Genomic DNA, 56,141 nt, shown 5'->3' on the forward strand with positions numbered 1-56,141 from the left:
CCTCCGCCTTGCAGCTCGACGCACCAGACCCCGCTCACCTGCGCCGACAAGGCACCACTGCTTCCCTCCGACTTGATCCGCCGGACAGGCCCTAGCCGGGTACGGGATGGCCGGTCACCCGGCATGTGGAGCATCTGCGGAGGCTGGGGGAGGCGCAGGGCGCGGGACTCACCGCCGGCGCAGACGCGTCCACCCGTGCCGCTGCGCCCGGCAGCGACCACTCCTCGGATCACCACGGGGGTCACCCCTGGCTCTCCCGCCTCTTCCTCCGTGACTACATCTCCACCAACACCCTCGGCGAGGACCTGCTCGACAACGATGACGCCTGGCAACAACCCCTGGTCCGCGACCACTTCCCGGACGGGCTGCGCCGCGACATGGTCCGGCTGCGGCACGACCGCGAGTGGTTCCTGCGGATCATGGAGTCCCTGCCGCGGGTGTTCAGCCACCTCGACCAGTGGCCGGCCAACGTGCTGTCCCACGGCACGGACCACGTGCTCCTCGACTGGGCGTTCGCGGGGGACGGCGCGCTCGGCGAGGATCTCGGCAACTACCTCCCCGACAGCGTCTTCGACCTCTTCGTCCCGGCCGCCCGGCTGCCCGGGTACGCGCGGGCCGCGTACGACGCGTATCTGCGCGGCCTGCGGGCTTCCGGCTGGCGGGGCGACGAGCGTCTCGTCCGGCTCGGTATGTGCGCCTCGGCCGTCAAGTACGACTGGCTCACGCCCCTGATGCTGGCCCGTGCGAGCGAGGAACAGCAGCTGGACTACGGCGGTACGCGGACGGTTTCGGCCGAACTCCGTTACCGGGAGCGGGGATTGGTGTTCGCCTTCCTCGCGGACTGGGCCGCCGAGGCGCGGGCATTGGCACCGCGCCTCGGCTTCCCCGAGGCGCCGACCGGCCGGTGATGCCCCCCGTGCGTCACCGGCCGACCGACGACAACGCCGCAGATGGGCGTGCCAAGCCCCGCGTCTGCGGCATGATCCGCCGGACAGGCCCTAGCCGTGCGCCGCGTGCCGCCCGCCCCGGCGCCGGGCGCGCGTGCGCCGCGTCGCCGGGACGAGGAGCCCGCCCAGCAGACCAAGCGCGAGTGCGTAAGGCCACCACCCGAACCTGTCGTCGCCCGCCGCGCTCGTGGTGAGTGTGTCGTCGGCCGACGGGGCGCCGGAGGCCGCGGTGTCCGCGCGGGTGGTCGCCGACGGGCTCGCGGCAGCGGCCGTGAGGACCACGTCGTTGCCGTCGCCGCCGCGGTAGCTGATCCGGTACGTCGTGTCGGCGAGCCGCACCTTGCCGCCCTCGCGGAGTCCGGCGAACGTGCCGGTGGTCTTCGCACGGCCGGTGTGGTCGAGCACGGTGATCCGAGGGGCGGGGGAGGCGCTGCCGGACGGGGAGCCGGCCGCCGAAACGTCGAGCTTCCCGGCCAGCTTCACCTTGCCCGAGACCCTCAACGGCTCGTCCCGCAGCACGAGTGCGCCCTTCGAGAGCTGCGTGTAGTCGCCGGTGATCCTGAGCGGGCCGGTGACATCGCCGTCGTTCGTCACCGAGCCCCGCACCGTGCCCTTACCCGTGAGCGTGGTCGCCACCTTCAGACCCGACTCACGGACGTCCAGGAGTGCGGAGGCGGTGGTGAGCCGGATCGCCTTGGAACGGGTCAGTAGCGCCCCCGGGCCCAGCGCCAGCGTGCCCTTCGTGACGGTCGTCGGCCCGGTGTACGTCACCGCGTTGCCCGTGAGTGTCGTTGTCGCGGCGCCCGCCTGGGTGAGCGAGCCGCTGCCGCTGATCCGCGACAGGGTGAGCGCCTTGCTGGTGTTGCTCAGCACCAACGAGCCGTTGTTGACGACCTGGTAGAGGTCGCCCTCGGTGTAGAGCCCGCCGTCGCCACCTGACGTGCCGCCGCCCAGCCGCAGCACCGCGCCCTTCTCGACGGTCGTCGAGCCGTCGTAGTGCTGGACGGCGGCGAAGGTCACGTCGTTGCCCTTCGTCCCCTTGATGACGATGTCCCCGGCGCCGGGTGCGGACAGCGTGTCGTGGAACCGGCCGCCGCCGATAGGGGCGCCCAATGTCACCGGGCCGTTGTAGTCGAAGGTGAGCAGCGAACGGGACCTGGCTGCCAGCAGGTTGATGTACACGGTCTCGGCGGTCCCCGGCATGAAGATCTTGTTCGTCGTCCCGTCGCCCCACTGGACGTCGGCGCCCTTGATGTTGGTGCCGCGCTTGTTGACGTTCTTCCGCGCGGGCGTCCAGTTCAGGGCGGGGTCGCTGAGTGAGGGGTCGGTGTCACCGCCCTGGTCCGACCAGCTGTACTGGCCGGTGAGCACGACCTTGCTGCCCGGCCGCGACTGGACGTTGATGTCGCTGCCGTACTCCCGCTGGTAGAAGTCCATCCCCATGGTGACGGTCTGGCCGAGCGGGGTGTCCACGGTCCAGGTGCCCTGGTTCAGGATCTTGCGGACCTTCGGTAGCGACGTCGCGAACTCCGGCCGTCCGGCGTTCGCCTGCGTGCCGTTGTCGATCACCCCGGAGAAGGGATGGGTGCCCGACAGGTCCCAGGAGCCCCACAGGAACCGCGGCTGGGTGATCAGTCCGGAGCCGCTGATGGTGCCCAGGTTGTAGGCGCTCGTCAGGGACAGCCGCAGGGTGCCGTCGACCCGGACGTTGTCCTGGTTGAGCCGGAACGCCGGGGTGTTGTACGGGAAGTGGCCGATCAGCCCGGCCGTACCGCCGTTGCCGTACTGGAGGGTGGCGCCCTTCGCCACGGTCACGGCCGGTGGGTCGGGGTTGGCCACGGTGACGTACGGGTGGTTGCCGCCCTGCGTCGTCACAGTCTGCCGCTGCCGCGCCTTGGGCAGCGTGAAGTCGCTGTCCCTGGTCAGGATCAGCGTCCCGCTACCACGCACGGTGAGCGTTCCCTCGCCCCGGAACACCCCGTCGTACGTGGTCGTTCCGGCCGGCACGGTCACCACCGAGTCACCGGTGAGCGTCACGTCCCGCCCCGCGAGCACGTCCGCTGTGACGTCACCGTCCGCGGCAGCCACGGGCGGCGACGCAAGCATGAGGGCGGCCACCGCGAGGCAGGCGGCGGCCGAGACTGTCTTGTAGATCTGGGTGCGCACGTACGGGGAGACGGGCAGGACGCCCTCGAATAACAAAAACACCAAGGTGACCCACGTCACGCCCAAGGCCAGGTCTGCCAGAGACGCCCTGAAGGGGCGCGGGGAACTGCGCGCCCAGCCCCCACGCACCGCAGTCAAACCGCAACCCCCGCCCCCGCGGCAGCCGGGCTCGCACGAACAGCTCCGCGCTCCGTTCCCGGTTCCGCGCCCGGTGGTGGGCGTGGGCGAGATTGCCGAGGGAGGGCAGGGTGCCCCGCGGACACGTCCCGTCAGACCCGTTGACCCCGCCATGGCAACCGCTTACCTTTTCGGCGGCCGCACGTTCGTCATCACAGATTCCGTTCGGCACGCCGAACGACCGGACGGGCGGTCATCGCATGAGCCGCCCGCCCCCCTCAAGGAGTGTGTGTGAAATGAGACGTGTGTACGCGGTCCTCGTCACCCTCTGTCTCGCGGTCGCCGCGGCCCTCGCGACGGCGGGACCGGCCGCAGCGGCACCCCAGACCATCACCAACGGCACCCAGTTCACGGACACGTCGGGCAACCCCGTACACGCCCACGGCGGCGGGGTCATCAAGGTCGGCTCGTACTACTACTGGTTCGGTGAGAACCGGAACTCCGACAACACCTTCCGGTACGTGGACGCCTACCGCTCCACCGACCTGAAGAACTGGGAGTTCAGGAACCACGTTCTGACCCAGTCCACGCACTCCGAGCTCGCCGTGGCCAACATCGAGCGGCCGAAGGTCATGTACAACGCGTCCACCGGCAAGTTCGTGATGTGGATGCACAAGGAGAACGGCACGGACTACAGCGAGGCGCGGGCCGCCGTCGCGGTCTCGGACACCGTCGACGGGAACTACACCTGGCAGGGGAGCTTCCGCCCGCTCGACACCCACATGTCCCGCGACATCACGGTGTTCGTGGACACCGACGGCACCGGCTACATGATCTCCGCCGCCCGCGAGAACTACGACCTGCAGATCTACCGGCTCACCGCCGACTACACCGGCATCGCCGCCCTGGTCGCCGACCCCTGGCACGGCGGCCACCGCGAGGCCCCGGCCCTCTTCAAGCGGGGCGGCGTCTACTTCATGCTGACGTCCGGCGCCACCGGCTGGAGCCCCAACCAGCAGCAGTACGCCACCGCCACGAGCATCGCCGGTCCGTGGACCGCCATGGCCAACGTCGGCGACTCGACCACGTACGGCTCACAGACCGCGTACGTCCTTCCCGTACAGGGGACTTCGAGCACCTCGTACCTCTACCTGGGCGACCGCTGGGGCAACTCCTTCGGCGGCACCGTCAACGACTCCCGTTACGTCTGGCTGCCGCTCACCTTCCCGACCTCGACCACGATGACCATGTCCTGGTCGCCCGAGGTCACCGTCGACACGGCTGCCGGGACGGTCACCGGGACGAGCGCCACGTACAACACGCTGATCGCGGCGCACTCCGCCAAGTGCGCCGACGTGACCAGCCAGTCCTTGTGGCCGGGCGCCCAGATCAAGCAGTACGACTGCAACGGCGGCAACAACCAGAAGTACTGGTTCAAGCCCATCGGCGGCGGCTACTACCAACTGGTGGTCAGGAACAGCTCCCTGTGCGTGCAGGAGAACGCGAACACGGTCAGCCAGGAGAACTGCGGCGGGACGCCCACCAGCCAGCAGTGGTCGCTGACCACCACGGGCAGCTACGTGAACATCAAGTCCCGCTCGACCGGCGAATGCCTGGACGTGAACGGCGCGTCCACCGCCAACTCCGCCGCGCTCATCACATACACCTGCAACGGAGGCACCAACCAGCAGTGGACACGCGGAACATGAGGGAACGTCAGGTGAGCAGGTCGATCGCGTCGATCGCCGTGCCCGCACTGAGGTAGGAGGTCGTCCCCGACCCGCTCACCACGTTGATCTTCAGTACGTTGTACTGGCTGGTGTCCGTGAGCCACGCACTCGCCGGAACGCTGTACGTGAACGTGTAGTTGTTGCCCCGGTAGGACCCGTTGGTCAGCGACCGGGTGCTCGGCTGGGTGGGCGGGGAGGGGATGGCCGAGGTCCAGGCGTCGTTGACGACGACCTGCGGCCGACCGTTGGCGTAGGCCGTCGTCACGCCGATGCGCAGGGTGTGCGCGGCGGCGGCCTGGGCCGCGGTCAGCTTGAAGTACACGAGCAGACCGCTGTTGACGTCCTTCCAGAGGTAGCAGGGGAAGGCCGACGTCTCGCTGCCGCTGCCGATGACCACGTTGCCGGTCCACGCCGCGGCCCGGACGTCCGACGGGTGCGCGTACGTCATCAGATCGGCGTTCTTGAAGCCGCTCGGGGTGCCGGTCCAGTCGTTGATCCGCCAGATCGCGCCCGCGTTGCTCGGGTCGTTCGAGGACGGGATCGCGATCGAGTTGAGGGTGGTCGTGCCGCCCGCGGTGACCGTCACCGAGGTGGTGTGGACGGCCAGTTCGCTCTTGAAGACGGTGAGCGTGTACGTCCCCGGAAGGACGCCCCCGATCGAGAAGTAGCCGTCGGAGGCCCGCGCCGAACCCCAGTACTGCGCCGCCGAGTTGGCGAGCCCGACGGTGTACGGGTGCGCCGTGTTCCGCCCGGTGATGCCCACGCCGGCGACCCGGCCCCGGCCGCTCGCGCCGACGTACCCCGAGATGCCGAGCGAGTCCGCCCAGGAGGTGGTCAGGGTGCCCGGGAACAGCGACGAGGAGGGGGCGCCGCCGTCCGTGAAGGCGATGACGTACGGGCCCTGGAGGCCGAAGCGCTGGGCCTCGGTCTGGTTCTGGCCGTAGTAAAGGATCTCGTACAGGCCGCCGCCGTCCGCGCTCTGGTGGCGCAGCAGGGAGCGGTAGAACGGGCCTCCGGAGGCTTTCTCGTGGTTGCTCCGCACGACCCACAGGCCGACGCTGCCGGTCGTCCAGCCGAGGTAGCTGTAGTCGATGACGCGGAGCTTCGAGTAGTGCTTCGAGCGGGTCTGGCCGTCGGACTTCGCGAACACGTCCGAGGCCTCGACGGTGGTGGGCGCGTACGTGTAGGAGTCGGGCTCGTCGTTGAGGAACAGGCCCTTCTTGACGCGCACGATGTAGCGGGTCGCGGAGACGGACGTGTCGGCCTTGTTGGTCCACACATAGACGTTGTTCTCGCCGCTGCGGGCCGCGTAGTAGTGCTTCAGGGTGCCGTACGTGACGGAGATCAGGATCGTCGTGCCGGACTGCGTGATGGTCACGGTGGACGTGCCGAGGCCGGACTCGACGTGCGAGTTCATACCGCCGTAGCCTTGGTATTCCACGCCGCGGTAGACCAGCGAGGTGAGGTCGCCGTTGGTCTTGCTGACCTTGAAGACGAGGTCGGCGCCGGTGTCGACGACGTAGTTCGAGCCGTCGTCGGTGTAGCCGAAGGCCGCGGCGGACGCGGGGGCGGCGAGTGGACCGGCGAGGGCGGCCGAGCCGGCGGCGGCCGCCGTGCCGAGCACGAAGGTGCGGCGACGGACCGCTCTGTTCACGGATCCGGACATGGGGGTGCCTCCTTCGGGAGGTTGCGGGTGTCTGCGAGAGTGACAGTTGAATCGATTTCGCGAAAGGGCTTTCACTGCTCGGGAGTTGGCAATCATGTGAAATCCGATCACCCTCTAGAAAGCGCTTACGCGAACGGGTACGGTCCAGCCGCCAGGTCATGTCGTCCTGTGGGAGGAGCCGCAATGAGACGTTTCACCACCGCCTGCGTGGCGGTGCTGGCCGCCGCCACCGCCTTGTCGGCCGCGCCGGCGCAGGCACAAGGAGGGCGGCACGCCCTCGGCCTGGAGAACTGCACCGCGACCGCCTGCCACTTCGACGTCGCGCCCGGCACGTACGACGTGCGCGTGCTGCTCGGCGGCCAGGACGCGGCGAGCACGAGTGTCAGCGGTGAGACGCGCCGCGCGCTGCTGTCCGAGACCGCCACCGAGGCCGGGAAGCCCCTGGCCCGCAGCTTCACGGTGAACGTCCGCACACCCGAGGGCGAGCCGACGGGCGTGGAGGGCACGGCGGGCCTTGACCTGGTGCTCGGCGGCTCGGCGCCCGCACTGGCCGACATCCGGGTCACCTCGGCCGTCGGCCGCCACACCCGCCAGATCTTCCTGGTCGGCGACTCCACGGTCTGCGACCAGCCCGGCGCCCCTTACACCGGCTGGGGCCAGCAGCTGCCGCAGTACCTCCGCAAGGGGCTGTCGGTCGCCAACTACGCCGACTCCGGCGAGAGTACGGTCACCTACCTCGCCACCCCGGCGCTCTTCCCCACCGTCCAGCCGCTCATCCGCAGACACGACCTGGTCCTCATCCAGCTCGCCCACAACGACAAGACGACCGACGAGCCGACGTACCGCGCGAACCTCGAAGCCCTCGTCGCGGGCGTCCGCGCCCAGGGCGGCGAACCCGTCCTCGTCACCCCCATCGTCCGCCGCTGGTTCAACACGGACGGCACCCTGAACAACAACACCGCGCTGCTCGTGAACGGCCTCGGCGTCGACCACCCGGCCGTCATCCGCTCGGTCGCCGCCGCCGAGGACGTCCCCCTCATCGACCTCACGGCCAAGACCAAGTCCGTCGTCGAGTCCCTGGGCGTGGAGGGCTCCAAGGCGCTCTACCTCTACAACGAGAAGCGCGACAACACCCACACCTCCGTGCACGGCGCGACGGTGTACGCGGGTCTCGTCCGCGATGAACTCGTCGCCCGGCATCTGGTGCCCGCGGGCCTGGTGAGGGTGGGATGAACTCCTGGGGCGTCCCGTCCGGAACCGGGGCGCCCCAGGTACCTACCCGCTCCACCGAACGATCGAAAGCAGGGAGTCCGCCCCATGCCCCCCGAGGACCGCACCCTCAGCCCGTACACCGGCTACACCCGCGCCCACTGGGAGGCGGCGGCCGACTCCCTGCTCGCCGCGGTCGCGCCGTACGCCACCCCCGACGGCGCCCTCTATCACCTCCCCGGAGAGCACACGAGCTGGTCCGGACGACTCTCGGACGGCCTGGAGGGCTACGCCCGCACGCTCCTGCTCGCCGCCTTCCGCCGAGACGAGAAGGCCCTGGAGCGGTACGCCGACGGGCTCGCCGCCGGAACGGCGGGCGTCTGGCCGCGTATCGAGGACCGAAGCCAGCCCCTCGTCGAGGCCGCGTCGATCGCCCTCGCGCTGCGCATCACCCGTCCGCTGCTCTGGGACCGCCTGGACGACGGCGTACGACAGCGGGCCGCGGCCTGGCTCGGCGACGCGCTGGCCGCCGAACCCTGGCCCTGCAACTGGGAGTTGTTCCCGGTGACGGTCGGCGGCTTCCTCGCGGAGATCGGCCACGAACCCGAGGCCTCGCGCGCCGCGATCGACCGAGGGCTGGACCGCATCGAGCAGTGGTATGTCGGGGACGGCTGGTACACCGACGGCCCCGGCCGCGCCTTCGACTACTACAACGGCTGGGCCATGCACCTGTACCCGGTGCTGCACGCCTGGCTCGCGGACGACGAACGACTGCTCGACCTGTACGGCGGCCGCCTCGAAGCCCATCTCGCCGACTACGCAAGGCTGTTCGGCGGCGACGGCGCGCCCATGCACCAGGGCCGCTCCCTGACCTACCGCTTCGCGACGACCGCACCCCTGTGGCTGGGAGCCCTGACGGGACGTACGCCGCTCGCCCCGGGTGAGACGCGACGCCTGGCCTCCGGAGCGCTCCGCCACTTCCTCGACCGAGGCGCGGTCGACGGCCGCGGCCTGCTCACCCTCGGCTGGCACGGCCCCGACGAGGCGGTCCTGCAAGGCTATTCGGGCCCGGCCTCCCCGTACTGGGCGAGCAAGGCCTTCCTCGGCCTGCTCCTCCCTGCCGACCACGAGGTGTGGACGGCGCGGGAGGAGCCGGGCCCGACGGACCGCGCCGACGCCGTCACCCCCGTCGGTCCGCCCAACTGGCTGTTGCAGTCCACCAGTTCCGACGGGCTGGTCCGGCTCCACAACCACGGCAGCGAGGACGTCCGCTACGACCCGTACTACACGCGGCTCGCGTACTCGACGGCGACGGCGCCTTCGGCGGCGTACGACAACAGTGTGATCGTCGGCGACGATCCGAGCCGTACCGGCATCGAACCGCTGGGCGCGGGGGAGGGCTGGGTGGCGTCCCGGCACACGGTGACGGACGGCATCCGGGTCACGAACCTCGTCCTCGCCCGGGGTGCGGTGGAGGTGCGGGCCCATCTGGTGTCGGGAGCGGCTCCCGGCACACCGGTGCGCGTCACGGGCTGGGTGGCCGGTGACGGCATGAGCGCCCAACTCCATCCGGTACACGGTCTGTCGGGCTCGACCGGGGTCACCGGAGACGACGACGCCACACTCTTCGTCGCCCTCGCCCGCCTCACCGCCGAACCGGACCCCTTGCCCCTCACGGAGCTGGTGTCCGTGAAGGTGGAGGGCGCGTACGAGGTGAGCGTGAGCTGGCCCGATGGCCCGCGGGCGCGCTTTTGCTTCAGTGCGCCAGACGCGCGATCTTCAGCGTCGCCGTGGTCGGTGAAGCCGCTGTGAGCGCGCCCGTGCAGGACGGTGCGACGGGCGCGCACGCCCAGGTCAGGGAGGTGTCCTTGAGGAGCCGGCCGTCCGGCACACCGAGGCCGAGCACGACGTGCAGTCCGCGGGACAGCCCGCGGGTCCCCTCCCGCACACAACGTGCGGCCCCTGCCCACGGTCTCCACCGCGGACAGGGGCCGTTTCGTCAGCCGCCCGCCGTCGCTACTTCAGGCCGAAGGCGCGGATCACGGTCTGGCTCACGCTGTTCCCCTTCGTGTCCCGCGCCGTCGTGCGCAGGCTCGCGAAGCGGGCCCGGGACGGCGCGTCGAGCTGCGCCTTCCAGTCGCCGCCCGACTGCCGCAGGGTCGCCTTGCGCCACGTGGCACCGTCGTCGTACGACACCTCCAGCGTCACCGTGCGGATCGTCCCCGTGCCCGCCGCACCCTTCAGATGCGAGGGGGTGACCGTCAGCCCGGTCCGCCGGTGTGCCTTGCCGGACAGGTCGGTGGCCACCGCGTAGTCGAGCTGCACCAGCGGCAGAGGCGTGAGGACCGTGTAGTCCGTCGTGCTGGAGGTGAAGCCCCACTCGGTGCGCGTACGGGTCGAGTACGGACGGTCCGGCAGGTTCCGCTTGCCCTCCACCACGATCCGGTAGGGCAGCGGGTCCGGTGACACGCCCTCGGCGGAGACGATCCGTTCGTTGAAGTCCTCGCCGAGCAGCTGGTCGCCCTGGTAGAGCGAGACCTTCGACGTGTCGCCGTCGGCCCAGACGACGCCCGCGTGACCGCCGGAGTCCCCCCAGGCCGGCAGCGTCGATGTGCTGATGATGTCGCCGGACCGGAAGGGGGCCCGCCAGCTGATGCCGTCGTTCAGCAGGCGCGGGCGCTGGATGGGTGAGAGCCAGCTCTCGCCGGTGGTGCTGCGCGGCTGGTACGAGCGCGCCACGCCCCTCTGGTGGAGGTCCGGCATGCTGGCGGAGGAGACCCAACGGACACCGGCGCCCGCCGAAACCCACGACGTCAGCGTGCCCTGGGCCGCGACCTGCGTCGGCACGATGCCCAGGGGGCTGTCGAAGATGACGGACACGTCCTGGCGGTACTCGACGGCCTCGCCCTGCTCGTTGTTGCGGAACGACTCGTCGATCCGGGCCAGCTCGCCCGGGCCGGGCCGGTAGGACGGATCCCGGGGGACCGCCCCGTCGTGGTGGCGGACCAGGTCGTACAGGTAGCGCGGATACGGGTGCGAGACCACCTTCAGCGTCGCCGTGCCGGGCTTGCGAAGCCGGCTCAGCAGCCGTGCGCTGTCGTCGGTGCCGAGCGAGGCCACCGGCAGCGGGGCGACGTCGGGCAGGTCCGCCCAGGGGTCAAGCTTTCCGTAGCCGTCGTTCAGGATCAGCAGTTGCCTGGCGCCGGCCCTCGTCGCCGCCGCGGCCTGCACCGGGGCGGGCACGGTGTCGCTGCGGCGGACGACCGCCACCTGGCCGCGCACCTTCACCTTGCGGAAATCCGCGGCCGAGCCGTCGCCGGCCCAGACCGCCCGGTAGCTGCCCGTGCCCTCGGCCAGCTTGGGGGACCGGCTCTGGACGACGACGTCGTCGTAGGCCTGCGAGCCGGAGGAGAACGTCAGCGGCGGCTGGACCTGCCGCCAGCGGGTGGCGAGGGTGTACGAGCCCTTGGTCACCTTCGGCGTCGGGGTCACCCACAGGCTGTCGTACCGCCAGTACTCGAGCAGGTAGCTGTCCACGAACGGGAACAGGCCGCTGTTGGCGCGGTACTGGTCCACCCTCATGAACTGATTGGCGGTCGGCTGCGGGGTGAAGGCGGCCGCCTTGCGCAGGTCCGCGGCGTCGAAGCGGACGGTCCGGTCGGCGTCGAGGTCGATCTGCGGCGCGGACAGCACGGCGAGGCCCAGCGTGTGCGTGCCGTCGATGCCGGGCACATCGGCGTACATCCACGCCGAGTAGGTGCCCGGGTGCAGGCGCGCGGTCGTACGGCCCGAAGCGCCGATCTCGTACACCTTGGGGTCGGTGTTGCGCTCGATGTCCTTCAGGATGAGGATGCCGGGCAGGGCGGCGCCGCGCCGGTCCTTCGCCGTGACCGACAAGGTGACCCGCTGGCCCTCCTTGTTCAGGCCGACCAACGTGTGGGTGAGGACGGTGCCGTCGGCGCCGGTGGCGGTGAGCCGACCGGCGTAGGCGGCATTGTCCTGCGCGGCGTCGAGGTGCGTGATCACGCCGACGACGGCGGTGCCGTGCGCGGGCACGGTCAGTCGGGTGTCGGTGAGGGTGAACAGGCCCTCGGGCAGCTGGTCCTGGCTCAGGGACAGGTCCACGGTGACCGGATCGGCACCGGAGTTGGTGTACGTGACGTCCTTGCGGACGGTCTGGCCCGGCGTGTACGGGTAGTGGGTCTGCGCGAACGCGTTCCCGGAGGTGACCAGCGTGGCCTTCACGGCGGCGGCGACGTCGAGCCGCCCGCTGCCGACCTCGAAGGGGCTGAACCGCTTGCTGCTCGAGGTGGTGTTGACCAAAGCGTCCTTGAGCTGCTGCCCCGTCCAGTCCGGGTGCTTGGCGGCCAGCAGGGCTGCGGCGCCCGCCACGTGGGGGGTGGCCATGGAGGTGCCGCTCATCGTCTGATAGGCGCCCTCGCCCTCCGGCACGTACTGCGAGCGCGCAGCCAGCACGTCCACACCCGGGGCGGTCAGATCGGGCTTGATGGCGTTGTCACCCACGCGGGGGCCGCGGCTGGAGAAGGACGCCAGCTGATCCAAGCCCTTCCCCGGGCCGTTCACCGCGCCGACCGTCAGTGCGGCGTCCGCGGCGCCGGGGGCGCTCACGCTGTAGGGGGCTGAGCCGGTGTTGCCCGCCGCGATGACGAACAGTGCCCCGGTCTCCTCGCTGAGCCGGTTCACGGCCTGGCTGAGGGGGTCGGTGCCGTCGGTGGGTCCGCCGCCCAGGCTCATGCTGACGACCTTGGCGTGCTGGTCGCGGGCGGCCCATTCCATGCCGGCCAGGATCCAGGAGTCCTGACCACCGCCGTCGTTGTCCAGGACCTTGCCGATGTGCAGGGCGGCGCCGGGAGCGACGCCCTTCTCGGTGCCGCCGGACGCCGCGCCGGTTCCGGCGACGGTGGAGGCGACATGGGTGCCGTGGCCGTGCCGGTCGGTGACGTCCTGGCCGGGCACGAAGCTCTCCGTCGCCGCGATACGGCCGGCGAAGTCCGGGTGCGCGGCGTCGATACCGGTGTCCAGGACGGCGACGTCCACGCCCTGCCCGGTGTCCCCGCCCGCCCAGACCTCGGGAGCCCCGATCTGCGCGGTCGTGTCGGACAGTGTGGCCTTCACCTTCCCGTCGAGCCACACCTTGGCTATGCCGCCCGCAAGCCGTCCAGCCGGGGGCGCCGAGCCCGCGCGCGCCGTGGCCGTGGCGGTGCCGGTGAGGGAGGACCAGAACTCCGCCGCCCGCGTGTGCTGCGCGGATATCGCCGCGCCCTGGATGCTGCTGAGCGTCAGGGTCCTGCTCGCGCCGACCGGGGTCTTGAGGCTGCGGGAGCGGGCCGCCGCGTCGGTGTACGTGACGATCAGCGGCAGGTGGTCGGTGCGTGCGTCGTCGTAGCCGTCCGCGAGCAGCTCCGTGACGTTGAACAGCTCTTCGTCCAGAGCGCCGGACGCGAGGTAAGGAAGCGCCGCGTCGGGATACACATAGGTGTCGTCGCCGACCGACATGACGTGAGCGCCACCGGTCCTGCCCTGCGGATCGGCCACGGACGTGACCGAGTCCCTGCTGCCGTTCGCGGTCACCGTGACCTTGTCACCGGTGATCAGTGTGACGGTGTGCATGGTCGCAGGACCCGCGGCGACGGTTGCGGTGGGGGATGGGGACGTCGGAGCGGCGTCGGCCGACGCGGCGGGACCGGTGGCCGTCAGCACCGTCAGGGTGGCGACGGCCGCTGTCAGCCCGCGTCTGCGGGACGGAGGCATGCGCAAGGGAACCTCGTGAACTAGATGTGCAGAAGTCCTTCGCAGTCAGTCATCCGTCCACATCACTGTAAAGACAGCGCTTTGGCGCTTCTGTGTCATGTCGTCAACTGGACATGGCGCAAGTCGGGTTATTGGCCTCCAAGCGGGACATACCGCAAGGCGTGAGGAGTTGCGGGCCCCAGGAGAGGGTGGCGGCGTCCGCAGGAGAGCCAACCGGCCGGACGCTCCGAGCAGTCATGACGCTCCGGGTGTCCGGTTGGCGCGTCCGTAGACCGCCGACGACACCCTCTTCGTCGCGCTCGCCCGCCTCACCGCCGAGCCGAGCCCCCGCCCCTGACGGAGCTGGTGTCCGTGCGGGTGTCCGGGGCGTACGAGATCCACGTGAGCTGGACCGACGGTGGCGAGGCGCGGTTCCGGCTGAGGGAGGGGGCGTGTGCCGTCACTGAGGGTGCTCGAGCGGGTACAGGACGCCCCCGGCGCGGCTATCCTGACGGCGTCGTCGCACACGGGGGATGCCTCAGGGGGCAAGGATGGCGCACACCAACCGAGTACAGCCCGCCACACCTGCCCCGTCGGTCCCCCCGGACCCCTCCACCACACCGCAGCGCATCAGGCAGGCGCTCATTTCCATGGGCCCGTTCACCGCGGCCCTGGTCGCCTACAAAGGCATTCTCGACTACCTGCTGCCCGAGGACTGGTTCAGCGTCTCTGTCCTGCGGTACTTGTTCGCCGGGGTCTGCGCGCTCTGCGTCGGTCTGGTGCTGCGGCTCGTGAGCCAGCGGTACGCCACCGACGCCGACCGCACCCCGCCGGTCGACCCGCAGAGCCCGCCCGGAGGCCCATCGGTGCGACGGCTGCTCGACGGCTCGGCCCGCGGTGTTCTGGCCGAATACCGTGAAGTGCGGTACAGGGAGAACGACTTGACGGGATGGTCCCAGTATCTCAACGACCACCTCGTGCTGCCCACCGCGGTCGGAACGTCGTACGGGCTGCGCATGGTCACCTCGTTCGACATACGGGACCCACGGATCAGGCGCCATCAAGTGGTCAGGACGCTTCTCGCCCTGCAGAAGCCGGGCGGCGGCTGGGCCGCCAGTACCCAACGGGACCGCGGCAGACCGGAGATCACGGCCTGGGTGCTCGCGGCCATGTTCCGCGCCGGAGTCGACGACGCGACGAAGGCGGACCTGGTCCGGCTGCTCGAAGGGATGCTCGACCCGCAGGAGGATCCCATCGGCATGAACCGTACGGCGGTCATGACGGTGGCGATCTCGACGCTCGCGGAGGTGGCCCCCACGTCGCCGCTCCTGCCGCGGCTGGCCCGCCGCCTCACCGACGGTGCCCATCGGGAGGACCACGACCCGGCGCTGACCTACTGGAGCGAGCATCTGAACGGGTCGGCCAAGTCCGTGGCGCACACGGCCCGTTCCGTTGTGGCGCTGCACCGGGCCGCCGGGGTCCTGGCGGACGGCGCGATATTCGAGAACGCCGCCAGATCAGGGATCAAGTGGCTGTGCGGCACCGATCTCGACCTGCGCACGACCGACGAGCAGCTACGGCGGCCCGTCGACGACGGCAGCGTCGACGCGCTGATGATCGGCCACTTCACCGCCGCCTGGGTCGCCAAAGCGCTGATGATCCCGGGCGCGGAAGCGTGCGAGGAGAAACTGGCGGTCGCGGTGCGCGAGACACTGCGAAGCCATGAGGACGGCGTCTGGCGGTGGCACGACGACACCAGACCCATCTGGATGACGTATCAAGGGGCAACGGTCATGAGGGACTTCGCGTTGAGGACGACGACATGCCTGCAGTAGGGGCAGTAGGGAATGAGATGCCCGCAGTGGAGAACGAAGTGCCCACGGAGCGGCTCGGCCGCGATCGCCTGCGCGTGGCGAGTTGGAACCTCCACGAGGGGATTCCGGTGTCGGGCGGGATTTTGGTGCCGGGCGGCGCGGATCACCGTTCGCGGGAGGTCGCCGCCGAAATCGGTGGCCTCCTCGCGGACCGGCGGGTCGATGTCGCCGCCTTCCAGGAGGTCGGGTTCGACGCCGAGGGAACGTCCGAGGTCCTGGAACACATCAGGAACACCACCCGGCTGCGGCACATCGTCACCTACCCGCTCCACGAATCCTCGTTCTTCCCGGACCGGCTCAGTGGAGTGGCGGTGGCCAGCCGGTTCCCCCTGCGCGATCCGAGGCGGCACATGCTGCCCAACCCCGAACTGCGCACCCGCTTCGACGGCAAGGAGATCCGCAGCCACGACAAGGGGCTGGTCTCCGCGACCCTCAGCCCGGACGGCGTGGACGGCGTGGACGGCGTGGATGTCGAGGTGACGTCCCTGCACTCGTTCCCGTTCTATCTGTTCGGCCGGGAGCCCGGTGAGACGGAGTTCAAGGAGATCTGGGACGAGCTCTCCGACGAACTCCGGCGCCATCTGCACCACCACCCCCTCGTGGTGTGCGGCGACTTCAACACACCGGAACGCGGTCTCCTGCTGAGCGAGGACCGGCTGCCCCTCGCGAGTTCGATCGCGGGCAGGGTGACGTACAAGGACAGGTCCGTCGACGACATCCTCTACGGACCGGGCATCGGTCTGGCCGGCACGGAGATCGTCGAGAACTTCTCCGACCACAGACTCTGCCTGGCCGATTTCCTTCTGCGGAGCCGAGGTTGACGACGGACTCGCGCGTTCTGGCGGCCCTGCACGACGAGATCATGGACATCCTGGAGAAACCCCACTTCGCACGGGCCGAGGAACTGACCGGCTACTGCGCGCGGTGGGCCGTCCCCGAGCGGATACAGGAGGTCGTCGACTGCGTCCGCCGGGGCACCCGCATCCTCCGGGAGTGCTCAGGGGAATCGCGCAGACATCCGCTCGGCTTCGACAAGTTCGTCCTGCTGGCCGACCGGCAGTACGAGATACGACTGCACGTCTGGCAGGCCGGGACGGTCGCCCGCGCCGAGCACATCCACAACCACCGCTTCTCGTTCTCGTCGTCCGCCGTCACGGGTCGCATCGACGTCAGCACGTATGACATGTATGGCACGAATGACACATGTGACACGCGTGAGGTGACCTCGTCCGGGATGCCGATGGTCCGCTACCGGGAAACGTGGATCGACGACCAGCGGGCCTACGTCTTCGACGTCCCCGAACTCGTGAGGGTCCGCGCACGCGAGTCATGGTCTCTCACCGCGGGCAGCGGATACTTCCTGCAGGCGGACACCCTGCACAGAGTCTCGTGGCGCGGCCCGGAACCGGCGGCGACCCTCGTCGTCAAGATCCCCGCCGACCGCCGCCACACCACCGTCCTCGTCCCCCCGCTGACGAAACCCCCGGCCGGTGCCCAGAGGGACTTCTTCACCCCCGATGACACTTCGGTCCTTCTGGGCCGGTTCCTCAAGCTGCTCAGGGCTTGAGCCGCTCAGGGCTTGAGCCGCTCAGGGCTTGAGACGGGCGATCTTCAGCGTCTTGGCGGTGGGCGACGAGCCGCTGAAGGCCGCCGTGTACGACGGGGTGACAGGCGCGTACGCCCAAGTCAGCGAGCCGTCCTGGAGAGTCGCGATGTCTCCGGAGATACGGGCCTGGACGACCTTGTCCGGTGTCTTGAAGGCGCCGTTCCAGTCGATCAGGCGGAGGTGGGTGCCGGTGAACGTGCCGGTGCAGGTGCCGTTCGCGCACTTGGCGTTCTTCAGCGACTCCCAGGAGACGAGCAGACGGTCTTTGCCGTACGGGGCGACGTGGACGTTGACGTGCTCGGTGCCGGGCGTGTTGGTGAGGCGGACCGGCTTGCCCGCGGGCGTGTTGCGGTTCTTGAGGAAGGCGACGGCCACCTGGTGGGTCTTCGTCTTCGGCTTCACGGTCCAGCCGCGGCCGCTCGCGTCGTCCGGGTTCTTGGCGGCGGAGGCGGCGCCCCGGGACGCGAACGCGGTGGCGTATCGGCCCGTCGAGGACTTCACCAGCTCGCCGGTGCGGCCGGCGAAGGTGCCGCCGCAGTAGCCCGCCCAGCACTGCTCGCGCTGCACGGCCGGCGCGCTGTCGGGTGCGCCGATGCCCGTCGAGACGAACAGTCCGGAGCGCCAGTCGTCGAAGCAGAGCGAGGTGAAGGCTCCGGTCGTCTCGGCGTGCAGGGCGATGCCCTCGTTGTGGCTGCACCCCCAGCCCCAACCGCCTGCCGTTTTGGCGCCCTTGGAGCTGACGTAGGCGAGCTTGTCGCCGAAGTGGCCGTCGGCCGCGCCGCCCGCGCCGTGCACGACGAAGTACGTGCCGTATTTCGTGCCGTTCCAGGTGAGCTGCCCGTCCAGGAGCGGCGCCGTGTCGTGCGACGCGGTCCCGGTGAGCTTCGTACGGAAGGCCTGCTTGCCGTTCTTGTAGCGGATGAGCGCCGCCGCGGTCTCCTTCCACTTGTTCGTGTCGGCGACGCGGGTGAGGAGCGCGAAGCCGTCGTTGTGCGCGACCAGGCCGCCGACCTCCTTGGCTCCCTTGACGACCGTGTCGGCCGCGGAACGCTTGCCCGCCGCCGTCAGCGGGGTGACATGGATACCGTCGGACGCGGGCCACGCGACGCGCAGGATGCCGTTCGGGGCGACGGCCGTCGCCGTGCGCGTCCACTCACGGGTGTTGTTGTAACCCGCGGACAGGTAGGGGAACTTGGCGGCCAGGTTCACCGTGGTGTTCGTGACGGCCGGTATCGCCGCCGCCGCTGTCGTCGGCGTGGCGGTCGCGTACCAGCCTCCGGCCAGGACACCGACGGCCGCGAGCCCGGCCGCGAGGGGCTTGCGGGCCAGGTGGCGACGGCGGTGGGTGGCGGGAGGCGTGGTGGTGGGTCTTGCGTTGGTCATACGGGGTAGTCGCCGCCGAGGGGCAGGAGGTTGCCGCCAGCTTCGCTACGTGGGGTGGCTACGGTTCGGCGGGCGCCGAAGTGTTCCGCGCCTGGCGTTCCGGATCTGGGCGAACCGGCTGGGCGCGCTGACCGAGGAACGACTCGACGACTCTCCGGGCGAGGGGTGGAGCTTCCGTCGGCCGGCCGGGCACGTCGAGGGATCGACGTACTACGCCGACCCCGTGGGGAGGCTGACCTGATCGCTCGTCCCGGCCGAGCGAGTCCGGTCACGATGTGACTACGAGCGTGACCGGACGGCGAAGTGGATCGAACGCGGCCCGGGGGGTGGTGCGTCACAGGGGCGGTACGGGCTTCCCCCCGCGCCGCACGGACTCCACCCGTCACCGCTCAGTCCCTGGGGGACCCATGCGTACGAAAACCCCGCGCACTGTCGATCTGCTCGTCGTCCTCGCCCTGTTCGTCACCGGAGCCGGTGCTGTCGTCGGCTGCGGTGAAGAGGAGGCGAGCAGCGGCGGTACCGACCCGGCGCCGCAGTCCCGGGCCCGAGCCCGCCAGGTCGCCGACGCCTGGGACGGCTCCGAGGCCGCCCAGATGTGGAGGACGAGGTACCTCCCGACGGGCGAGTCGGTCCAGCTCCCCGAGAACGCCTTCCGCAACGAAGCCGACAAGCGCGCCTATGAGACCAAGAACTTCGTCCTGCGCGGCGAACTTCCCACCACCCCACCCAAGGACGGCCAGGTGAAGTGGAAGAGCGGAGACTCGCTCACGCTGCCGCTCATGGGAGCGCGGAAGGCGTACGAGACCCTGGCCCGCGACGGCAACGACGGACCGCACCTGACCGTGACCGGGGCGAAGCAGGGCACGATGAACGTGGCCACCAGCCGAGGCCCGGCGACCGTCCCGGCCTGGCTGTTCACCCTGGAGGGCTACGACACCCCGCTCAAGCGGATCGCCGTCAGCCCGTCGAAGCTCCCGAAGTCGCCGATCGGGCCGGCCGAGGACATGTCCACCGCCGAGCTGGCGCCCCTTGCCCGACTGGTCGAGGTGGCCGCGGACGGGCGCTCGGTGACCGTGGTCGCCACCCACGGATCCTGCGACGACGGCCCCGCCGTGGCCGTCCTGGAAACGGTCGGCAGCGTCGTGCTGTCCGCGTACGTCGTCGGGACGAAGGACGGTGCCTGTACCAGTGAGCTGCGCGGCGAGGAGGTGACGGTGAAGCTGGTTCGTCCGGTCGGCGACCGGATCCTGCTGGACGCGTTCACGGGCCGACCGGTGTCGTCCGAGCAGTAGAACGGGCATGCGCCGGGCCGGAGTCGGACTTCTGTCGGATCTCACCGACGGCTCTCACCTGCGGCTCTCGCGTGCGGCCGGAGCGCGGACGAGAAACGGCGTTGCACCAGTCCGTGCCGAGCACTACGGTCGGTCGCGTGACTGCCGGGTCGGCCATGCGCCACGCACGAGTGAGGTTCCCGGCCTCGGCGTGAGCGCGAGGCGGGCCAGAGGCCCGCCCCTTTCTCCGCGTCTTTGCTGTCGTCGCTCGCGTGCGGCGCCCCATCCCATCGGATCCAAAGACCCGGAGACCCACCGCTCATGCCCTACGACCAGCCGTACCCGCACGAATCCGGGACATCGGCGAGCACCGTCCAGTTGAACCACACCGCGATCTACGCCACGGACCGACACCTGTCGGCGGAGTTCATCGCCGCGATCCTGGGTCTGAAGGCCGGTGCTCCGTTCGGGCCGTTCCTGCCCGTCGACCTCGGCAACGGCGTGACGCTCGACTACTACGAGAAGAGGGACGAGCCGATCCAGTCGCAGCACTACGCGTTCCTCGTGCCCGATACGCAGTTCGACGCCATGATCGCCCGGCTGGACGCGGTCGGGGTCACCTATTACGCCGACCCCAACCACACCGACCCCGGTCGGATCAACCGTCTTTTCGGCGGTCGAGGCGCGTACTTCCTCGACCCCGACGGCCACAACATGGAGATCATGACCCGGCCGTACGTCCGTCCCTAGGCCACTACATGTGCCGATAGTCTCGCCGGAACAGACCCGACGACCTGTGAGCAACCAGTGATCCGAGACCTGTACAACGTCCGGTGGCGGCCTGCGGAGGACAGTCCCACACCACTGACCGACGAGGAAGAGCAGCGCGTGCGGGCAGTGTTGTTCAGCGAACTCGGCAACGAAATCGCCGAACGGGGCTGGGCCCGGTTCCCCGCATACTCGCGGGAGGAGCGCCGTCGGCTGATCGACGTCGCGCACCGCCTCAGCGCTCACTGGGGGCAGCAGGTGTTCGTCGAGGCCGAGGATCAGTGCGCCCTGAGGCTTTATCTCGCCGGTCACGGGCCGCAGCCGGCGAACCCGCCGCTGCCGCAGGCGTAGCGGCCGGCGCCGCCGGGCCTTTGCTGCCCCTACATCGATGGGTGCCTCGGCGGGAACCCGAGGGTTTGTGCCTGGATTCTGGGTTGTGGACCCTCGGCCTCGGGTTACAGCAGGCGTGCGAGAGGCAGCGCCGCGATGTCGGGAGCGGGCCGGGAGACATACAGGTCGGTGTGGAGGTAGCCGTCCGCTTCCTTGTCTGCCGTGTGCAGTCCGTTCACAGCCAGGGCGTCGAACGCCGCGTACCGTTCGGCGCTGTCGGCGAAACGGCGCTGCCGGAAGGTACGGGTGGGCAGTTTCTCCGTCACCAGGCCCGAGCGGGCGAGCAGATCGGCGATCGGCTGGTAGGGCACGGTGCGCAGCACGAACGCCGCTACCCACGGCGGGGTCGGCATGCAGGCGAGAAGCCTGGTGAAGGTCCGGGTGGAGACGTAGCCTACGCCGCCTGTGACGGTGACGAGGTCCGTGCCCGCCAGCGTGTGGCGCAGGGCGGGGCTCGGTTCGGTGACTTCGAGGTTCTCCGCGAAGGCGTGGTCGAGCAGGCCGACGGCGCGGGCGTATCCGACGGCCCGGGCTGCCGAGTCGATACCTGTTGCCGTTGCGGCTTCCGGGTGGCGGCGCGCTGCGAAGAAGGTCCGGTCCTCGGCCGCGAGGTGCCGGGCCGACAGGGCGGAGAGGTGGCGGGAGGTGTACCGGGTGAACAGGTCCGGCAGAGTGACACGGTAGTTGAGGAGAGCTGTGTTGATCCCGTAGGAGCAGCACAGGTCCACCACGTTCAGTGGCGTCCGGTCGGGGTGCAGCCGGCGCAGGGCATGGGCCAGTGCCCGGAAGACGGCCTGGCCATGGTGGGGTATCTGGTACTCGAGGGATCGCAGGGTTGCGAAGTACGGGCGGGGGTCGGGACAGTCGTAGATGTCGTCGAAGTTCGCTTTGCCCCAATCGGCATTCGCGGTGGTGTTGCTCGCTCCTGCTGCCATGGGTGGTCTCCTGACCTGCGTCGGCCGGTGGGAAGGGCCCGATGGCCGCAGTGATACGGCCGACGCCTGCGTGCTCGGCGGGTCGCGCCACGGCCCCACTCTGCCCTCTCCGGCGTCCTGCGGCAGCCTGGAGGAGCCGACAGGGTGATTACGGTCCGTGACCGTGGTCTTGGTGCAGCCGGGGCCGGCCGGGGTGGGGCGGGAGTGTGGGTGGCGTCCGGGTTCAGCTCCCGGTCCGCGTCGTTGCAAGAGCCGTACGCGGGCCTGCCATCGTAGTTCTTCACCTGACGGGCAGGGGCCGGCAGCCTGGGCCGCGGTGATGGCGAGGGAGTGGTGACTGCTCGCCTGGCCATGCTGGCGCCTATGCCCTGCCGCGGGCGCCCTGCTGTGGTGTCTCAGCGGACCTGTCGTCGTCTCGCTCTGTCTCCATGATCGCGGGGCCGCGTCCAGCGACAGCTACGAAGAGTAGCCGGAGCAATGGCAAGACAGGCGAAGACGCGGCGCCTCAACATGTGCGCCTACCAGTCTCAATCACCGGGCCGGAGGGGGGGCGTGGGCGGCGTGAAGGCTCCTCTCTCCGGGTGCCCAGGGGGCGTATGTCCTCGATGGATACCCCCGGGGGTAATCGTGCTAGCCTCGAAAGCAGAATACCCCCGGGGGTAATTTTTTTCGTGCGAAGGGAGTGCCAGGTGTTCTTCGTCGACACCATCGAGCTGGAAGGGCTCGGCAACCGCAGCTATCTCGCGGGCGGTGCGCACACGGCCGTGGCCGTCGATCCGCCGAGGGACATCGACCAGGTGATCGCCGCGGCCGCACGGCGGGGCGTGCGGATCTCGCACGTCGTCGAGACGCACATACACAACGACTACGTCACCGGCGGTCTCGAACTGGCCCGCGTCAGCGGTGCCGCCTACCTCGTGCCGGCCGCCGCGCGCGTCTCCTTCACACGGACGGCCGTGCACGACGGTGACTCGGCGGAGATCGACTCCGGCCTGACGCTGCGTGCCCTGGCGACCCCTGGGCACACGCCGCACCACACCTCGTACGTCCTGGAGGAGTCCGGGATCGCCGTCGCGGTGTTCACCGGCGGCTCCCTGCTCATCGGCACGGTCGGCCGCCCCGACCTCGTCGAGCCGAGCCTCACCGAACGGCTCGCCCGTGCCCAGCATGCCTCCGCCCACCGCCTGGCCGCCGACCTGCCCGAAGAGACCCCCGTGCTGCCGACACACGGATTCGGCAGCTTCTGTTCCGCCGCGCAGGCGACGGGGGCCGCCACCACGATCGGCAAGGAGAAGGAGGTCAACGAGGCGCTCGTGCGGGACGTCGACATCTTCGTCGCCGCGCTGCTGGCCGGTCTGGAGGACGTGCCCGCGTACTACGCGCACATGGGACCGGCCAATGCCGCCGGTCCCGCGCCGCTCGACCTGACCGCGCCCGCGATCGCCGACGCCGAGGAGATCGCCGCGCGGCTCGCCGCGGGGGAGTGGGTGGTCGATCTGCGCCACCGTGTCGCCTTCGCCGAGGGGCATCTCGCCGGTTCCCTCAACTTCGATGCCGACGGGAAGATCGCCACCTATCTGGCGTGGCTGATCCCGTGGGGCAAGCCGGTCACCCTGCTCGCCGAATCGCGGGAGCAACTCGCCTCCGCACAGCGCGAGTTGGCCCGAGTCGGCATCGACCGCCCGGCCGCCGCGGCGGTCGGCGGGCCCGCATCCTGGATCCGGGACGGCGAGACACCGGCCTCCTTCCCCCGAGCCACGTTCGCCGATCTCGCGGGCCGGGGCACGGGCGGCGTCGTCGTCCTGGACGTCCGCCGGGACTCCGAGCGGGCAGGCGGACACGTCGAAGGGTCCGTCCACATCCCGATCCACACCTTGCACGGGCGGCTGGGCGAGATCCCCGCCGGACAGGTGTGGGTGCACTGCGCGGGCGGCCTGCGCGCCGGTATCGCCTCCTCCCTGCTCGATGCCGTGGGCCGGGACGTCGTCGCCGTGGACGACGGTTTCGACGCGGCCGTCGAGAATGGACTCACTGTCGACGGCGGCCCGGCGGCGTGAGCTCTCTCGTCCTCGCCCTGGCCGCCGGTGCCGTCATAGGGCTGGCGCTCGGGGCGCTCGGGGGCGGCGGGAGCGTGCTGGCCGTCCCCGCCCTGATCTATCTGCTCGGTTTCACCCCGGTCGTGGCCACCACCGCGAGCCTGGTCATCGTGACCACGACCTCCGTCACCGCACTGATCGCCCACGCCCGCGACGGAAACGTCCACTGGAAGACGGGAAGCCTCTTCGCCGCCGCGGGCGTCGTCCCGGCCATGCTCGCCGGGATCCTCGCGGCGCGGGTCCCCGAAACCGTCCTGACCGGTGCCTTCGGTGCCGTCGCGCTACTGGCCGCGCTGCGCATGCTCGGGCGGCGGGCCGCCGCCCGCGACGAGCACGAGGTCCGGCCGGGCCCAGCCGCCGCGGCCGGTGCGGGGCTCGGCGCGGTCACCGGCTTCCTGGGGGTCGGCGGCGGCTTCCTCGCCGTACCGGCGCTGGTGAGCGTCCTCGGGCTGCGGATGCGGCTCGCGGTGGGCACCAGTCTGCTGGTCATCACCGTCAACTCGCTGGCGGCCCTCGCGGCCCGCACGGGCACGGCCGACGGGCTCGACTGGTCCGTCATAGGCCCGTTCGCCGGGGCGGCCGTCCTTGGTGCCTGGGACGGGAAGCGGTTCAGTGCGAGGGTGTCCGGCGGTCTACTGCAACGGATCTTCGCGGTGGTGCTGCTGGCGGTGGCCGTGTTCATGCTTGTCGACATGGTCGTACGAGCATGAGTCGGCCCTCGGGCCCGACGCGCTGCGCTCACGCGAGCGAGAGGAACAGCTTCTCCAGTCGGGCGCGCATGGCGTCGCGATCCTCGGCGGGCTTGTCGCTGCCGTCGACGTCGGTCAGGCACTGCTGCAGACCGGTGGCGATGATCGCGAACCCGGCCCGGTCGAGGGCCCGGGACGCGGCGGCGAGCTGGGTCACGACCTCCTCGCAGTCACGACCCTCCTCGATCATCCGGATCACCCCGGCGATCTGACCCTGCGCCCGGCGCAGTCGGTTCAGTACGGAACGCAGCTCGGCGCCCGCGAGATCCAGATCCACGATCAACTCCTCTGCAATACCCCTAGGGGTATGCTACGCCCCTTTGGGGCGTCGTCGACAACCAAGGATGACACCCATGTCCCACCAGCCCACCCAGCCCACCCAGCCCACCCAGCCCACCCAGCCCACCTCGATCACCTTCGACGTCGCCCAGGCCCACTCCCGGCTGCCCGACCTGACCGTCATCGATGTCCGCACGCCCGCCGAGTACGCCTCCGGTCACGTACCCGGCGCCCTCAACATCCCCCTCGAGGACATCAAGCGCGCACTGCCCGCGATCGAAGAGGCCGCCGCCCGCGGCGACCTCCTGATGGTGTGCGCCTCCGGCAACCGCTCCGAGAACGCCTGCCGACTCCTTGCCGGGCAGGGCGTCGGCGCGGCCACGCTCGTGGGCGGCACGAAGGCCTGGGCCGCCGCCGGCCATGAACTGGACCGCCCCGACGGTGGCACGCGCGCGGTCTGGGCGATGGACCGCCAGGTGCGGTTCACCGCCGGCTCCCTCGTCCTGACCGGCCTCGGCCTCGGCGTCCTGGTCCACCCGGCCTTCCAGCTGCTGTCGGCCGGTATCGCGGGCGGCCTGGTCTACTCGGCGGTCAGCGACAGCTGTCTCATGGCCCAACTGCTCGGCAAGCTGCCGCACAACCGCCCGCGCGGCACGGACCTGAACGCGACGCTCGCCCGGCTGCGCGCGAGCTGACGCCGTCATGACCGGGCGGGCCGACCGGATCCGTTGAGCTCTGGGTGGGGTCGGCCAGTCCGAACGTTCGCCGACATAATCGTCAACAATCCAGTCAACACATCTTGCGTCAAGATTGCCGCCAGGCTACGTTCCTTCGACGTACCGCCACCGCAGAGCCGGAGTCGCGGAAGGAGGGCCGCACCGCTGGGTCGACGGCGTCGCGCGGGACCCGTGCGAGTGTCGTCGTGGGAACGAAGTCCGCAGGCGACGGACAGCGAAGACCCATACCCACCTGTCGTGAGCCGTCACGGTCGGCCCCTGCGCTCCACCTTTCGGCAACTCCCACCCACCCCCCACCTCGGTCGACGCGGCATCCCCCTCTGCCTGTCCGCGGTCCTGTCCGCGCACTCACCTCCCGTTGCTCAGCGAACGGCACCGCATGCCCGGGGGACGGTTCCGACCGGCCTCGACCTCCCCGCAGGACCGACCGACCGGCACGAGTTCCGATCCAACGATGAATCGAACGGAGTCCGAGCATGTCCATGCTGTCCCGATGGTGTCGGTGGAAATCAGCCACCTTCATGGCCACCCTCGCCGCCGCCCTCGCCCTCGTGACCGGCGCGAGCATGGCCCTCGCCTACGCCGCCACGACCGACAGCGCGCAGGCCTCCGCCTCCACCTCGGCCGCCGCCATCTCGTCGAGCAGCACGTCCTCCGGGATCGCACCGGCCATGTCCTGCGCGGGCGTCGCCTCGCTGGACCTGGCAAGCGCCGTACCCGACGTGCCCTTCGAGATCACCTCCGCCGCGGAGGTGGCCGCCGGCAGCAACACGCTCGGCAACTGGGCGTACTGCGACGTCAAGGGCGTCATCGCACCGCAGATCCACTTCCAGCTGCGCCTGCCGCAGGCGGGCTGGCAGGCCAACTACCTCCAGGTCGGCTGCGGCGGCCTCTGCGGCAACGTGAGCACGAACAGCGCTCCCGCCTCCAGCGGCTGCGTCCCGCTGACGACCGGCGCCTTCGCCGTCGCGTCCAGCGACGAGGGCCACTCCCAGGGCGGCGGCCTGTTCTCCACCGACCCGACGCTGCGCGCCGACTTCGGCTACAAGTCCGATCACGAACTCGCGCTGGCGGCCAAGGCCATCATCAAGCAGTACTACGGCCGGTCCGCCACCCACTCGTACTTCGACGGCTGCTCCCAGGGCGGCCACCAGGGTCTGACCGAGGCCCAGCGCTACCCGACCGACTTCGACGGCATCATCGCCGGCGCCCCGGCCAACAACTTCACCGCCCTGAACACCTTCTCGCACGCCTGGACCGCCCAGTCCGTCTTCCTTAACGGCGGCCCGGCCACCCTCACCACAGCTGACCTCGCCCCCCTCCACGAGGCCGTACTCAAGGGCTGCGACGCACCCCTCGACGGGATCATCGCCGACCCGCTGGCCTGCGACTGGGACCCGGCGAGCATCAAGTGCGCGGCCGGACAGACCTCCACGACCGCGGACTTCTGCCTGACGGCGGACCAGATCACCACCCTGCGCCGCATCTACGCGGGCCCGACCGACGAGCACGGCAAGCTGCTGTACCCGGGCTACCAGCTGCGCGGCTCCGAGCTGAACTGGGCGAGCATCATCGTGCCGACCACGGCCACCGGCACCACCGGCGACATGAGCTTCGTCCGGGAGACCATCCGTTACCAGGTCTTCGACAGCCCGCAGCCGACCCTGACGTACAAGGACGTCAAGTTCACCGCCGCCTACTTCAAGAAGATCATGCAGCCCAACGAGGGCATGTACGACGCCACCGACCCGGACCTGAAGGCGTTCAAGGCGGCCGGCGGCAAGCTCATCCTGTGGCACGGCCTCGGCGACCAGCACATCCCGGCCGTCGGCACCATGGCGTACTACAAGGCCGTACAGAAGGTCATGGGCGGGGCCGAGGCGACCAAGAGCTTTGCCCGCCTGTTCCTGCTCCCCGGCGTCGCGCACTGCGGCGGCGGCCAGGGCCCGAACACCTTCGACGCGCTCACGGCCATCGTCGACTGGGTCACCGAGGGCGAGGCCCCGAGCAGCCTGACGACCAAGTCCGTCGACACCGCCGGGAAGGTCACCGCGACCCGCCCGGTCTACCCCTTCCCCTACGTCGCCAAGAACACCACCGGCGGCCCGGCCGACGAAGCCGACAGCTACACCCCCGTGCTGTCCAAGGCGGAGGCCGACCTGACGCTGAACTGGCTCGGTTCCTTCCGCTCCGGCTACGAGACCGTCGGCAACTGGGTCAAGGGCAAGTGGCTCGTCACCAAAGGCAAGGCCTGATCCCGTGAGGTGATCAGGAACCGCGGCTGACCTGATACGGCGTCGCGGCCTCCGGCTCCTGCCGGGTGGCCGCGACGCCGTAACGGCCGGCGTGTGAGGATCGCGCCGTGGACTGCGATGTGTGTGGGCGCGCGATGGGGCAGTGGACGGTGCCGTCGACCCGGTGGGAAGAGGGGACCTGGTCCTGCACCCGGTGCCACGCCACGACCCACGCGGAACCACGCCACCTGCTCGTGCGCGCCCAGGGCGAGCCGTCTCCCTTGTACGAGCCACATGCGGGCGGGGCGTACGAGGACATCGGCACGTTCACCCGCAACGTCCCGTTGGACGACTCCGGGCCGAGCCTGCCGGAAGATCTGGCCGACGCGCTGCGCTCATGGTCACTGTCCCGCCCGCCGGAAGGTTTCGTCGCCCGCCCGGATCTGCGCAAGCACGTCAAACAGGGCCTGGCGGCCGCCCAGCGACTGGCCAGGCACCTCGGGCCGTCAGGGGCGGTGCGCCACTGGGACGAGCGCCACAGGACATCGAAGTGGGTGTGCTGGGGCTGCGACCGCCTCCACTACGAGCGCGACAGCCACGGCACGCCTGCGCACCCGCTCCACATCACGGTCGAAGGCGAGTTCACGTTCGGTCCGCTGCGCTCCGACGGATTCGGGGACTTCTTCCCCGAAGATCCCGCCGCCGCCCTGCACCTGTCCGACAGCCTCGCCGCCGATCTGTACACGTGGGCGAAGAGCATCGACACCACGCTGAACCTGGACGTCCGCGACCGGGAGGACGGCAAGTACGACGCCGAGTGGCAACGCCTGTTCCGCGAGGGGACGGACTTGGCGAGACGCGTCGCGCACGAGCTGGGCCCTGTCCGGACAGTGACGTACAAAGGCCTGGCACATGGTGGTCCGGCCGCGCTGACATCCATCACCTGGCGAGGGGACCGGCAGCTGTAGGCGCGAGCACGCCGCTTCACACGCATTTCCGGAAGCCCGGGACGCTTCCTCTTTTCCCTTTCCCCGCGAAACGATCACCGGTTAGGCTCCCCCGGCGCGCATGGAGCGTGGACCCGGGGTCCGCGAGATCGCCCGCCGCGTCCGCCGTCACGGTTCAACGACACCTGCTGATGAGCCGGTCCGCGAACGCGACGGGATGTTCGAGGATTCCGAGGTGGCCGCCGGGGAACTCGACGAGGTCGCCGCCCGTGAGTTCGGCGAGCAAGGCTGCGGTGCGGTAGGGGAGTTGACCCCGCGAGTCGTGTCCGGCGCCGAGGGTGAGCCGGGAGGCGAGGGGGCGCAGGGCGGCCAAGTCCGGGCTGTGGGAGGTGAAGGGGCGTAGGACGTGGGTGAGGAAGATGCCCATCGGGGTGGTCGCGTTCATCTCGGTCGCCACGGCTTCGGGCGCACCCTCCCAAGTCCGGCCTTCCAGCCCGGCACTCAGCCGCGCCACGGCGGCCTCGACCCCCTCCGCGCGGCCGATTTCGTACACCTCCGTGATCATCGCCCGCTGCCGGGCGGCGTCGGGCAGGACGCCCACGCTCGGCGGCTCGTGCGCGACGACGTGCCGCAGCCGCCCCGGATGGCGGGCCAGCAGGTCCAGGGCGACGATGCCGCCGGAGCTGCTGCCGAAGACGTACGCGGACTCGCCGTCGGGGAGGAGGGAGTCGAGGAGACGGTGGGCGTTGTCGCTCCACGCCGCCACCTGCTGGTCCTCGATCGGCCCGTCGAGGGCACCGCGGGACAGCCCGAGCGGGTCGTACGTCACCACGGTGAACCGTTCGGCGAGGCGTGCCGTGGCGCCGTCCAGGCCCATGGGATGACCGGCGCCGCCCGGGATGATCAGCAGCAAGGGCCCGCTGCCGCGCACGTCGTAGTGGAAGTCAGGCATGGTCGTCGTCCTCCGTTGTCTGTCGTGGCCAGTGCTCCAGGGCTACGTGCAGGGCGTCGAGGGCCCGCTCCCAGGACGTCCGCAGCTCGCGGGGGGCGCCGAAGCCGCCGATCGCCTCGAGATTGCAGAAGCCGTGGAAGGTGCTGCGCAACAGCCGTACGGCGTCGGTGAGGTCGGGCTCGGAGAGGCCGTACGCGCGGAGCATGCCGTACGTGATCTCGGCGGTGCGCCGCCCCGCGTCGGACTCGGCGGCCAGAGCCGGATCGAGCTGCGTGTGCGTGGCTCGGTACCGCCCTGGACGCTCCAGGGCGTACTCCCGATAGGCACCCGCGAAGGCGACGAGCGCGTCCTTGCCGGACCGCCCGGCCACGGCGGCGGCGATCCGGTCGATCATCTCTCCGGCCGCGAGCAGCGCGATCCGCGAGCGCAGCTCCTGCATGTTCCTGATGTGCGAGTACAGGCTCGCGTCCTTCACCCCGAACCGGCGTGCCAGCGCGGACACGGTGACGTTCTCGAACCCGACCTCGTCCGCGAGATCGGCCGCGGCCGCGACGAGGCGTTCGGTCGTGAGTCCGGCGCGAGCCATGGGGGGACCACCTCTGAATGGATTGGCCGCCTAGGATCCCTAGGTTTCTGCCTAATATATACAGCCACTGGAGGCGTGGGAGGCTGAATTCATGGTGGAGCAACTGCCCGAAGGGCTCGTCACGCCCGTGCTCGTCATCGACGCCGACGTCATGGACCGGAACATCGCACGGATGGCGGAGACGGCACGGTCCGGCGGATTCGCCCTCCGGCCACACGCCAAGAGCCACAAGTGCGCCGAGATCGCACGCCTTCAACTCCGCGCGGGTGCACGCGGGTTGTCGGTGGCGACGTCGAGCGAGGCGGAGGCGTTCGCGGCGGCGGGAGCGGACGATCTGTTCGTGGCGTACCCGCTCTGGCTCGACGCCGGCAAGGCGCGACGCCTGCGCCGACTGGCCGACGAGGTCGCTCTACGGGTCGGCGTCGACTCGGTCGAGGGGGCGCGGCGGCTGGCGGAGGCGGTGCGGGGGAGCGACCGCGCCAAGAGCCTGTGCCGCGGATCCGTATCCGTGGCACAGGCTCGGCATGTTCGCCCGGGGCTCGGCGCACCGTGATCGAGCAGATCAGGCGCACCGGGTTCCGTCCGCGGGCGGACGCCCCTGGAGCAGGTAGGTGTCGACCGCGTCATCGACACACGTGCTGCCCATGACGTACCCGCTGTGGCCGTCGCCCTCGCGGGTCAGCAGCACCCCGGAGTCCAGCTGCTCAGCCAGCCCCTGGGCCCACACGTACGGGGTGGCCGGGTCCCGGGTGGTGCCCACCACCAGGATCGGCGGCGCTCCCGGGGCGTTGACCTCATGCGGGGTGCCGACCGGCTTGGCCGGCCAGTTCGTGCAGCTCAGCGCCTCCCAGGCGAACGACTCTCCGAACACGGGCGAGGCCTTCCGGAAGGAGGGCAGCTGGGCCTGGATCTGCTCGGCCGAGGTCACCGCCGGTGGAAAGTCCAGGCAGTTGATCGCCGCGAAGGCATCCGAGAAATTGCCGCCGGGGCCGCCGGAGAGGGCCATCAGCCCGAGGTCCGCCCCGTTGCCGGCCAGCGCCTGCTCCAGGGCTGCCCGCAGCGCGGGCCAGGCCTCCTTGTTGTACATCGCTTGGCCGATGGCCCCCACGGCGGTGTCCCTGTCGAGGGTGCCCGCCTCGGCTGCCGGCAGTGGCTTGCGGTCCAAGCTCGCCAGCAGCTCATTCAGGCGTTGCCGGGCCCCGGGCAGGTCGGTGCCCAGCCGGCAGTCCGCCTTGGTGGCGCAGTCGGTCAGGAACGCGTCCAGAGTCAGCTGGAACCCGGCGGCCTGGTCGCGCAGAAAGTCCAGCCTGTTGATCCGCGGGTCGACGGCGGCGTCGAGGACCATCCGGCCGACCCGGTCGGGGAACTCCTCGGCGTAGGCGGTGCCTATTTCGGTGCCGTAGGAGACGCCCAGGTAGTTCAGCTTTTCGTCCCCGAGAGCGGCGCGGAGCACGTCCAAGTCCCGAGCGGTCTCCCGGGTGGAGACATGGGCCAGCCGCTCCCCGGAGCCGGCCTGGCAGGCGGCGCCGTACTCCTTTTGGTACTCGACGAACGTGGTGACCTCGGCCGGATTGTCCGGCGTGATGTCCAGCGAAACGTAGTCGGCCGGTTCCGCGGGAGGTGCGCAACGTATCGGCGCGCTCTGCGCGACACCGCGCGGGTCGAAGCTGACGATGTCGTACTGGGAGTGCACCTTTTCGGAGGTGAGCGGGATCGAGCCCTGCACCATCTCGACACCGGATCCACCCGGTCCTCCCGGGTTGTGCACGAGGGAGCCGATCCGCTCGTCCGGGTCGGTCGCCAGCCTGCGGGCGAGGGCCAGCTGGATCGTGGGCCCATCCGGGTCGGCGTAGTCGAGGGGCACCTCCAGCTGACCGCACTGGACGCCGGTACCGCAGGCATGCCAGGTGATCTTCTGGGTGTAGAAGGGGCGCAGCTCTGCCGATCGGGAAGCGTCGAAGCCTGCCGCGGCGCTCTTGAACCCGGGCACCGGACTGCCGTGGATGAGCAGCATGCTCAGCAGAACTCCACCGGCGACCACAGCGACCAGGCCGGTCCGCCACACCTGAGTCCACCACTGGTGGAGTGCTCCCGGGGCCACGATGTCGCCGACACGACCATGCCGCAGCGTGGGCGGCTCGGTCAGGGTCCGGTGCAGAGACCGTCTGAGCTTGGCCGTCCAGCGGGGGACGGGCCCGCTGCGGGTGGGGCGCGGGGGATCGCTTGCGTGGTGAGGGTCCGGCGGTTGCGTATTCATGGTCGCTCTCCAGTCTCCGAGGGGGCCGAGCCACTGCTGAGGCTCGAACTCCGAGTGAAGGCGACGGGGACCGTGCGGTTAAATCCCGAAAATCCGTGACTAGACATGGGTCCCGATCTCTGCATCTTTGAGATCATCGCAGGTCAGGAGTGCCATGGGGGCCAACGGAACAGTCAGTATCGGTGAGAACGATCATGGTCGCGCGGCCGTGATCCGCGAGCACGGGCGACCTCGGGCGACGTGGTCCGAGCTGGAGCGGTTCTTCTTCCTGGACGACGTGGACCGGGATCTGATCGCGTTGCGGCGTACGCGGCATCACCAGCTCGGGTTCGCCCTTCAGGCCCGGCCAAAATGCCCGGCGCCGAGCCTGGTCATCTTGTGGGGGACCGGGCTCCCCGCGACGGAAACTCGGATGCGGGTGCCCCACGGCGCCCCCTAGGCTGCACTCGCGGGGAGAGCAAGGCGCCGTATCGACCGTCAGTGGATCGGAGATGCGCGAGGTATGACCAGCCAACTGTTCGCGATCTGCTTCAATGCGACCCGGCCGTCGGGCCTGGCGCGGTTCTGGTCCGGGGTCCTGGGCTGGGAGTTGGCCGACGGTCCGGACGACGACGTCGCGATCCTGCCCCCTGATAACGCCGGGTTCCGCATCCGTTTCCTGCCGAGCCAGGAGCCGAAGACCGGCCAGAACCGGGCGCACTTCGACCTGACGAGCACCTCCCCGGAGGATCAGCAGCAGACGGTGGCCAGGGCGCTGGAATGCGGCGGGGAACACATCGACGTGGGCCAACTCCCGGAAGAGGGGCATGTGGTGCTCGCCGATCCGGACGGCAACGAGTTCTGCGTCATCGAGGCGGGCAACAAGTTCCTCGCCGACACCGGCTTCATCGGAGCGCTGGCCTGCGACGGTACGCAGGAGGTCGGTTACTTCTGGAGCGAGGCGCTGCGGTGGCCGCTGGTCTGGGACCAGGACCAGGAGACCGCGATCCAATCGCCGAACGGCGGTACGAAGATCACGTGGGGTGGTCCTCCGGTGGCGCCGAAGACGGGCACGAACAGGCTGTACTTCGAGCTGACGCTCCCCGCCGACGCCGACGCCGACGCCGACGCCGACTGGGAGGCGGAGGTCGACCGTCTGATCTCGCTCGGCGCGACGCGCACCGACATCGGTGAGGGCGACGGCGTCCGGGTGCTGATGCTCGACCCCGACGGCAACGAGTTCTCCGTACAGAGGCCCCAATAGCAGGGCTGCTGTCGGGTGGGCTGTGTTTCGTAGGCGTTTGTCAATCGCCGGCGGGCAGGGACGTGGGCTTGCGCAGCAGCCACTGTCCGAACGTCCGACGTGGAGGCCGCACCACGACGCGGCCAAAGCTCTTCTTGCCGACCAGCTCCACTCGCAGCGTGATCGGCGTACCAAGGTCCGGCGCCTGACGGATCTTGAGCTTGCTGTGTTCCAGTGTCAGGGCATCGGCATCGACCACGATGCCCGGCTTGGTGACCAGCGTCAGGGTCTTGCCGGGCATGTCGATGTCGATCCGCAAGGTGTCCTGCGTGATCACTGCCTGAGTGAAGTCGAGCGTCACCTCGCTCCACTCCGCCGCAAGCTCCAGCCTCCGCGGCACCACCCAGTGCCCCACACGCTCGACCCTGCTGAACCTCTGGGCGATCCGGAGTACGTCCTTGACCTCTGCCACGGCCATGCCGGCCGAGGCCGACACGGGCGGCAGGTCAGCGGTGAGCGCGGTCAGTTCGCTGACGGTCCGGGCCGACAGGGCAGCCTCCAGGCGCTCGTCCAACTCGGCCGCGGTCAGCCGGCCGTCCCCCGCCGCGATACGCAGCACGTCCACCGCCCGGTCCCGGTCCGCATGAGAGGCCCGCAGCTCGGGCGGCGAGCCGGAGCGCTTCCCGGTGGGCGAGATCTCTCCCGACATGCTTCCGTCCTGGTCCTGTCGAACGTCTTCACGCGACGCAGACAGCGGCGCGCCTAGAGGACTAACGCTATATCGCGACATGGGTCCCGGCCAAGACCGATGAAGAAGGTGACGCGTTGATCCGCATATCGGCCGGCCGTCGAGCACGGCTTCGCAGACCTCAAGAACTCGGGCGGCTATGCGCGAGGGTACGGGGGTTCTGGCGCACACCCCGCAGAATGTCGGCCAGAACCGGCAAGTGGCGCCCGTTCCCAGTCCGCTTAGCGGCGTCCAGGACATGGCGCTGGCCGTCCATCAGGTCGACAGGTCCCCCAAAGGGAGGGTTTTCACGCGTCGTCCACGGAAGGCTTGCAGGACACACCTAACCTTTACAGGGAAATCACCACACAAGTGGTGATATGTCTCTCCAGCAAGGAGGTATTGATGCTCGCGCAGGAAACCGTCCGTCTCGTCGCGACTCCGGCCGAGGTGTCGGCGATCGGTTCACTGATGGTGGAACCGGAAGCCGTCGTCAGCGGCGCGCCCCTCCCCTCACCGGAGGCGGCAGGCTTCCTCCTTTCGCTCCTTCTTTTGTCTTCCAAGGAGCCGAGGGAGCCCAAGGGCAAGTGAGTTCCCGGGCCGACTTCGCCACGGCTGCCGACGGTCTGGCGACCCGTGTCCTCGGTGCCCTTGGCGGAACCGGGGACGCGGTGCTCGTCGCGCGGCATATCGACACTTCACCCGACGCGATGGCGGCTTTCGCCGCGGTCCGGTTGATCGGCGCGGACATCTTCACCCCGCACATCCTGACCGGCGCACTGTTCTGCCCTGAGGATGCGGCTGCTGTGGTCAAGTCCTTCGCCGCGTTCCCCTCGCCGGGGGCCGGGTCCACGGCGGGCACGGACGGACTGCTGACCATGGCCTGGCGCGACTGGGCGACCGCGCAGCTCCTGGCCCGGTGCAGCACCGACGGCGCCCACCAAGTGGCCGCCGCTCAGCCCGAGGAGGACAGCGCCCTCTGCGACACCGCCGACTGGCAGCGATGCTCCGTGATCATGGCCCAGCTCGCCCCGCTCGCCACCCCTGGTCTGCACAGTCCGGTCCACGAAGCGGCCCGCGGCGCAGCCCTGTCGCTCAGCCGAGGGGTCACCCGCTCGGTCCTGCGCCGTGATTTCCCCACGGCGGCACGGCTGACCCGATGGCTGGCATGGCTCCACCATGAGGGCATCGCGCTCCCTCTGGACCCGGTGCCCGTGGAGGAACACGTACGGCTGCTCGGCGGTGAAAGCCCGCGCAACTCACTCGACCTGGCCGTCGCGCGGCATCTGCTCGAAGGGAATGTCCCCCAGGACGCGGAGGCGGTACGGACATGACGGTTCCCGAGCCCGTGGTGGTGGCGGCCCGGCGTATGGCCGACCGGGCCCTGTCCTGGCTCCATGCGAACCGATCCCTTGGAGCCCTGCCGCCCGGCACCACCGTGGAGATCGCCGACCCCGACAGCGTTTACAAACCGCTGGGCGAGACCGCGCTCGCCGCGTCTCTCATCCTGCGTGACGCCGTCGCCGGACCCGGGCAACTGGCTGCTGCCCAGAGCCTGATGGAATTCACCTGGCAGCAGTTCCGCCAGGGCGACATGCTCTACGAGCGCCAGCTCCGGCACACGCTGATGACCGACCCGCTGGAGACGTACGCGCCCTTCGCTCGCTGCGGTTACCGCCATCCGCACCTGGACCGGCTGCTGACCCACCACACCCGGCTGCGTTCAGCGCACGGCATCGAGCACATGCCCAACCGCCGGCTCGCTGTCGCCAACGCCGCCCGCATCTGCGGCCTCAACCGCAGCGACGACTGGGCCACGCTCACCCGTTCCACTTGGCTCGGCGCCGGCCCCGAACCCTGGGCGATCGACTGGATCACTGCTTACTCGATGACCCATACGGTCTTCCACCTCACTGACTGGGGTGGCTTCCCACAGGGCCTGCCGGCTGAACTCACCTCCTACGTGAGGACCTGGCTGCCGGTGTGGATCGACATCTGGCGCGAGGTCGAACAATGGGACCTGGTCGCGGAACTCCTCATCGTCGGCGCCTGCCTCGACGACCCCTACTGCGAACCTGCGGACTGGGAGACCATCGCCGCCCTCCAGCACGAGGACGGCCTGCTCCCACGGGACGGCGACCCCGTCGACGACGATCCCGAGCAGCGGTTCAAGGACCACCAGCACACCGTCGTCGTCACCGCCGTCGCGGGCACCATCGCACTCGCCCGGGCAGCAGGGGAACCGTGAATGGCCCGCCCCTGGACACCTGCATGCACCCGCTGCTGGAGGCAACCAAGGGCACCGCCACGGCCGTAGCAGCCGTACGCGGTGACGAGCGCGTGGTGCTGTGCCGCGGGCCCGTGGAGCCCAGCACCCGCTTCGAGACCGGCTCCCTCACCAAGACCTTCACCGCCTTGCTGCTCGCGGAACTCGCCGCCCGCGGCGAGGTGCGCTACGACGACCCGCTCGCCCGCTACCTGCCGCACGGCGTCCCCGGTCCGATCACCCTGCTCCACCTGGCCACCCACACCTCCGGACTGCCCCGGCTGCCACCTGGAATGCTCTCCCGCGCGGCCCGCAGCGGCTGGTTCAGCAACCCCTACGCCGACTACTCACCCGACGACGCGCTCGCCGCGCTCTCCCGCACCCGGCTGCACCACCGCCCCGGTACCCATGTGCACTACTCCAACTTCGGCGCCGGCCTGCTGGGGCACGCCCTCTCCCACGCCATCGGGACCGACTACCCCATCCTGCTCACCAACCGCGTCCTGGCCCCGCTGGGCCTCGCGGACACCGACTGCGACCCCAACCGCCCCCAGGCCACCGGTCATTGGCGAGGCCGTGCCCGCCCTCCCTGGCGCATCCCCGGCCTGCCCGCCGCCGGAGCCCTGCGCTCCAGCGCCCGCGACCTGCTCAACACACTGACGGCACTGCTCGCCCCGGAGACCGCCGGGCCCCCGAGCCTGCGGACCGCTCTCACCGAGGTGCAGCGTCCACGGCTGGCGCTGCCCCGCACCGGCAACCGCCTCTGCCTCATCTGGAACCTCCGCCCCCGTCAGGGTCGCCCTCTGCTCCACCACTCCGGCGCCACCTGCGGCTTCACCGCCTTCGCCGGCTTCCTCCCGCACTCCGGCACCGCCCTCGCGGCCCTCACCAACACGGCACCAACCCCGTTGGCACCCTTCGTCCAGGCTTCATACGAAACACTGTGCCTCCTGGACGAGCACTGCTGAGAAGCAGACACGAGACACCGAGGTGCCCTAGGACCTGTCCGGTCGATCACGGCGGGAGACGCGGGGTGGGGCACGCACATCTGCGGCGTTGCCGTCGGTTGCCGACTCCCCAAGTTCTCGGCTTCGCTCGAACAGGGGGGACCCCCATCGCGTCGCCGTAGTTGCCGTCGGCTGCGAGATGGCGAGCGCGAGCAGGATCGCGGCCCGCGACCGCCATGGTCCTCGGGGCGTTCACCGCTCGGCCGACTGGCGTGCCGGGGGTGGTGAGGGCGAGGGGGCGGGTGCCAGGGACGGGTTCGGGGTGTTGTCCGGAACCGGGCTGCGCAGTTCGTCGGAGAGCAGTCGGTGTGTGCCGTGCCAGGTCGGGGCGGGAGCACGATTGCGGCGGAGGGCCGCGCGGTCGACGGCCTGGAGGGTGGCGTACAGGGCGAAGCCGAGGACGAGCACGGACGCGATGAGAGCGTAGACCGGGGCGTACGCGAGGTCGAACATCGATCGGTGCACGTCGACTTCGGAGGAGTTGACACCGAAGAAGGCGAAGAGGAGTCCGAGCGTCGCCGTCACCGTGGTGACGAAGGTGACGGCGACGACCGTACGGACGCGGCGGCGGTCGGCGGAGCGCTGCTCCGCCGATTGGACCGAGGTGAGTTCGGCGGTGGTGGCGTTGCCGAGGCGGGTCAGGCTCTGGCTGACGGCGGTGGCGTGCTCGGTCACGCCCATCGCCTCGTACAGGGCTGTGTGGTACGCCGTGGGTCGGAGGGAGGGGATGAGCGTCGCCAGGTCGGCGGGGGTCTCCACGCTGTAGCTCAGCTCGAGTTCGAGGTGACCCGTCGCGTCTGTGATGTGCTCAAGGAGCGTACGGCGTTCATGCGGGCGGGCGCCGCCGTCCGGTCGGGTGCGGAAGCGGCGGGTGTACGAATCGGCCTCGACCCGGATCTCCCGCAGCCGGGCAGCGGAGGCGACGGCCTGGACGGCCGAGAGGAAAGCGGTGTTCTCCACGTAGTCCTGATGGCCTGTCAGCAGGCTGACGTAGGGGCCCAGAGCGCCTGTCGTGGTGGGGCGGCGGTTCAGTTCGGCGGGTTGGCAGATGGAGTCGTGATCCGGGCGGGCGGGGAGGTCGGCGCGGTAGATGACGCGCTGGACCGTGTCGGGAGACGGTACGTCCTGTGCTGTGGGTGACGCGCGGAAGACCAGTTGGTGGCGCTCCTGGAGCAGGCCTGGCACGGTGGCACCGATGCGGGCTGCCGCGAACTGCTCAAGTCCCTTGTCTCCACAGGTCACTTCCGCATAGTGGAGGTCCTCGAGGAGCGGAATGCAGTCGATCAAGGAGGCCTGGACGTCGATGGTGAGGGCGAGCAGGATCTGTCCGGACGGCGCCGTGAGATACCAGAGGACGACCGCTTCGGGGTCTGCCTGAGCGGACGCGCTCCAGCGGCGGGCCGTCACCGTGGCCGGGTCGAGCCGCTCCCGGAGCAGTACGCGGGGTAACTGATCGGCGTGCGCGTCGTAGTACGACGCCAGCCGCCCCAGCTTGAGCAGGTCGGAGGGGCGCCGCGGGCCCGTTCCGCTTCCTGGCCGGTCCGGAGCGTACGTCCATGAGGTGGCGTATATCGTCGTCAGGCGGGTGCCGTCGCGGGAGACGTAGGGTGCGAACGGTGCGTCGTAGGGCTCGATCTCTGGCTCAGAGGGCGTGCCAGCGGGCGACAAGGTCCCTCCTCCTCAACGACTCCATGCGCAGGGCGAACTCCCGTGCCGCCGCGGGGTATTCGACGACGTTCTGCATCAGCCAGGTGGTCATTCCGAGCTCGCGGACGGTACGCAGCGTGCGGTAGCCGGGGTCCCGGGTGACGTCCGTGCCGTACGTCTCGACGAACGCGGCGTACTCGGTGGTCGACAGCCCGAAACGGTCCACCGCCGTCGCCGTCGGCAGCAGATCCCACGCTCGCGGCCCCATGGCGACGGCCTCGTAGTCGATCAGCAGCACTTGTTGGCCATGCCGGAGCAGATTGCCTCGGTGCGCGTCACCGTGGACCAGTCCGTACGAGGAGGGGTTCGCGACGACGAGGGTGTGGAACTCGTCCTCCGCGGCCCGGCAGGAATCCGCGAGGAACTCCACGTCGGCTTCCCGTACGCCCTCGGCCTTGCTCAACCGCTCCCGCATGCGAGGGAAGGGGTCGAGTCTCGGAACGTCGAAGTCGGGGTCCGGAAGCGTGTGCAGCCTCCGCAGGAGTACGGCCAGATCCGAGAGTTCCGGTGTCGGCTGACTGGCCGGGATGTACTCCCAGAACGTCACCAACCGGCCCTCGGTAGCTATGGGTTGCGGCAGGTCGTCCCTGGGGCGAACGCCGGGGAATCCCTGCGCCAGCAACCAGCGCGCCGTGGCCAGTTCCTTGTCCACCTTGGCGGTGAGCGAGTCGGAACGGGCGACGCGGAAGACCAGTCCCTGGGTGGTGTCGGCGAACAGTGCGTTCTCGCCGAACCTCAGCAGCTCAAGATCGCCGGGGGGGGGGTGCGCCTATTTCGCCGCATGCCGACTTCACCGCGGCAGCGGCGGCGGCTTCGGTGAACGGCCCCTCATGTGCGGGTGCAGGTTGTTGGGAGTGGCTCATACGCGAGTGGAGTTCCCGACGGCGAACTCCAGGAACTCCGTCCAGGTGGTGGGGGAGAGGGCGAGTTGGGGACCCGTGGTGTTCTTGGAGTCGCGGATGTGGATGGTGGTGGGGCAGGTGGCCATCTCGACGCAGTCGCCGTCGCCGCTGCTGCTGTACGTCGACTTGACCCAGGTGAGGGCGACTTCGACGCAGTCGTCGCCGGAGCTGCCGCTGTAGCTGCTCTTGAACCAGTTCAGTTCCATGGTGCTCATAGCGCTCCTCGCGTCCGCTCCAGCAGGCTCCGGGAGTCATCCGGGGTGAGAGCCTGTGAACGCAGTTTCGCATAGCGCATGTGGAGCACACTGATCGTTTTTGGATTGGAGACGAGCTGGCCACTTTCCTGTCCCTCGCAGTAGCCGAACCACTCGTTCTCCGGGGTCTCCAGTAGCCGGATGGGGCCGTCGAGTCCGGCGTGTACAGCGCACGCCATCGGCATCAACTGGACTTCCACGTTGCGCAGTTCGCTGACCGCCAAGACGTGGTCGATCTGCCCGCGCGTGACCTCCGTGCCGCCGGTACCCCGCTGAATGACGTGCTCCTCGATGATGAAGCTGAACGCCGTGTTGGGCCGCTCGGTAAGCAGTCGCTGACGGTCCTCGCGGGCGGCGAGCTGGGCCTCGATCTGCGAGTCGGTCAGCGCGGGCACCCGCTCGTTGAAGAGGGTGCGTGTGTACCCCTCCGTCTGAAGCAGCCCCGGCACCAGCCGGTTCTCGTACGTGTACAAGCTGATCGCCCGCTCCTCCAGATCCGCCCACTTCCGGAACCAGGAGGCCAACCCGGGTTGCCGAGTCACGTACTTGGCGGCAGCCCGCAACGCCCCGAACGCGTCCAGCGCCTCCTCCGCCCGCTCGATGTACACCCGTGGCGGTAACCGCCTTCCCTGCTCGATCGACGCCACCGTGGAGGGCTGGAACCGGACCAGCGGGGCGAGTTCCTCCTGTGTCAGGCCTGCCCGCTTGCGGAACGCCTTGTGGACCAGGCCGAATGTCTTGAGACTCTCCGACGGCTCGGGCTCGTTCGTGGTGCTGTTGGTCATGCCACCTATGGTTACGCACCGTCACCGGTACTGTCCACGGCGTGAACTCGTACGCGACGCGGCGTACGAGTCGCGTGGCTGGTCGGTCCCCGTGTCGCACGGGACGGGCATGTCATGGGAAGGTCCAGTTCGACGGACAAGGGGTGGAGTGTATGGGGCTTGCCTACAGCTACAAGATCTTTGTGCCTGCCCAGAACGTCGCCAGGGCGCTGCTCGAGCTCACCAAGCTGGCGCCGCCAACCCGTCGAGTGACGCCGCTTACGGTCACCATGCCCGGCGGTGACCGGGTCGTCGTCCCGTTCACGTCCAACTTCAAGAGCGAGCCGGTGGATTGCTCCACAAGCGGCAGGCTTCAACTCGACACCTCAATCATGTTCGGCGTCGACGACGCGGTGCGCGAGTTCTGCGGGGACCGTGACTCCGAACCCGACGAGTTCGGGAGAGTTCGGATTGGGTACGTCTACCTCACGGTGCGGTTCGCGCCCGCGCCACACCCTCGCTTCGCGTCTCTGGAGTTCACCGCAGCTACGTCGGGGATGAGTCGGCTGTTCGAGCGATCCGCAAGCATCAGAGCCGTGTTCACCGGCCTCACCGCCGCCAGTGGCGGAGTGTGCTGTCTACTCGACACCGATAGCGACACCTTCCAAATATGCTGGCTGAACGGTCAGCCGATCCAAGACACGGTTCCCGGCCCTTGCTTCGCCAACTACCGTGATCTTGTGTCAGTTTGGCCCGGCCAAGACCAGTGAGGAACCTGGTGCGCCGTGGTCGACGAGGCGCAGGAGCTTTGGGCTGGCATGTCGTAAGCGGCCAGTAGCCTCAGGCACCATGGGCATTCAGATCGATGTAGTAGTGGGTTACCCGATCAACGATGAGGTGGAGAGGGTGCTCGGGTTGGCCGAGGCGGTCGGCGAGCCCGTCACTGTCACGTTCATGTGGGAGGGGCGTGAAGAGGCCGAACGCGCGGTGTTAGTGCCCGCGGCCACGCTGGCGCTCTGGGAGCATTGGGCCCCCACCGCCTACCCGACGAGTGGCGCTGAGGAAGAGAACCGGGCTGTGGCGGAGGAGCCGGAGCTGGCTCACCCAGCGGAATTTGGTGCGTTCACGCTCTTTCGTCGTCGCGTAGGAGGGCGTACGGCGGTTGCTCGCAAAGGCGTGGTGGTCGCCGAGCTACTGGACCCCGACGAGGCGCACTGGCTCCAGGAGAAGGCCCGCAATGTCCGCCAGGGCTTCATGGATCCGAAGCAGAAGGCGGCGTTCGAGGAGTTCCTCGCCCGGCAGGCATCCCTCGATGTTCAGTGACGCGCCGACCCATGCTTCGTGTGCTTGGCGAGGGCGTCCATCTCGGGGCAGTTGAGTCAGGAGAGTTCACGATGTCAGTGCGTTTTCAAGTCATCCGGAGGCTTGCCGTGGTGAAGAGTGCTTCTGCTGCGACTTCCTGACTGACCCGGCATCCCCGGAGGCGCTGTTTCATGGCTGGTCCGCTACCTCGTCGACATGGCGGCGCCACAGTCCCACTTCGTTGTCCCAGCGGATAGTGACAGTTTTTCCTGCGGGGTCCGGGGCGGCGAGCGCTTCCAGGTCGGCCAGGGTGAGCGCATGCAGTGCTTCGTCGTCGAGCCGGTCGGCGCTCAGTTCGAGGCGTGTGCCCGACTGGGAATCCCGCAGGACGTGGAGGACCGGGCCGGGAGGGGGAGTGTTCGTGGCTCGCTGGTCGCGGTGCAGCAGTCGGCTGATGAGGGAGCGGGCCGCGCCGTAGGCTTCCTCGGCTGCCTTGGTGGCGAGTGCTTGAATGAACGGGACGAGGGCCGTGGTGACGACGGCGGTCACCACGATCGTGGGCGCGTCTCCGCGGAATACGGGTGGGGGCGGCTCGGCATGCTGGAGATCGACGGGAACGGGCTTACCTTGCCTCTCAAGAAGCCTCCGTAACCGGTATCTGACCATGTCCCGGGACCTCGCCGGGTCATCTGCAGAGGCAGCGGCGCGCCGGTACACGGCCTCCGCCTCTTCCAATCTGCCCTGTTCCTCCAGTGCTTCCCCCTGAAGCAGCGCCCAGACGCCGTCCCCGAGTTCGGCGGCCCGCCCATACCAGTGCACCACCGCATCCGTATCCCCCCTCCTGCGGGCCGCCAGGGCCAGGTAACTGGCGGATAGGTCATCTCCGGCTGCGGCAAGTTCACGCAGCAACGCATCTTTGCGGTCTCGGTAGCCGGCCATGTTGGCCAGTCCCCGTCTCCCACTGGCGGCAGTGCGTCGGAACCACTGATCGACCTCGGGCCTGTCGGCGGAGCCATACAGCTTCTGGCCCGCCTCCAGCCACGCCAGACAGATGCGGGCCTCACGGTGCCCGGCACGGGCTGCGGCCGCCAGCCAGTGCAGCGCCTCCTGCGCCCGGTCGTCCACCACCAGCAACGCTCTGCCGAGTCGCCAACTGGCGTACCCGTCACCACGTTCAGCAGCCGCCCGCAGGAGCGTCTCCTCCTGAGCTGAGAGCACTCTTTCCGGCGCAGGATAACTCCACGTCCCATATTCGAGTGTCATGCGCGCGACCCTAATCTCGGTGGGCCGGGGATGCTCCCGGATCTGCGGACGGGGTCCATCTTTCCGGCCGTGCCAGATCCCGATCGGCAACACGAGGACGCATCGGGCGTGACCCACCCTTGCTATTCGAGTGAACGTGCGGGATGGGTTGCGTAGGGTGACGAACGTGGACCCAGCTGACTTCTACACCGGCATCGTCGCAGAGCTCTACGGACCGCTGAAGTCCTTCTCCCAGGACCCCGAGCCCTATGCAGCCTTCATTCAGCCACGACCAACGACACACGACTGCCCGCACGGCCCGCCGCGGGCGTGTGTGGCCACACGTACGGTGCGGATGCTGGTCGCTGGGACTCGTACGACGGCGGCTTCCACACATCGTCCATCAGAGTAAGTTCCCTCCTTTCCGTCACCGGCTGTTCAGGCAGGCTCGAAGCACGGCTCGGGCACGGAATCGGCCACGGAATAGGGCCGGAATCCGGGATCGGTGAGGACCCGGTACAGGAACTCCGTGGCGGTCATCCCGTAACGGTGCCAGTACTCGGAGTCCTTCATCTTGGCGAGGACCAGCCATGTGTCCACCGCGCCATCCGCGACCTGCCAGAAGAACATGTCGCCCGCAGCCGAGGTTCCCCAGGGGATCAGCCCTCCCGTCGTCCCGGACGCATGGATCGGGTAGGGCGCGAACGCGCCGTCCGAAGGGTCGTCGCCCTGCAGCAGAAAGCGCCACATCCTCAGCAGATCCGCCACGCCGGTCTCATCGGCACACAGCACCGACACCGCCTGCGAGAACTCACCGACGCCGAACGCCTGGCACAACTGCTTGTAGTCACTGGGCAGGTCGGTCCCCAGTTCCGCTTCGATCTCTGCCCAGGGCTGCGCGGCGTCCCGCGCCTCACGGCCTGTGGCACGGAGAAGAAGATCCACCCACATAACAAGACCTCGGCTGCTTGTTCACGGATATATCGGCTGGTAGGGAGCGTGAGCCCGGATGCAGGCTTTCGGTTGCAAGTTGGCGAGTCGACGGGCTGCCGTCTGGCGCCTCCTCGTGAAGAATCCGACCATTGGCTGCGGGGGCCCGTGCCCACGGCGGTGCCGGGATCCGATCGAGGCTGGCGCCGGGGGTGCCGGGAGGGGCGAGCATGGGGAGCTGGATCGTGATCGCGCAGTGCCACTACAACGGTGACCACCTCCAGACCGCGATCATCCGTGAGGTGAACGGTACGAAGGAGCAGGCGCTGGGGGAGCTCCGCGCCGTCGTCCATACCTATCGGCCGCGCACGAGGATCATCGAGCAGTGGCGCCGGGTGTACCGCCTGGCTGACGGCGAGTCGTACTTCGTGTTGATCAAGGGGAGGGCGACGCTGTGGCACTGCACGCTGCAGGTCGCGGAGTTGGTCTCGGACTCGGCCGACCAGGGTGAGGTCAGGAGCATGCGGGCGGAGGAGACAGCGGCGGACCTGGCTGTCGAGCCGCAGGACCGGACGCCTCGTTATTGGCAGGACCCTGAGGCGTTCGGCTGATGGCCGGGCGGTGCATCGCGCGGTCGGCTGACGATGCGACGATCAAGAGCTCGACGTCTCACCGTCAACCATGCACGAGCTCGTTCTGGCCGGCGCCGGGCGCCTTTCAAGTTCGTCACACGCGAGCGGTGTGCTGGTCCAGGATGGCCCGCAGCCGGTCGAGGCCACCGGCCTCAAGCACGCCCCGCTTGGGCAGGACATCGAGGCACATGATGTTGGGGTCCCGGCTGAGCAGGACAAAGTGGCCGGCTGTCTCCCGGTAACCCTGGAAGACGGACCAATTCTGGATCAACGTGCTGTGGTCGCTGCGGCAGGTGACCCCGGCCGGAGACACGGTGGCGCGGTACTCGCCCTGCCATCCGGTGATCCGCTGCACTTGGGCGGCCTGTAGCCGCGGGTACCCCCACACCACCAGGAAGACGAACAAGAACAGAACGGTCGAGACCACGTCGATACTCCCGCGGCCCACGGTGCCGATCAGCCATTGACCTACCCACAGTGCGAGGAACACCCCCCGCAGCAGTAGCCCGGTCCGCTTGATCCGCTCGCGGACCCGCAGGCCGACCAGTGTGTCGGCAGACTGGGGCCGATACACCAACTGGACCGCGGTCTGCTCGTCCACGACATCGTCAGAGGTTTCCGCGCTGTTGTTGGTGCCTTCGGCGTTGCGGCCCTCGGCCATGATCCCTCCCCGGTACGAAGATCCGCGGATCTTACCGAACCTCAGTGCCGGGGCGGCGAACGCGTCCAGCACCTCCTGGGTCAAGTCGGTCCGCTCGCGGAAGGCCTTGTGGACCAGGCCGAACGTCTTGAGACTGTCGGTCGGCTCGGGTTCGTTCATGGTGCTGTTGGCCCTATCGTCATGGTTACGCACCGTTACCAGTACTGTCCATGTCGCGAACTCGTACACGGAGCGGCGTACGAGTGGCGTCGCTGGTCGATCCCCGTGCCGCACGGGACCGTTGGGGCATGCAAGGAGAGATCCGGGCCCAAGTGACGGTTACCGTACGTACGTTCACGCAGCTTTTCAGCAGCACGCCGCGAGGGGCCCGGCTCGCGCGACGGCTGGTCGCGAATCGGATGGATGCGTGGGGGTTCGCGTACGGCAGTGAGGTCAGTGAGACCGTGACCCTCGTCGTTGCCGAACTCGCCGCGAACGCCGTGCGATACGGGCGGGTGCGCGGGCGTGATTTCCGCGTACGGCTGGTGTTGCGGGAGGGCGTCGTACGTGTGGAGGTGGCCGACGGGCGGACGGATCGGCTGCCGGTGCTTCAGGGGACACCCGATCCGGTGGACGAGGGCGGGCGCGGGCTCCTGCTCGTCTCGGCGCTCGCCGGGCGGTGGGGAGTCGAGCCGCGTGCGGGTGGGGCCTACAAGGTCGTCTGGGCGGAAATCCGGATGTGACGGGCGGGCGGGGGCAGTTGACCCGTCCAGGTCGCGCGGTGAACATGCGTCGGCCGCTCAGTGTTCATGTTTCGCATCGAATCTCCTTGTGGCATGCGCCCGTAGGGGCGGGGTGGGACTCAGGAGGCGTCATGGGGCACAGTCACAGTCACGGACACGAGCACGGGCATCATCACCACCATCATCACGACAGCACGGGTGCGTCTTTGCCCGCCGCCTTCGACACCTCCGTGCCCGACGAGGCGCTGACCCCCGACCAGCGGTCGCGTCGCTCGCTGCTGCGCCGGGCCGGGCTGCTCGGTGCGGGCCTGGCCGCCGGCAGTGTCCTGGCGCAGGGGGCCACCGCCGCCCCGGCGTACGCCACCACGAGCGGCGGCCGCAAGAAGAACGGCTTCCTCTGGCTGGCCGGTGACCACCACATCCACACCCAGTACAGCAACGACGGCAAGTACCGCGTCGTCGACCAGGTTCGCCAGGGTGCACGGCACGGCATGGACTGGTTGGTCATCACCGACCACGGCAACACCACGCACGCCAAGATCGGCGTGGAGAAGGTCAACCCGGACATCGTCGAGGCGCGCGACGCGTACGAGGACACCCTCGTCTTCCAGGGCCTGGAGTGGAACATCCCGGCCGCCGAGCACGGGACGGTCTTTGTCCACCCCGGCAAGAACGAGGTCTCCGTCCTCAAGCAGTTCGAGACCGACTACGACGGCAGCGTGAAGGGGGCGAGCGACTCGTCGCCCGCCAATGAGGCGCTCGCCATCGCGGGTCTCAACTTCCTCGCGGAGCAGGTCCAGCGGCGGAAGGTCAAGGACGCGCTGATGCTCGCCAACCACCCGGCGCGGCGTGGTGTCGACTCGCCGCACGAGATCCGCGGCTGGCGCGACGCGACCGGCTCGGGCCGCCAGATCGCGGTCGGATTCGAGGGCGCTCCGGGGCACCAGGCGGCAGGTATCGCCGCGCCGCTGGGTATGGGCCGGGCCCGTGGCATCTACGACAACAACCCGAGCGCCAACTCCTTCGCCGGCTACCCGCTGGAGAGCTACCGCACCTGGGGCGGCTTCGACTGGATGACCGCCACGGTCGGTGGCCTGTGGGACAGCCTCCTCGCCGAGGGCAAGCCCTGGTGGATCACCGCCAACTCCGACTCCCACCAGGTGTACACGGACACCGCCGTACGCGGCGGCACGGACGCCGACTACGCCATCAACGGCAAGTACGCAGACCCGGTCTACGGCGGCAAGATCGACCTCACACAGGGCGACTACTGGCCCGGCCAGTACAGCCGTACGCACGTCGGCGCCGACGGATTCTCCTACGCGGCCGTGATGGACGGCATCCGCGCCGGGCGCGTGTGGGTCGACCACGGGCAGCTCATCAGCGGTCTCGACGCGCGGGTGGCGGGCGGCAGCCGCTGGGCCACGCTCGGCGGGGCGCTGCACGTCAAGAAGGGCACGAAGGTCACGCTGACGGTCGACCTGGGACTGGCGGGCGGCACCAACTGGGCCGGTTTCGTACCGAAGTTGGCGCGCGTCGACGTCATCCAGGGCGAGGTGACGGGCGCGGCCTCGGACCGGGACACGCTCACCGCTCCCACCGCGAAGGTCGTGAGGTCGTACGAGGTGAACAAGTCCAGCGGCACCGTGCGCCTCACGTACGAACTCGGTGCGGTCGACCGCCCGGTGTACGTCCGGCTGCGCGGCACCGACGGCAACCGCTCCGCCGTCGGCCTCAACGGCTCCGCGGTCGACCCGGCGGGCCCGGCCGTGGACGTCGTCGGAGACGCGGACCCGTGGAAGGACCTGTGGTTCTACTCCAACCCGGTGTGGGTCCTGCCGTCGTGACCGAGCGGTACACCGAGCGGTACGTCGTCGGAGTCGACACCGGCCACGCGGGAACCCTGCAGGCGGCAGACCGTCTGCTACGCGGGCTTGCTGTCGAACTTGGCTTGGGTGACGGCGTGTTGGGCTGCACGCACCTTGTGCGGGACGGGCGGCGGCCGCATACGGCGCTGTCCTTCGCCGTGACGTCGGAGCGTGCGGCCCGCTCGGCCTGGCAGCGGCTGGCCGAGAGAGAGTTCGGCGCCGCTCTCGGCGCCGATCGCCACGGGCCCGCCGAGCTCGCGGCCGGTGCCGCCCAGGCCGCCGCCGAGCACACCGCACGCACCGGCGGCCGGGCCGTCCTGTACGGCGGGGTCGAGGCGCTCACCGGGACGGTGACCGTCGCCCGGCTGCTGGCCGACTCCGCGGTGGACCGGATCGCCGTACTCGGCGCACCCGGCAGCCCTGAGCCCGAGCTGCGGTTGGTCACACGTGACCACGTACGCCCCGAGTGGCGCGACGGGCAGCTGGTCCTGGCGGCGATGCCGGCCGCGGGCGGGACGCTGGTCCCGTTCGAGGTGCCGGACCCGACGCCGTGCTGCGCCGACCACTGAGGCGACAGCGGACAGTCGAGAGCTGCCGCACCCGCTATCTTCGACGTGATCATCCGACAGTCGGAGCATGCATGCAGAAAACAGAGGCAGCCGCCGAGGAGGCGGAAGCGGGCGTCGCGGTCCCCGCGGGGGCCGACGACGTCCCCGTACGCGACTGGCCCCGGTTCTGGCCGCTCCTGCTGGGAGCGGCCGTCCTCTCCGGGCCGGTGCTCTTCGTCGTCAGCCGGTGGATGGACCAACCGGCCATGCAGGCCTGGCGGACCGTCTGTCTCGCCATCACCATCCAGGCGGTGCCCTTCCTGCTGCTCGGCACGGCCCTGTCCGGCGCGATCAACGCGTTCGTGCCGGCACGGGTGTTCAGCCGGATGCTGCCCCGGCGGCCCGTGCTCGCCGTCCCGGTCGCGGGAGTCGCCGGGGTCGTCCTGCCCGGCTGCGAATGCGCGTCGGTGCCGGTCGCGAACAGCCTGATCAGCCGCGGCGTCACCCCGGCCGCCGCCTTCGCGTTCCTGCTGTCGGCCCCCGCCGTCAACCCGATCGTGCTGACCGCCACGGCCGTCGCCTTCCCCGGCAGCCCCGCCATGGTCCTGGCCCGGCTGCTCGCCTCGCTCGCCACCGCCGCCCTGATGGGCTGGCTGTGGCTCTGGCTGGGCCGCGAGGAGTGGCTGCGGCCGGCCGTGCGACACACCGGGCACCGGCCGGGGCACAGCCGCTGGAACGAGTTCCGGCGCGGCTTCCAGCACGACTTCCTGCACGCGGGCGGCTTCCTGGTCCTCGGCGCCATGGCCGCGGCCACCTTCAACGTGGCGGTCCCGCGCTCCGTACTCGACGCGTTCTCCGGCTCGCCCTGGCTGTCGGTGCTCTTCCTGGCGGCGCTCGCCATCCTCCTCGCGGTGTGCTCCGAGGCCGACGCGTTCGTGGCCGCCTCGCTGACCGGCTTCTCGCCGACCGCGCGGCTGGCGTTCATGGTGGTCGGCCCCATGGTCGACCTGAAGCTGATCGCCCTCCAGGCGGGCACCTTCGGACGGGCCTTCGCCGTCCGCTTCTCCACCGCGACCGCCGTCGTCGCGGTCGTCTGCAGCGTGCTGATCGGAGGGATCCTGCTGTGAAACGCCATGCCCAGATACTCCTGCTCGTCCTGAGCGGCCTCGGCCTGCTGCACGCCTCGCTCTTCACCGACCTGTGCCTCAGGTACGTCAAGGAGGGGATGCGTCCGATACTGATCGCGTCGGGGGTGCTGCTGCTCCTGCTGGGACTGGCGGACGCGATGCTGCACCCGAGACAGGACGGAGGCGATGAGCATGAGGGCCGTGACGGCCACGGTCACGATCACTCCACCGCGCCCCGTGTCTCCTGGCTGCTGTTCCTCCCCGCGCTGAGTCTGCTCTTCTACGCCCCGCCCGCCCTCGGCGCGTACACCGCCTCCCGTGAGGCTCCCAAGGCGGTCGTGGAGCAGGAACACTTCGACCCGCTGCCCACGACCTCGCCGGTTCTCCTCACCCTCACCGAGTTCACCAGCCGCGTTCAGCAGGACCGCGAGCAGGCCATCAAGGGACGCAGTGTCCAGATGACCGGCTTCGTCACGCCGGACAAAGAGGGCGACGGCTGGTACCTGACCCGGATCATGTTCAACTGCTGTGCGGCGGACGCCCAGTCCGTCAAGGTACGGGTCTACGGGCCCCCTGCTCTGTCCGCCGACACCTGGGTGACCATCACGGGAGCCTGGCACCCCGGCGGAACCCTCGGTACGAGCTCCGCCCCGGCCGCCCTCGACGCCCGTACCGTCAAGAAGGTCGACCGGCCGGTGAACGGATACACGGACGCCCTCCCGCTCATCCCTTCCTGACACACCGATCCGGGGTGTCCCGCCGTCATTCCGTCACCCGTTCACCCCCGTGTAGTGCCGCAGGCTCCAGCGCCACAGCAGCCGGGAGCCCAGATACGCGAGCAGCCCCACCAGCGGCGAGGCCGCCGCCAGCCAGTACGGCACCCCGGAGTCGCCCCCGTGGCCGGTCAGCACCGCGGCCGGGAAGTACGCGACGAACGCCAGCGGCAGCCCGAACGTGAGGAAGCCGCCGACCGCGCGCGGCAGCACGTTGAGCGGGTAGCTGCCGAACGTGCCGAGCAGTTCCTCCAGCCAGCGGCCCCAGTAGTCGGCGGCCGGAAAGCGGAGGGAGGCGCAGGCCACCGCGGTGAACAGGGCCGCCTCCAGGAGCATGCCGCCCAGCACGCACACGACGAGGTACGTGATCCGGCCCGCGTTCCAGTCCAGGTGGCTGCGAGTGAGCGCGCCCGCCATCAGACCCGCGGCCACCGTCAGGTCCCCGATCGCGTTCGTGGGGAAGAAGGACAGCTGGAGCTGCCGGTAGACGGGCATCGGGCGCACCAAATACGTGTCGATGACGCCCTCTTGGATGTGCCGGGCCAGACCGTGCACCCGGCCCAGGAAGAGCACGAACAGGCCGTGCGCCAGCATGCGCGTCGCGGCGATCAGCAGGACGTCCTCGCTCGCCCAGCCGCCCATCCCGGTGAACCGGGTGAGCAGCACGGTCGCGAACACGATCACCGAGACCTGCCAGATCGCACCGATCGCGATCATCATCAGAAACTCGGAGCGATACTCCAGCTGGGCACGGAAGTTGAGGCGCGTGATGCGCCACACGATCCGAAAGGACTCCAGCGACATGGTCAACCTCCCTGCGAGATCACGCGCCGGGCGGCGCGCCGCCACAGCAGCCGGGTGAACAGGGCGAGCACCACCACCCAGGCGGCCTGCAGGGCGAGTTCGGGGCCCGCGTCGGACACCGGGATCCGGCCCACGTACAGCGACAGCGGCACGCTCAGCGTCGCCTGGAACGGCAGAAAGCGGCTGAGCGTGATGAACCAGTCCGGGAAGAACCACAGCGGCGCGTACACGCCGGACAGCAGGTTCTGCGCGAAGATCAGGATCAGCATCGCGGCGCCGTTGCGGAGCGTCCAGAAACACAGTTGGTCGATGACGAGCATCACGTAGTACAAGACCCACTGGCCGAGCAGCACGCTCACCGCGAACACCCCAGCGGCAGCTGCCGATTTGGGGGGATCGACGACTCCGACGGCCAGGCAGACCGCGTATCCGGCGAGCGCCCACACGAACCCGTACACCTGCTCGCCGAACGCCCGCAGCGCGTAGTAGCGCTGCGGGGGCAGCGGGCGCAGATACCAGTACACGATGGTGCCGAAGTGCATGTGCTGCTGGACGGTGTCCCGGCCGGAGTACTGGTCCAACTCCCGGATGCGGGTGGCCAGTACGGCGAGCACGGCGTACGTGACCGCCTGGTCGCGGGTGAGTCCGGCGGTGGTGCCGGTCTGCGCGTACAGTCCGCGCCACAGCGACGCCACCAGCACCACCTGCACGGTGAGGCGGAGCAGCGCGGCGGTCATCCGGGGCGGGGTGTGCAGCTCGCCGAGCGGGGTGACCCGGGCGGCCCGCCAGCCGCTCGGGAGGGACAGGCTCACTCGGCCACCGCCTGGGCGGACTCGGGAACCGACGCCTGGACGTACGCCGCCCGCATCACGTCCTCGAGGTCGGCCTCGTCGATCGCGAGGTCCGACACCTCGTACCGCTCGATGACGAGCTTGAGCGCCTGGTGGACCGTCGGGGCGTCAGGACCGTCCGGGCCGAACACCACCTGCGGGCCCTCCCGGCGCAGCAGCGCGATCCCCGGCAGCGGCGAGACAGGGGCCTGCGGATCGGCGAGCGTGGCCCGCACCTGCCAGGTGGAGCCGAACGTGCGGCGGATCTCGTCCAGGGTGCCGTCGAGGACGAGACGCCCGTGGTTGATCAGGACGACACGCTCGGCGAGCCGCTCGACCTCCGTCATGTCGTGCGTGGTGAGCAGCACCGTCCGGCCGCGCGACTCCACCTGGTGCTTGAGGAAGCCGCGCACCTGTTCCTTGACCACCACGTCCATGCCGATGGTGGGCTCGTCGAGGAACACCACGGGCGGGTCGTGCAGCAGCGCGGCGGCGAGATCGCAGCGCACCCGCTGGCCGAGGGAGAGATGGCGCACGCGGGTGTCCCAGAAGGTGGACAGTTCGAGCAGCTCATCGAACTCACCGAGGCGGACGCGGTGTTCACGCTCCGGCACTCCGTAGATGTCGCGCAGGATCGCGAACGACTCCCGCACCGGCAGGTCCCACCACAGCTGGGTGCGCTGCCCGAACACCGCGCCGATGTTGCGCGCGTTGCGCTCGCGCTCCCGGTACGGGACCACCCCCGCGACGCGTGCCTCGCCGGACGTCGGGGTGAGGATGCCGGTGAGCATCTTGATGGTGGTGGACTTGCCGGCGCCGTTCGGGCCGAGCAGGGCGAGCAGTTCGCCGGGGGCCACGTCGAAGGAGACGTCCGAGACGGCCTCCTTCGCGACCCGCTCCGGGCTGACCAGGGACTTGAGGACGCCGGTGAAGCCGGGGCGGCGGACGGTGGTGTGAAAGGTCCGGGACAGACCGCGTACTTGGATGCTTCCGCTCACGAAGAGGCCTTTCGGGTCAGGGCGATCAGCCACACGGTCGCCGCGAGGGAGGCGGCGGACAGCACGGTCAGCAGCCACGGCACCGCGTGGATCCCCGACACCTCGATGCCCGCGCCGAGGAGCGGGGGAGCCGCGACACCTCCGATCATCGAGGCCGCGATCACCCAGGCGCCGGCTCTTTTCGCCTGGGGGAGGGCGCTGTTGAGCCAGGGCAGCCCGGTCGGGAAGACGGGCGCGATGAACAGGCCCACACCGGCGTACGCCACCGGGGCCGCCCCCGGAATCAGCGCCAGCAGCAGGCAGACCGTCATGCCGGCCGCGCAGACCGCGAGGATGCGCTCGGGCGCGTACCGCAGGGTGATCGGGACGACCAGGAAGCGGCCGGCGGTCAGCATCAGCCAGTACACGGAAGTTGCGGAGGCGGCGACCGTCGCGCTGTAGCCGACGGTCTCCAGGTGGGTTGGCTCCCAGCCGCCGACGCCCGCTTCGACGGCGACGTTCAGTATGTACAGGGCCAGGAAGCCGACGAGCACGCGCGAGAGCAGTCCGCCGGAGGCGGGCTTCTCGCCGAGGCTCTGGGCGGTTCGGGGCGGTTGGCTGCGGACGCCGCCCGTGCACAGGATCAGCGCCCCGGCGAGCACGGCGCCGGCACCGAAGGCGTACGCGTAGTCGCCGGGACCCAGCCAGGCGATGAGCGCGGGGCCGAGCACCGCGCCGATGCCGAAGTGAGCGTTCAGGACGTTCAGCATGGCTGTCGAGCGGTTGCCGAAGCCGACCGCGAACAACTGGTTGAGGCCGTAGTCGATGCCGCCGAAGCCGAGCCCGCCGAGGAAGGCGGCGGCGAGGGCGAACGGCCAGTTCGGGGCGAACGCGAAGCCCGCGCCGCCCACCGCCATCAGGGCGTAACTCGCGGCCAGCAGAGATCTGTTGGAGATCCGGGAGTGGATCGCGTTGAACGCCAGGACGCCCGCGACACCGCCGGTGAAGTGCAGGCTCAGGCCGAGGCCGGCGGCGGAGGGAGTCAGGCCGTACTCCTCGCGCAGGCCCGGGACCGCCGGGCCGTACAGCGCCTGGAGCATGCCGATGAGTACGAATCCGGCGCAGGACGCGACCGCGGCCGGTCGGCTGAAAAGCCGACCGGCCGCAGTCTTCGTGAGGGTGTCAGTCATGAATCTCCGAGAAGACGAACGTGAATTCGGCGGGAACAGCCCGCAGTTGGTACTGGGGCAGCGCGCCCGGACCGCACGACTGCGAGCCGATGCCCTGCTGGCCGTGGTCGAGGTTGACCCACACCGTGTCGCCCGCCGACAGGTCGGTCAGGTGCTCGGCGGCGTCGAGTTGCTCCGACGTCCAGCGGCGCGCGGTGAACCAGAACTCCGGCTCGCCCTCGATCCGCAGCCCGCCGATCTCCGCCCAGCGGACGTCGGGGCGTGCGCCGTTCTCCTGCGGACGGACGTACGGCGTCTGCAGCGCGTCCACCGTCGACGACCAACGACCCACCATCGAGGCCGCCTTGGTGTCCGGATAGCCCTCGCCGGGGCCGCCGCCGAACCACTTCACCTGATCCGCCGAGCCCGCGAGCCCGAGTCGGATCCCGAGCCGGGGCAGGGGCAGCGTCCAGTCGCCCTCGGGCGCCACGGACACGGTGAGCCGCAGCCGCGTCCCGTCGGACGTCCACCGGTACACCGTGCGCAGGCCCGCCTCCCGGGCGGCGGGCGCCACCCGGGTCCGTACGGTCAGCGCGTCTTCGCCCAACTCCACCGCGTCCAGGCGGTGTTGCATCCGGTGCAGTCCCAGCTCGCGCCAGAGCAGGCCGTACCGCAGATCGGGCTGCCACGCCGCGCCGCTGTCGTTGTCGGTCGGCGCCCGCCACACGTCCAGGCGCAGCCCGGTGACGTCGAGGCCGCCGATCGTCCGCAGCGCACCGGTACGGGCGTCGAAGGCGGCCGGGCCCAGGGTGATCTGCCGCTCACCGAGCACCGGGGCGTCACCCTGTGCCACCGGCGTCGACGGGCTTGGTGAAACGGGGAGTTGAGCCCACGCCACCACATGTCCCTGTGGCCCCCATGCGGCCTGGGCCGCGAGCAGCGCCCGCACGGTCCACCGCGTCTCACCGCCCCGCGCGTCCGCGGTGGGCGGCGGAAGCTTCACGTCCGCGGACTCGCCCGGGAGGAGCGGGGGCACGGACAGCGCGCCCGTCTCGAC

At 69.8% G+C, this 56,141-nt stretch carries 53 protein-coding genes and 1 pseudogene (1 of these 54 running past the window's edge); 32 read left to right on the top strand and 22 right to left on the bottom strand.

The features are described from left to right. The first annotated feature begins 125 nt into the window (after positions 1-125). On the top strand, positions 126-908 hold the full coding sequence (locus tag AB0D57_RS24115) for a hypothetical protein (protein ID WP_362076485.1): 783 nt from the start codon (positions 126-128) through the stop codon (positions 906-908). 90 nt (positions 909-998) lie between these two features. On the opposite strand, the gene AB0D57_RS24120 is transcribed toward AB0D57_RS24115, so the two are convergent. Beyond that, positions 999-3,113, bottom strand: a complete 2,115-nt coding sequence (locus tag AB0D57_RS24120; RefSeq protein WP_362076681.1) for an autotransporter — start codon at positions 3,111-3,113, stop codon at positions 999-1,001. Positions 3,114-3,526: 413 nt separating this feature from the next. Between AB0D57_RS24120 and AB0D57_RS24125 the strand changes: the two genes are divergently transcribed. After that, positions 3,527-4,939, top strand: coding sequence for an RICIN domain-containing protein (locus tag AB0D57_RS24125; RefSeq protein WP_362076488.1), 1,413 nt, complete (start codon positions 3,527-3,529; stop codon positions 4,937-4,939). A 7-nt stretch (positions 4,940-4,946) separates the two neighbouring features. On the opposite strand, the gene AB0D57_RS24130 is transcribed toward AB0D57_RS24125, so the two are convergent. After that, positions 4,947-6,626 (bottom strand): rhamnogalacturonan lyase B N-terminal domain-containing protein, encoded by a 1,680-nt coding sequence (locus AB0D57_RS24130; RefSeq protein WP_362076491.1) that lies wholly within the window; start codon positions 6,624-6,626, stop codon positions 4,947-4,949. 183 nt (positions 6,627-6,809) lie between these two features. On the opposite strand from AB0D57_RS24130, the gene AB0D57_RS24135 reads away from it, so the two are divergent. After that, positions 6,810-7,859 carry a rhamnogalacturonan acetylesterase gene (locus AB0D57_RS24135; protein WP_362076494.1) on the top strand — a complete coding sequence of 350 codons (1,050 nt, stop codon included), beginning with the start codon at positions 6,810-6,812 and terminating at the stop codon, positions 7,857-7,859. An 84-nt stretch (positions 7,860-7,943) separates the two neighbouring features. Then, entirely contained in the window at positions 7,944-9,647 is a 1,704-nt protein-coding gene (locus tag AB0D57_RS24140; protein WP_362076497.1) for a DUF2264 domain-containing protein, read from the top strand. A 204-nt stretch (positions 9,648-9,851) separates the two neighbouring features. On the opposite strand, the gene AB0D57_RS24145 is transcribed toward AB0D57_RS24140, so the two are convergent. After that, on the bottom strand, positions 9,852-13,607 hold the full coding sequence (locus AB0D57_RS24145; protein ID WP_362076500.1) for a S8 family serine peptidase: 3,756 nt from the start codon (positions 13,605-13,607) through the stop codon (positions 9,852-9,854). A 530-nt stretch (positions 13,608-14,137) separates the two neighbouring features. On the opposite strand from AB0D57_RS24145, the gene AB0D57_RS24150 reads away from it, so the two are divergent. The 3 genes from AB0D57_RS24150 to AB0D57_RS24160 are packed head-to-tail and all read left to right on the top strand — an operon-like array spanning position 14,138 to position 17,027. Further along, the gene (locus AB0D57_RS24150) at positions 14,138-15,421 is read left to right on the top strand and encodes a hypothetical protein (protein ID WP_362076503.1); all 1,284 of its coding nucleotides are present in this window, start codon (positions 14,138-14,140) and stop codon (positions 15,419-15,421) included. 17 nt (positions 15,422-15,438) lie between these two features. Then, positions 15,439-16,281, top strand: a complete 843-nt coding sequence (locus tag AB0D57_RS24155; protein WP_362076506.1) for an endonuclease/exonuclease/phosphatase family protein — start codon at positions 15,439-15,441, stop codon at positions 16,279-16,281. After that, positions 16,278-17,027, top strand: coding sequence for a hypothetical protein (locus tag AB0D57_RS24160; protein WP_362076509.1), 750 nt, complete (start codon positions 16,278-16,280; stop codon positions 17,025-17,027). Before AB0D57_RS24155 ends, AB0D57_RS24160 begins: the two co-directional genes overlap by 4 nt. A gap of 21 nt (positions 17,028-17,048) precedes the next feature. Here the strand turns inward: AB0D57_RS24160 and AB0D57_RS24165 are convergent, their stop codons facing one another. Continuing rightward, positions 17,049-18,449 carry a hypothetical protein gene (locus tag AB0D57_RS24165; RefSeq protein ID WP_362076512.1) on the bottom strand — a complete coding sequence of 467 codons (1,401 nt, stop codon included), beginning with the start codon at positions 18,447-18,449 and terminating at the stop codon, positions 17,049-17,051. Between the two features lie 49 nt (positions 18,450-18,498). On the opposite strand from AB0D57_RS24165, the gene AB0D57_RS24170 reads away from it, so the two are divergent. The 4 genes from AB0D57_RS24170 to AB0D57_RS24185 all read left to right on the top strand — a co-directional run bounded on the left by AB0D57_RS24170 (position 18,499) and on the right by AB0D57_RS24185 (position 20,839). Continuing rightward, entirely contained in the window at positions 18,499-18,690 is a 192-nt protein-coding gene (locus AB0D57_RS24170) for a hypothetical protein (RefSeq protein ID WP_362076515.1), read from the top strand. Between the two features lie 166 nt (positions 18,691-18,856). Continuing rightward, positions 18,857-19,741 carry a hypothetical protein gene (locus AB0D57_RS24175; protein WP_362076518.1) on the top strand — a complete coding sequence of 295 codons (885 nt, stop codon included), beginning with the start codon at positions 18,857-18,859 and terminating at the stop codon, positions 19,739-19,741. Positions 19,742-20,041: 300 nt separating this feature from the next. Beyond that, on the top strand, positions 20,042-20,470 hold the full coding sequence (locus AB0D57_RS24180) for a VOC family protein (protein ID WP_362076521.1): 429 nt from the start codon (positions 20,042-20,044) through the stop codon (positions 20,468-20,470). 57 nt (positions 20,471-20,527) lie between these two features. Next, positions 20,528-20,839 (top strand): hypothetical protein, encoded by a 312-nt coding sequence (locus AB0D57_RS24185; protein WP_362076524.1) that lies wholly within the window; start codon positions 20,528-20,530, stop codon positions 20,837-20,839. Positions 20,840-20,943: 104 nt separating this feature from the next. Here AB0D57_RS24185 and AB0D57_RS24190 read toward each other — a convergent pair whose 3' ends face one another. After that, complete coding sequence (locus tag AB0D57_RS24190) at positions 20,944-21,813, bottom strand: hypothetical protein (RefSeq protein WP_362076527.1); 870 nt, start codon at positions 21,811-21,813, stop codon at positions 20,944-20,946. Between the two features lie 689 nt (positions 21,814-22,502). On the opposite strand from AB0D57_RS24190, the gene AB0D57_RS24195 reads away from it, so the two are divergent. After that, the gene (locus AB0D57_RS24195) at positions 22,503-23,870 is read left to right on the top strand and encodes an MBL fold metallo-hydrolase (protein WP_362076530.1); all 1,368 of its coding nucleotides are present in this window, start codon (positions 22,503-22,505) and stop codon (positions 23,868-23,870) included. Next, positions 23,867-24,619: a sulfite exporter TauE/SafE family protein gene (locus AB0D57_RS24200; protein WP_362076533.1), complete on the top strand. Its 753-nt coding sequence runs from the start codon at positions 23,867-23,869 to the stop codon at positions 24,617-24,619. The genes AB0D57_RS24195 and AB0D57_RS24200 overlap by 4 nt, the downstream gene beginning before the upstream one ends. A gap of 28 nt (positions 24,620-24,647) precedes the next feature. Here the strand turns inward: AB0D57_RS24200 and AB0D57_RS24205 are convergent, their stop codons facing one another. Then, the gene (locus tag AB0D57_RS24205) at positions 24,648-24,935 is read right to left on the bottom strand and encodes a metal-sensitive transcriptional regulator (protein WP_362076536.1); all 288 of its coding nucleotides are present in this window, start codon (positions 24,933-24,935) and stop codon (positions 24,648-24,650) included. A 76-nt stretch (positions 24,936-25,011) separates the two neighbouring features. Between AB0D57_RS24205 and AB0D57_RS24210 the strand changes: the two genes are divergently transcribed. From AB0D57_RS24210 to AB0D57_RS24220, 3 genes are all read left to right on the top strand, one after another. Next, on the top strand, positions 25,012-25,632 hold the full coding sequence (locus tag AB0D57_RS24210) for a rhodanese-like domain-containing protein (RefSeq protein WP_362076539.1): 621 nt from the start codon (positions 25,012-25,014) through the stop codon (positions 25,630-25,632). 518 nt (positions 25,633-26,150) lie between these two features. Continuing rightward, positions 26,151-27,929, top strand: coding sequence for a tannase/feruloyl esterase family alpha/beta hydrolase (locus AB0D57_RS24215; protein ID WP_362076542.1), 1,779 nt, complete (start codon positions 26,151-26,153; stop codon positions 27,927-27,929). A gap of 107 nt (positions 27,930-28,036) precedes the next feature. Then, entirely contained in the window at positions 28,037-28,876 is an 840-nt protein-coding gene (locus AB0D57_RS24220) for a hypothetical protein (protein WP_362076545.1), read from the top strand. A 154-nt stretch (positions 28,877-29,030) separates the two neighbouring features. On the opposite strand, the gene AB0D57_RS24225 is transcribed toward AB0D57_RS24220, so the two are convergent. Both AB0D57_RS24225 and AB0D57_RS24230 read right to left on the bottom strand, forming a co-directional pair. Continuing rightward, on the bottom strand, positions 29,031-29,807 hold the full coding sequence (locus AB0D57_RS24225; RefSeq protein WP_362076548.1) for an alpha/beta hydrolase: 777 nt from the start codon (positions 29,805-29,807) through the stop codon (positions 29,031-29,033). Further along, the gene (locus AB0D57_RS24230; RefSeq protein ID WP_362076551.1) at positions 29,800-30,393 is read right to left on the bottom strand and encodes a TetR-like C-terminal domain-containing protein; all 594 of its coding nucleotides are present in this window, start codon (positions 30,391-30,393) and stop codon (positions 29,800-29,802) included. The genes AB0D57_RS24225 and AB0D57_RS24230 overlap by 8 nt, the downstream gene beginning before the upstream one ends. 91 nt (positions 30,394-30,484) lie before the next feature. Here AB0D57_RS24230 and AB0D57_RS24235 point away from each other — a divergent pair, with 91 nt between their 5' ends. Next, complete coding sequence (locus tag AB0D57_RS24235) at positions 30,485-30,946, top strand: alanine racemase (RefSeq protein ID WP_362076554.1); 462 nt, start codon at positions 30,485-30,487, stop codon at positions 30,944-30,946. A 9-nt stretch (positions 30,947-30,955) separates the two neighbouring features. Here the strand turns inward: AB0D57_RS24235 and AB0D57_RS24240 are convergent, their stop codons facing one another. Then, positions 30,956-32,650, bottom strand: a complete 1,695-nt coding sequence (locus AB0D57_RS24240) for an alpha/beta hydrolase (RefSeq protein ID WP_362076557.1) — start codon at positions 32,648-32,650, stop codon at positions 30,956-30,958. Positions 32,651-32,804: 154 nt separating this feature from the next. On the opposite strand from AB0D57_RS24240, the gene AB0D57_RS24245 reads away from it, so the two are divergent. After that, a complete protein-coding gene (locus AB0D57_RS24245; RefSeq protein ID WP_362076560.1) occupies positions 32,805-33,089 on the top strand; it encodes a DUF4158 domain-containing protein in 285 nt (94 codons plus the stop codon). A 63-nt stretch (positions 33,090-33,152) separates the two neighbouring features. Next, on the top strand, positions 33,153-33,893 hold the full coding sequence (locus tag AB0D57_RS24250; RefSeq protein ID WP_362076563.1) for a VOC family protein: 741 nt from the start codon (positions 33,153-33,155) through the stop codon (positions 33,891-33,893). A gap of 40 nt (positions 33,894-33,933) precedes the next feature. Here the strand turns inward: AB0D57_RS24250 and AB0D57_RS24255 are convergent, their stop codons facing one another. Then, positions 33,934-34,581 (bottom strand): DUF1707 domain-containing protein, encoded by a 648-nt coding sequence (locus tag AB0D57_RS24255; protein WP_362076566.1) that lies wholly within the window; start codon positions 34,579-34,581, stop codon positions 33,934-33,936. A 423-nt stretch (positions 34,582-35,004) separates the two neighbouring features. On the opposite strand from AB0D57_RS24255, the gene AB0D57_RS24260 reads away from it, so the two are divergent. The 4 genes from AB0D57_RS24260 to AB0D57_RS24275 are packed head-to-tail and all read left to right on the top strand — an operon-like array spanning position 35,005 to position 37,833. Next, complete coding sequence (locus tag AB0D57_RS24260) at positions 35,005-35,190, top strand: hypothetical protein (RefSeq protein WP_362076569.1); 186 nt, start codon at positions 35,005-35,007, stop codon at positions 35,188-35,190. After that, positions 35,187-35,933 (top strand): hypothetical protein, encoded by a 747-nt coding sequence (locus AB0D57_RS24265; protein WP_362076572.1) that lies wholly within the window; start codon positions 35,187-35,189, stop codon positions 35,931-35,933. The genes AB0D57_RS24260 and AB0D57_RS24265 overlap by 4 nt, the downstream gene beginning before the upstream one ends. Continuing rightward, positions 35,930-36,847: a hypothetical protein gene (locus AB0D57_RS24270; RefSeq protein ID WP_362076575.1), complete on the top strand. Its 918-nt coding sequence runs from the start codon at positions 35,930-35,932 to the stop codon at positions 36,845-36,847. Before AB0D57_RS24265 ends, AB0D57_RS24270 begins: the two co-directional genes overlap by 4 nt. A 23-nt stretch (positions 36,848-36,870) precedes the next feature. After that, positions 36,871-37,833: a serine hydrolase domain-containing protein gene (locus tag AB0D57_RS24275; protein ID WP_362076684.1), complete on the top strand. Its 963-nt coding sequence runs from the start codon at positions 36,871-36,873 to the stop codon at positions 37,831-37,833. 231 nt (positions 37,834-38,064) lie between these two features. On the opposite strand, the gene AB0D57_RS24280 is transcribed toward AB0D57_RS24275, so the two are convergent. The 4 genes from AB0D57_RS24280 to AB0D57_RS24295 all read right to left on the bottom strand — a co-directional run bounded on the left by AB0D57_RS24280 (position 38,065) and on the right by AB0D57_RS24295 (position 41,520). Continuing rightward, complete coding sequence (locus tag AB0D57_RS24280) at positions 38,065-39,540, bottom strand: hypothetical protein (protein WP_362076578.1); 1,476 nt, start codon at positions 39,538-39,540, stop codon at positions 38,065-38,067. Further along, positions 39,515-40,231, bottom strand: a complete 717-nt coding sequence (locus AB0D57_RS24285) for an aminoglycoside phosphotransferase family protein (protein ID WP_362076581.1) — start codon at positions 40,229-40,231, stop codon at positions 39,515-39,517. Before AB0D57_RS24285 ends, AB0D57_RS24280 begins: the two co-directional genes overlap by 26 nt. A gap of 207 nt (positions 40,232-40,438) precedes the next feature. Then, the gene (locus AB0D57_RS24290) at positions 40,439-40,696 is read right to left on the bottom strand and encodes a DUF397 domain-containing protein (RefSeq protein WP_362076584.1); all 258 of its coding nucleotides are present in this window, start codon (positions 40,694-40,696) and stop codon (positions 40,439-40,441) included. Beyond that, positions 40,693-41,520, bottom strand: coding sequence for a helix-turn-helix transcriptional regulator (locus AB0D57_RS24295; RefSeq protein WP_362076587.1), 828 nt, complete (start codon positions 41,518-41,520; stop codon positions 40,693-40,695). Before AB0D57_RS24295 ends, AB0D57_RS24290 begins: the two co-directional genes overlap by 4 nt. 152 nt (positions 41,521-41,672) lie before the next feature. Here AB0D57_RS24295 and AB0D57_RS24300 point away from each other — a divergent pair, with 152 nt between their 5' ends. Together AB0D57_RS24300 and AB0D57_RS24305 are read left to right on the top strand one after the other, a co-directional pair. Further along, positions 41,673-42,269, top strand: coding sequence for a hypothetical protein (locus AB0D57_RS24300; RefSeq protein WP_362076590.1), 597 nt, complete (start codon positions 41,673-41,675; stop codon positions 42,267-42,269). A gap of 79 nt (positions 42,270-42,348) precedes the next feature. Next, positions 42,349-42,822 carry a hypothetical protein gene (locus AB0D57_RS24305; RefSeq protein ID WP_362076593.1) on the top strand — a complete coding sequence of 158 codons (474 nt, stop codon included), beginning with the start codon at positions 42,349-42,351 and terminating at the stop codon, positions 42,820-42,822. A 168-nt stretch (positions 42,823-42,990) separates the two neighbouring features. Here AB0D57_RS24305 and AB0D57_RS24310 read toward each other — a convergent pair whose 3' ends face one another. Beyond that, positions 42,991-44,064, bottom strand: coding sequence for a hypothetical protein (locus tag AB0D57_RS24310; RefSeq protein WP_362076600.1), 1,074 nt, complete (start codon positions 44,062-44,064; stop codon positions 42,991-42,993). A 166-nt stretch (positions 44,065-44,230) separates the two neighbouring features. On the opposite strand from AB0D57_RS24310, the pseudogene AB0D57_RS24315 reads away from it, so the two are divergent. After that, a pseudogene (locus AB0D57_RS24315) lies at positions 44,231-44,329 on the top strand (SAM-dependent methyltransferase); the annotation flags it as partial. Positions 44,330-44,481: 152 nt separating this feature from the next. Here the strand turns inward: AB0D57_RS24315 and AB0D57_RS24320 are convergent. After that, positions 44,482-44,988 carry an SMI1/KNR4 family protein gene (locus tag AB0D57_RS24320; RefSeq protein WP_362076603.1) on the bottom strand — a complete coding sequence of 169 codons (507 nt, stop codon included), beginning with the start codon at positions 44,986-44,988 and terminating at the stop codon, positions 44,482-44,484. Between the two features lie 215 nt (positions 44,989-45,203). Here AB0D57_RS24320 and AB0D57_RS24325 point away from each other — a divergent pair, with 215 nt between their 5' ends. Beyond that, positions 45,204-45,584 (top strand): hypothetical protein, encoded by a 381-nt coding sequence (locus AB0D57_RS24325; RefSeq protein ID WP_362076606.1) that lies wholly within the window; start codon positions 45,204-45,206, stop codon positions 45,582-45,584. Between the two features lie 115 nt (positions 45,585-45,699). On the opposite strand, the gene AB0D57_RS24330 is transcribed toward AB0D57_RS24325, so the two are convergent. Further along, positions 45,700-46,425 (bottom strand): YcxB family protein, encoded by a 726-nt coding sequence (locus AB0D57_RS24330; protein ID WP_362076609.1) that lies wholly within the window; start codon positions 46,423-46,425, stop codon positions 45,700-45,702. 152 nt (positions 46,426-46,577) lie between these two features. Here AB0D57_RS24330 and AB0D57_RS24335 point away from each other — a divergent pair, with 152 nt between their 5' ends. From AB0D57_RS24335 to AB0D57_RS24355, 5 genes are all read left to right on the top strand, one after another. Next, the gene (locus tag AB0D57_RS24335) at positions 46,578-46,988 is read left to right on the top strand and encodes an ATP-binding protein (RefSeq protein WP_362076612.1); all 411 of its coding nucleotides are present in this window, start codon (positions 46,578-46,580) and stop codon (positions 46,986-46,988) included. A 131-nt stretch (positions 46,989-47,119) separates the two neighbouring features. Continuing rightward, positions 47,120-48,835 (top strand): PHP domain-containing protein, encoded by a 1,716-nt coding sequence (locus AB0D57_RS24340; protein ID WP_362076615.1) that lies wholly within the window; start codon positions 47,120-47,122, stop codon positions 48,833-48,835. Continuing rightward, entirely contained in the window at positions 48,832-49,425 is a 594-nt protein-coding gene (locus AB0D57_RS24345) for a hypothetical protein (protein WP_362076618.1), read from the top strand. Before AB0D57_RS24340 ends, AB0D57_RS24345 begins: the two co-directional genes overlap by 4 nt. A 71-nt stretch (positions 49,426-49,496) precedes the next feature. Next, entirely contained in the window at positions 49,497-50,531 is a 1,035-nt protein-coding gene (locus AB0D57_RS24350) for a permease (RefSeq protein ID WP_362076621.1), read from the top strand. Beyond that, on the top strand, positions 50,528-51,268 hold the full coding sequence (locus AB0D57_RS24355) for a TIGR03943 family protein (RefSeq protein ID WP_362076624.1): 741 nt from the start codon (positions 50,528-50,530) through the stop codon (positions 51,266-51,268). The genes AB0D57_RS24350 and AB0D57_RS24355 overlap by 4 nt, the downstream gene beginning before the upstream one ends. 33 nt (positions 51,269-51,301) lie before the next feature. On the opposite strand, the gene AB0D57_RS24360 is transcribed toward AB0D57_RS24355, so the two are convergent. The 5 genes in view from AB0D57_RS24360 to AB0D57_RS24380 are tightly spaced (at most 2 nt apart) and all read right to left on the bottom strand, a layout consistent with a single transcriptional unit that may run on beyond the window. Beyond that, on the bottom strand, positions 51,302-52,108 hold the full coding sequence (locus AB0D57_RS24360; RefSeq protein WP_362076627.1) for an ABC-2 family transporter protein: 807 nt from the start codon (positions 52,106-52,108) through the stop codon (positions 51,302-51,304). A 2-nt stretch (positions 52,109-52,110) separates the two neighbouring features. After that, positions 52,111-52,914 (bottom strand): ABC-2 family transporter protein, encoded by an 804-nt coding sequence (locus AB0D57_RS24365; RefSeq protein ID WP_362076687.1) that lies wholly within the window; start codon positions 52,912-52,914, stop codon positions 52,111-52,113. 2 nt (positions 52,915-52,916) lie between these two features. Further along, positions 52,917-53,936 carry an ATP-binding cassette domain-containing protein gene (locus AB0D57_RS24370; protein WP_362076630.1) on the bottom strand — a complete coding sequence of 340 codons (1,020 nt, stop codon included), beginning with the start codon at positions 53,934-53,936 and terminating at the stop codon, positions 52,917-52,919. Further along, positions 53,933-55,105 (bottom strand): MFS transporter, encoded by a 1,173-nt coding sequence (locus AB0D57_RS24375; protein ID WP_362076633.1) that lies wholly within the window; start codon positions 55,103-55,105, stop codon positions 53,933-53,935. The genes AB0D57_RS24370 and AB0D57_RS24375 overlap by 4 nt, the downstream gene beginning before the upstream one ends. After that, positions 55,098-56,141: the 3' end of a glycoside hydrolase family 2 TIM barrel-domain containing protein gene (locus tag AB0D57_RS24380; protein WP_362076636.1), read on the bottom strand. Its footprint extends 1,824 nt past the window's final position; 1,044 of the gene's 2,868 nt are visible here — the last part of the coding sequence; its start codon lies off the right edge, out of view; the stop codon is at positions 55,098-55,100. Before AB0D57_RS24380 ends, AB0D57_RS24375 begins: the two co-directional genes overlap by 8 nt.

It is taken from the genome of Streptomyces sp. NPDC048275 (genome assembly GCF_040652275.1).
Classification (GTDB): Bacteria; Actinomycetota; Actinomycetes; order Streptomycetales; family Streptomycetaceae; genus Streptomyces.

Bases quoted from the DNA above. Each gene is read 5' to 3' on its own strand.
- AB0D57_RS24125 (WP_362076488.1), top strand. From the start codon at position 3,527: ATGAGACGTGTGTACGCGGTCCTCGTCACCCTCTGTCTCGCGGTCGCC.
- AB0D57_RS24130 (WP_362076491.1), bottom strand. From the start codon at position 6,626: ATGTCCGGATCCGTGAACAGAGCGGTCCGTCGCCGCACCTTCGTGCTC.
- AB0D57_RS24135 (WP_362076494.1), top strand. From the start codon at position 6,810: ATGAGACGTTTCACCACCGCCTGCGTGGCGGTGCTGGCCGCCGCCACC.
- AB0D57_RS24140 (WP_362076497.1), top strand. From the start codon at position 7,944: ATGCCCCCCGAGGACCGCACCCTCAGCCCGTACACCGGCTACACCCGC.
- AB0D57_RS24145 (WP_362076500.1), bottom strand. From the start codon at position 13,607: ATGCCTCCGTCCCGCAGACGCGGGCTGACAGCGGCCGTCGCCACCCTG.
- AB0D57_RS24150 (WP_362076503.1), top strand. From the start codon at position 14,138: ATGGCGCACACCAACCGAGTACAGCCCGCCACACCTGCCCCGTCGGTC.
- AB0D57_RS24155 (WP_362076506.1), top strand. From the start codon at position 15,439: ATGCCCGCAGTGGAGAACGAAGTGCCCACGGAGCGGCTCGGCCGCGAT.
- AB0D57_RS24165 (WP_362076512.1), bottom strand. From the start codon at position 18,449: ATGACCAACGCAAGACCCACCACCACGCCTCCCGCCACCCACCGCCGT.
- AB0D57_RS24175 (WP_362076518.1), top strand. From the start codon at position 18,857: ATGCGTACGAAAACCCCGCGCACTGTCGATCTGCTCGTCGTCCTCGCC.
- AB0D57_RS24180 (WP_362076521.1), top strand. From the start codon at position 20,042: ATGCCCTACGACCAGCCGTACCCGCACGAATCCGGGACATCGGCGAGC.
- AB0D57_RS24190 (WP_362076527.1), bottom strand. From the start codon at position 21,813: ATGGCAGCAGGAGCGAGCAACACCACCGCGAATGCCGATTGGGGCAAA.
- AB0D57_RS24210 (WP_362076539.1), top strand. From the start codon at position 25,012: ATGTCCCACCAGCCCACCCAGCCCACCCAGCCCACCCAGCCCACCCAG.
- AB0D57_RS24215 (WP_362076542.1), top strand. From the start codon at position 26,151: ATGTCCATGCTGTCCCGATGGTGTCGGTGGAAATCAGCCACCTTCATG.
- AB0D57_RS24225 (WP_362076548.1), bottom strand. From the start codon at position 29,807: ATGCCTGACTTCCACTACGACGTGCGCGGCAGCGGGCCCTTGCTGCTG.
- AB0D57_RS24230 (WP_362076551.1), bottom strand. From the start codon at position 30,393: ATGGCTCGCGCCGGACTCACGACCGAACGCCTCGTCGCGGCCGCGGCC.
- AB0D57_RS24235 (WP_362076554.1), top strand. From the start codon at position 30,485: ATGGTGGAGCAACTGCCCGAAGGGCTCGTCACGCCCGTGCTCGTCATC.
- AB0D57_RS24240 (WP_362076557.1), bottom strand. From the start codon at position 32,650: ATGAATACGCAACCGCCGGACCCTCACCACGCAAGCGATCCCCCGCGC.
- AB0D57_RS24245 (WP_362076560.1), top strand. From the start codon at position 32,805: ATGGGGGCCAACGGAACAGTCAGTATCGGTGAGAACGATCATGGTCGC.
- AB0D57_RS24250 (WP_362076563.1), top strand. From the start codon at position 33,153: ATGACCAGCCAACTGTTCGCGATCTGCTTCAATGCGACCCGGCCGTCG.
- AB0D57_RS24255 (WP_362076566.1), bottom strand. From the start codon at position 34,581: ATGTCGGGAGAGATCTCGCCCACCGGGAAGCGCTCCGGCTCGCCGCCC.
- AB0D57_RS24260 (WP_362076569.1), top strand. From the start codon at position 35,005: ATGCTCGCGCAGGAAACCGTCCGTCTCGTCGCGACTCCGGCCGAGGTG.
- AB0D57_RS24270 (WP_362076575.1), top strand. From the start codon at position 35,930: ATGACGGTTCCCGAGCCCGTGGTGGTGGCGGCCCGGCGTATGGCCGAC.
- AB0D57_RS24275 (WP_362076684.1), top strand. From the start codon at position 36,871: ATGCACCCGCTGCTGGAGGCAACCAAGGGCACCGCCACGGCCGTAGCA.
- AB0D57_RS24290 (WP_362076584.1), bottom strand. From the start codon at position 40,696: ATGAGCACCATGGAACTGAACTGGTTCAAGAGCAGCTACAGCGGCAGC.
- AB0D57_RS24295 (WP_362076587.1), bottom strand. From the start codon at position 41,520: ATGACCAACAGCACCACGAACGAGCCCGAGCCGTCGGAGAGTCTCAAG.
- AB0D57_RS24300 (WP_362076590.1), top strand. From the start codon at position 41,673: ATGGGGCTTGCCTACAGCTACAAGATCTTTGTGCCTGCCCAGAACGTC.
- AB0D57_RS24305 (WP_362076593.1), top strand. From the start codon at position 42,349: ATGGGCATTCAGATCGATGTAGTAGTGGGTTACCCGATCAACGATGAG.
- AB0D57_RS24310 (WP_362076600.1), bottom strand. From the start codon at position 44,064: ATGACACTCGAATATGGGACGTGGAGTTATCCTGCGCCGGAAAGAGTG.
- AB0D57_RS24325 (WP_362076606.1), top strand. From the start codon at position 45,204: ATGGGGAGCTGGATCGTGATCGCGCAGTGCCACTACAACGGTGACCAC.
- AB0D57_RS24330 (WP_362076609.1), bottom strand. From the start codon at position 46,425: ATGAACGAACCCGAGCCGACCGACAGTCTCAAGACGTTCGGCCTGGTC.
- AB0D57_RS24340 (WP_362076615.1), top strand. From the start codon at position 47,120: ATGGGGCACAGTCACAGTCACGGACACGAGCACGGGCATCATCACCAC.
- AB0D57_RS24350 (WP_362076621.1), top strand. From the start codon at position 49,497: ATGCAGAAAACAGAGGCAGCCGCCGAGGAGGCGGAAGCGGGCGTCGCG.
- AB0D57_RS24360 (WP_362076627.1), bottom strand. From the start codon at position 52,108: ATGTCGCTGGAGTCCTTTCGGATCGTGTGGCGCATCACGCGCCTCAAC.
- AB0D57_RS24375 (WP_362076633.1), bottom strand. From the start codon at position 55,105: ATGACTGACACCCTCACGAAGACTGCGGCCGGTCGGCTTTTCAGCCGA.